The sequence below is a fragment of the Methyloversatilis sp. RAC08 genome (genome assembly GCF_001713355.1).
GTDB lineage: Bacteria > Pseudomonadota > Gammaproteobacteria > Burkholderiales > Rhodocyclaceae > Methyloversatilis.
This window is the reverse complement of record NZ_CP016448.1, coordinates 2,551,562-2,609,232: the sequence shown is the minus strand read 5'-3', so window position 1 is coordinate 2,609,232 and position 57,671 is coordinate 2,551,562. Positions and strand designations below refer to the sequence as shown.

Genomic DNA, 57,671 nt, shown 5'->3' with positions numbered 1-57,671 from the left:
GGCACCGGCACGAGGTGGCTCTTCAGCGTGCCCTTGCCGGCCGCACACTGCACGCAGCACGGCGCACCGTCGGCCGGATCGCACTGATAGGGGCAGCCGACGACCGCGCGCATCTTCGGCAGCAGTGCCGCCAGCGCGCGCACCGCGGTCGACTTGCCGGTACCGCGGTCGCCGAATACCAGCACGCCGCCGATGGACGCATCGACGGTGGCGACCAGGATGGCCAGTTTCATTTCGTCCTGGCCGACAATGGCCGAGAACGGGAAGGGTTGTGACATCGACAAACCTCGGGTCAGGGCCGCGCGCTGCGCGCACCCGGATTGAATGACGCGCCTGCGTCGCGGCGTGTCACTTTAGAGTGACACCTGAGGGCTGTCCAGCGCACTCAGGACACTGCGGAAGGCGAAGCGGGGCCGGATGAGGATCCCGGGGCGGTCCCTTCGGTCGTGTCCGGCAGGGTTCCGGATGTCGCCGTCGTCTCGTCCGGCGCATACAGCCCGACGTCGAGCGTGGCGACTTCGCCGAAGGTCGCACCGCTGCGGATCGACAGCCAGATGATCTGCGACGCGGTCAGCGGCATCGTGATGAAGGGCAGCGGATCGCGCCAGCGCCAGGTCACGTCGCGCGCGCGCAGGAAGCGCGAAAGGTTGCGCCTGAAGTCCGGCCCGAAGGCCTTCGGGCTGAACATCGACTTCTGCACTTCGGTCAGGCAGGGGTAGAACTGCTGCATCAGCAGCTGCCGGCGGAAACGAACCGGCTGCGTCCCTGCCAACACCCCGTCCGGCGCCACCACGGCGCGCGCCAGGTCGTCCGGATCGACGAAATGCAGGCCGCTGGTGGCGCGCGGATTGCACTCGATGCCGTGCGCCTGGCCGTCGGCATCCACCACCAGGTCAAAGGAAATGAAGCCGGTGAAGCCCGCTGCGGCGATGAACCGGCTGACCCAGTCGATGACCGGCCGGTGCTGCGGGTCGGCTTCGGTGACACGCTCGAAACACACGGACACGGTGCCCGACATGACCGCGCCGCGATACACCACGGTCACCAGCGGCTGGCCGGCGGCAGCGATCGAAAAGGTGCTCAGCACATTGCCCTTGACCCAGCGCTGCACGATGGCGGGCTGGCCAGGCGCGACCTCGGGCAGCGCCTCGCCCTGCCGGCGGAACAGCACGCCCCGACCGGAGCAGGAATAGACCGGCTTCACGATGTGGTCGCCCGCCTCGGCCAGGTCGACAGCGCCCGGTGTGCCCAGCGCACAGGTGGCCGGCGCGGCCACACCGTAATCGCGGCAGCGGCCGATGAACTGCAGCTTGTCGTGCAGCGGCATCAGCACCTCGGGCGGCATCGCATACAGCTGCACACCGACCGGCAGCCGACCGGCCAGATGGCTGGCGTGCATGATTTCTTCCGACACCGGCACCACGAGGTCGACGCCTTCCTTCAGCACGATGTCGCGCAACTCGTCCAGATAGCGTTCGCGGCCGAGCGCCGGCGCGCTCACCGTGTAGCGCCGCGCCACCGCATTCGACATCGCGCTCAGATGCCACCTGAAAGGTTCGGCCACGATGACGCGCCAACCGAGCCGGTGAAAGCTGCGCGCCAGATCCAGCCCCTTGGGCAGGCGGCCGAGCGTGATCAGCACGACCGGTTTCATGTGCCGGCCCGCTCGCGCAGACGCACGCGGCACATGATCTGGTGCTTCGGCCGCGTCGTCAGGCGCGCCACCGGTCGCACCGCATCGGCGTCGAGCGCGCTGAAATCGAAACGGCGTACCAGGCGCGCCAGGATCAGCGTCGCTTCGGTGGTCGCGAAGGCGGCGCCGACGCACACGCGCGGTCCGAGCCCGAATGGCAGATAGGCGCCGGGCACCAGTTCGTGCTCGCGTTCGGTGCTGAAACGGTCGGGATCGAAATGGTGGGCGTTGCGCCAGTAATTCTCGTTGCGGTGGATGGTCCACGGCGAAATCATGATCATCGCGCCCCGCTTCACCCGGTATTTGCCGATCTGCGTCGCCTCGGCCGCGACGCGCGGAATGAAAGTGATCGGCGGGTACAGCCGCATGGTTTCGCGGAACACGTTGCGCGTGAAGGTGAGCCGGCGGATGTGCTCGAAGCCGATGTCGCCTTCGCCCACCACGGCATCGACCTCGGCGCGCATGCGCGCCACCGTGTCGTGCTGCGAACTCAGGATGAAGAACACCCAGGTGAGCACGCTGGCCGTCGTTTCGTGGCCGGCGAGGAACATCACGCCCAGCTGGTCGATCAGCTCCTTGCGGTCGAATCGGTAGCCGGTTTCCGGATCTTCGGCATTCACCATTTCGGCGGCGATGTCGTTCCAGCGCGTGATCGGACCGGTCAGATGGGTATCGACCAGCTCGCCCAGCCGCTCGCGGATGATGTGACAGGCCGCTTCGACGTCCGGGCGCTGATCGACGCGCTGCCACGCCGGATCGAAAATGAGCCGCTTCCACTCGACCTGGGCCACGCTGCGCTCGAACAGCGTGAAGGCGTCGAACACCTCGCGCGACGCCCGGGTGTCGAACGAGGTCGAAAACACTGTGCGGCAGATGATGTCGGCCGTCAGGTGACTCATCGCCAGATCGAGCGAAAAGGCTTCGCCGGTCAGCGCATGCTCGCGCAGCTTGTCTTCATACGCATCGACGCCGGCCGCCATCGACGGAAAGGCCTGACCGAGACGCATGTGCGAAAAGGCGGGATCGATCATGCGGCGCTGCTTGCGCCAGGTGTCGCCGGACGACACGAAGATCGAGTTGCCGACCAGCGGTTCCAGCGCGCCCACCATCAGGTCGTTCTTCGGATAGATGTCGGTCGGATCGGTCAGGATGTTGCGGTAGAGCTGCGGATCATTGACGATCAGTATCTGCCGCCGCGAATAGCCCAGGTGGCCGACCGGCACGCGGTAGGCGTCGGCGGGCAGCAGGCTCAGCAGGTCGCCATCGCCCTGCGCGATCAGCCGGAACAGCGAAATGATGGGCGACAGCGCCTGCGGCCGTGGCGGAATGTAGGTCGGGCGGGCATCGATGCCCGCAGGAAAAGCTGTCACTTCGGCCGCTGTCCGTGTGCGTTGGTGTGTACGTTGCTGGGTCTGTCGGTCGGTCCGGCGGTGCAGACGACGCCCGGACGGGCAGCCCGCTCCGCGTTGCGGCCCGAGTATAGGTGCGGGACCCGGATCCGGCTTGCCGCACTGCACGATACCGAATCTGTCCGCCTGAGGTTACAGTGCGAAGTGTCAATGTCTCAAGCACCCGCCTGAGTCGACATGTGGATCCCGCCCCTCACCTTTGGCAAGGCCTGTCGAGCGCGCAACAATGTCCGTGTCCGAGCTGTTCCACCTCTTCGTCGCCAGTCACATCGTGACCGGCGCTACCGGCCTGCTCGCGTTCTGGGTGCCGGTATTCGCGAAGAAGGGCGGCACCGCGCATCGCACTGTCGGCAAGGTGTTCACGGTGACCATGCTGCTGACCGGCACGGCGGCGATCGGCATCAGCCTGTGCACGCTGGCCGACCCGGTGTCGACCCACCCGCACCTGACCGAACACGCCGATTTCCGCGACCCGGCACTGGTGCGGGCGATCTTCGGCTGGATGATGCTGGCACTGGCCACATTGACGCTGAACCTGGCCTGGTACGGCTGGCAGTGCATCCGCAACCGGCGCGACCACACGGCCAACCGGGAATCGGTGAATCTCGGCCTGCAGGCCGCAACCTTCATCACCGCCACGAACTGCGCCGTGCAGGGTCTGCTGATCGGTCAGCCCTTGATGCTCGGCGTGTCACTGATCGGCTGGGCGACGGTCGGCACCAATCTGTGGTTCCTGTACAAGCGCCAGCCGGCGGCCAATGACTGGCTGCGCGAACACATCAAGGCGCTGGTCGGCGCCGGCATTTCGGTCTACACGGCCTTCTTTGCCTTCGGCGCGGTGCGCACCTTCCCGACGCTGGCGCTGCATCCGGTGCTGTGGGCAATTCCGCTGACTGTAGGGCTGGCCATCATCCTGTATCAGTGGCGCAAGCTGGCGCGCCCGCGTGCCGCGCTGCCGGCCGGGCAACGCGCGTGAAGGGCGGGCGTGGCGTCTGAACGGGTGGTGGTCATCGGCGCCGGCATGGGCGGACTGTCGGCCGCGGTCGATCTGGCGCGTCGCGGTATCGACGTGCAGCTGCTCGAACGCGCCCCTGCGCCCGGCGGCAAGATGCGCGAGGTGAAGGTGGGCAGCGCTGCCATCGACGGCGGCCCGACCGTATTCACGATGCGCTGGGCCTTCGAATCCCTGTTCGCCGACGCCGGCGCCTCGCTGACCGACGCACTCACCCTGCACACCACCTCGGTACTTGCGCGCCACGCCTGGCGCGAAGGCGGCCGGCTCGACCTGTTTGCCGACATCGAACGCAGCGTCGAGGCGATCGGCGACTTCGCCGGCGCGCACGACGCCGCCGGCTACCGCGCCTTCTGCGCGCGCAGCCGCGAGATCTACCAGACCCTGCGCGGCCCCTTCATCGATGGTCAGCGGCCGTCGGCGATCGAGCTCACGCAGCGCGTCGGTTTCGCCAACCTCGGCGCGCTGTGGCGCACCCAGCCGCTGAGCACGCTGTGGAGCGCGCTCGGCGAGTACTTCCGCGATCCGCGCCTGCGCCAGCTGTTCGGCCGCTACGCCACCTATGTCGGTTCGTCGCCGCTGCGCGCGCCGGCCACGCTGATGCTGATCGCGCACGTCGAACAGGACGGCGTGTGGATCGTCGAAGGTGGCATGCGCCGCGTCGCCGACGCGCTGCAGGCGCTGGCCGAGCGGCACGGCGCCCGCTTCCGCTTCGACTGCCAGGTGGAGGAGATCGTCGTGCGCGGCGGTCGGGTCGCTGGCGTCCGGCTGGCCGGTGGCGAAGTCATCGACTGCGAACGCGTGGTGTTCAACGGCGACGTGTCGGCGCTGGCCACCGGCCTGCTCGGGCCGTCCGTGCGGCCGGCCGCACCGGTCATCAAACCGGCGGAACGCTCGCTGTCGGCCATCACCTGGTGCGTTCATGGCCGCACGCGAGGCTTTCCGCTGCACCACCACAATGTGTTCTTCGCCGAAAACTACCCGGACGAATTCGCTGCGGTGTTCCAGCGGCGCAGCATCGTCGACGCGCCGACCGTCTATGTGTGCGCGCAGGACCGCGCCGATACCCCCGATGGCGCAGAGACGCCGGCGCTCGACCGCGAACGTCTGCTGGTGCTGATCAATGCACCCGCCGACGGCGATTCGCGGCCCTTCGGCGAGACCGAGGTCGCCCGGCTGGCCGACAACGCCTTCGATCTCATGCGCCGCTGCGGGCTCGACATCGACCGCGCGTCGATGGACGCGGTCGCCACGACACCGCACGGTTTCGACCGGCTGTTCCCGGCCACCGGCGGCGCGCTGTACGGCCGCGCCAACCACGGTTCGATGGGCAGCTTTGCTCGGCCCGGCGCGGCCAGTGCCATCCCGGGCCTGTACCTGGCCGGCGGCTCGGTGCATCCGGGCCCGGGCATTCCGATGGCCCTGCTGTCCGGGCGCCGCGCGGCCGAACGGCTGGTCGCCGACCTCGACCATGCGCGCTGAACGCCGCGTCTGCACGCTTCCGGCCCGCCGGGCGGAGCTTTTGTTGACCTGCACGGTCAATCGCGGACCGACACCATGCAATGATTTCGTCGCCTCAGCCCTGAATCGACTTCGCCCCAGTGACCTTGCCAGACTGACCCGTCCGAATGACCGCCTCCATGACTCCCCCCTCTGACTCCGACCGTCCGCACGCACTCGTCATCGGCGCCGGCTTCGGCGGCCTCGCTGCCGCCGTGCGCCTCGGCGCCCGCGGCTACCGCGTCACCGTGCTCGAAAAACTCGATGCGCCGGGTGGCCGCGCCTATGTATACAGGCAGGACGGCTTCACCTTCGACGGCGGCCCGACCATCATCACCGCGCCCTTCCTGCTCGAAGAGCTGTGGGCTCTGTGCGGCAAGACCTTTTCGGACGACATCGACCTGCAGCCGGTCGCGCCCTTCTACCGCATCCGCTTCGACGACGGCGAGCACCTCGACTATTCCGGCGACCCGGAAACCATGCGGCGCGAGATCGCCCGCTTCGCACCCGAAGACGTCGACGGCTACGAACGCTTCATGAAGCAGGCCGAAGCCATTTTCGATGTGGGCTTCACCCAGCTGGTCGACATTTCATTCGCCGACTGGACGACGATGCTGAAGATCGCGCCCGAACTGGTCCGGCTGAAGAGCTACCGCACGGTGTACGGGATGGTCGCCAGCTACGTGAAGAACGAGCGCATCCGCACGGTGCTGAGCTTTCACCCGCTGCTGATCGGTGGCAACCCGTTCACGACCACCTCGATCCTGTGCCTCATTTCGCATCTGGAGCGGCGCTGGGGCGTTCATTTCGCGATGGGCGGCACCGGCGAAATCGTCAAGGGCCTGGTCAGACTGGTGGAGGGCCAGGGCAACACGGTGCGCATGAATGCGGAAGTCGCATCCATTGATGTGACCGACCGCCGCGCGCGCAGCGTGACGCTGGCATCGGGCGAAGTCATCGCGGCCGATGTGGTGGTGTCGAATGCCGATGCGGCGTGGACCTACCGCAAGCTGGTGGCGCCGGAACACCGCCGGCGCTGGACCAACCGACGCCTCGAGAAGTCGAAGTATTCGATGAGCCTGTTCGTGTGGTACTTCGGCACGCGCCGCCAGTACCCGGACGTGCAGCACCACACCATCCTGCTCGGTCCGCGCTACGAAGGCCTGCTGACCGACATCTTCCGCAACAAGGTGGTGGCCGACGACTTCAGCCTCTATCTGCACCGGCCGACGAAAACCGACACCTCGCTGGCGCCGGAAGGCTGCGACGCCTTCTACGTGCTGTCGCCGGTGCCGCATCTGGGCAGCGGCACCGACTGGCGCGACAAGGCCGAACCCTATCGCAAGGCGATCGAGAAATACCTCAGCGACTCCATCCTGCCCGGGCTGGCGGATGAGATCGTCACGTCGATGATGCTGACACCGCAGGATTTCCAGGACAGGCTGAATTCGGTCAATGGCGCCGCCTTCAGCCTGGAACCCGTGCTGACGCAGAGCGCCTGGTTCCGGCCGCACAACCGGAGCGAAGAGGTCGACAACCTGTATCTGGTCGGCGCCGGCACCCACCCCGGCGCCGGCGTGCCCGGCGTGATCGCATCGGCCAAGGTGCTTGACCGCGTGGTGCCTGATCCGCGCCGCGGTTGAGGCAGGAACGATATATAGGGCGACTGTGGGCAGGGTCCTTGTGGGAGCTGTCCTTGTGGGAGCTGTCCTTGTGGGAGCTGTCCTTGTGGGAGCGGCGGCCTCGCCGCGATACGCACTCTGCAATGAGACCATCGCTGCGCTGATCGCGGCGAGGCCGCCGCTCCCACACCCGACACCGCGCCTACCTCCACACAGGCCGCTGCTCCCACAAAACCGTCGCCACTGGCACGGAGAACCGGGCGAATCGCAGCAGCGCGCTCAGCGCTTCAGGAAGGCGCGCACCGGTTCGAGTGCACGCGCCGGCGCTTCTTCATGCGGCAGGTGGCCGACATCCGGCAAGGTCACCACGGTGGCATCGGCGATGGCCGCCTTGTAATCGGCCGCATTGGCCACCGGAATCATCGCGTCCTGCTCGCCCCACACGAGCAGCGTCGGCGCCGTGATGCGCCTGAGCAACGGTACCGGATCGACCAGCTTCACCTGGGCCAACCGCTGCATCATCGCGTCGCGCGCGCCGGGCGCCAGCAGCAGGTCATGGTAACGATCGGTCATTGCCTCGGTCAGCACGGTCTTGTCGGCATATGCCGGCTCAAGGCTCATCTTCAGCAGGAAACGCGGCAGCGTGTGCCGCATCAGCGACATCATCGCCGGCACCTCCGGCGCCTTGTCGTACTCGAAACCCCGGCTGGCGAATCCGTCGGGCGAAATCAGCACCAGCTTGTCTACGCGCGCCGGCTGCGTCGCGGCAAAGGTCCACGCGATGCGCCCACCCATCGAATTGCCGATCAGCGTCGCGCGCGCCACGCCGAGGCTGTCCATCAGCGCCGCTACGATCTGCATGCTGCGCGCGTCGGTGTAGTCGCCGGTCGCATCCGGCGGACTGAGGCCGCTGCCCGGCAGGTCGAAACGGATCACCCGATAGTCGCCCGCCAGCGACTGAGCCCACGGCTCCCAGGTGTGCAGGCTGGCGCCGAAGCCATGCAGCATGATCAGCGCCGGCGCGTCCTTGGGCCCGCTGTCCCGAACATGCAGACGGGTGCCGGCCACCTCCAGCATGTCGCCGGGTGCCGCGAGATAGCGCGCTTCGAGTTCAGCCAGCCGGCGGTCGGGCGTCCACAACCAGAACACCAGAACAGCCAGCAGCACAAGCGCCGCCCATAGAAATTTCACGTTTGACTCCCGCAGACAAGGCATGACGACCGGGCCGGACTGTAGCGCAGTTCGCGCGGGTAACGCCCTCGATGAGTGGCGGCCCGGGTGAGGGTCAGCCGGTGGCCTCGTCGACGGCCGCGCCGTGAAGTTCGCGCAGCGCCTGCGTCGCGGCCATGTAGCGCGCCTCGACGTCGAGCCGGTCGCCCGCTTCCGGCACGGCCTCGCGCGCCCCTCGGACGATCATGTCTGCGTGGCGGCGCAGGCAGCCTGCATCCCGCGCGCTGCGCACGTGGCCGGCGATCTGGGCGATCGCATCGAGCATGCGGATCGCCACGGCCGGGTTCGACCGCGCGTTCTGCCTGATCTGGTTGAAGGCCGTGTCCGTGACGCCTGCAAAGGTGTACCCGTTGGCCACCAGCCGAAGCTGCCCGAGATCGTCAAACCGGAAGGGCGATGGCATGTCACTCCGGGCCAGCCGGCACAGCGCCGATCCCAGTCTGTCCACACAGGCGATCGCCGTGAACGGGTCGTTGATGCCCGGGGACAGCGCGCGCACGGCGATCTCGACCAGCTGCAGGAAGGAGAACTCGATGTCCGCGGTGGCAGTGCGTTGGTTGCCGAGCACGAAGGCGGCGTTCAGCTGGCCCACCAGTTCCTCGGTCACGCGATCGCCCGGCCAGACCATGACCATCGTCTGTCCGCGAACGAGGTAGTGCCCGGGCCGGCATTCCAGCTGCAGCAGCAGATCCTGCTCGCGGGCCAGTTCCATCAGGGCGTCGGCATCGATCAACTGGAGATAACCGTCTTCGAGCGCCCCCACGGGACGCGCTTCGCGCGCGAACGCGGCCGGCAGTTCCGCTTCATCGGGTGGGTTCGGCGTTTCCGATCGGGACTTTCCGAGGTGTCCGGGAAACATCCTGCCGATCCCGTCGTGCAGCTCGTCGCTGACGCGGGCCACGACTACATCCGCCTGGATCGACACCGATACGTGATGGATGAAGTAGATCAGCACCCCGATGCTGAGCACGGCCAGCAGCACGCCGATGCTGACGGACAGCTGAGGCACGAAGGCGACCTCGTCGGCGCGCCGGATGGTGCGCAGCACGAGCAGGCAGTAGACGAAGGTGGCCACGAAAGTGCCCAGCACCACCTGGTTGGCGGTGTCGCGCATGAAATTGCGCAACAGGCGGGGGCCCAGCTGTGACGATGCCAAAGACATCGCGACCAGCGTCATCGAGAACACCGTTCCTGCGATGGCGATCATCGACCCGGCCACGGTGCTCAGCATCAGGCTGGCGCCCTCTGCACCACCGGAATAGCGCCAGCCCAGGCGCTCCAGCCAGTCATCGGTGACGGCGCGGTCGAGCGCGACGGCGCCGAACGCCAGCGCCACGGCAAAACAGGCCATCGCCGCGGGTACGAACCAGAAACTGGATCGGATGCGTTCCCAGTACTTCAGCAGCAGTGCCTTCAAGATGCGTCACCTCGACTGGCGAGCCGGGATCGAAGCGCCCTCGCCGGAGCCGGATGGACCGGCGTCGGTGTGCGGATTCAACCCGAAGCGCGCTTTTCGTTACCGCACAAGGCCCTGGATCGGCGTTCGAGTATAGCCCGGGCGCGGAGGGCGCCGGTTCCCTCACCCTCTCACCCGGGCGCTGCTGCCCGAAGCGTTCCCCCAGAGCGCGGTACGCGGGGAGAACACAGCGCGAGAAGCGAAACGGGGGCCGCAGCCCCCGTCATATGCACTCGATTCCTGAGCTCAGGCCTCGTGGTGCCTGCGGCGACGAACGCCCGCACCCAGCACGGCAAGGCCGGCCAGCATCAAGGCGTGGCTGCCGGGTTCTGGCACGGGCGCCGCCAGCGCAGTGACCTGGAAACCCTGCAGGCTGAGGTTGTCGGCGACGAAGATTTCCGCGCTGTCCGGGCCATCGGTGTTGAGGGTGAAGGTCAGCAGGCCCTGCCTGCCTTCGAGTCCGGTGATGTCGATGCTGAGCATCTGGATCTCGTCGGTCAGGTAATCGCTGCCATGGAAGGTCATCAGGGATTCACCTTCGAACGCGACATCCAGCGTGGCCTCCGTATTGTTCTTGATGAAGGCGATTGGAACGTCGATGAACGCGGTGTCTGGCAGCGTGACGTCGTAGGCCAGAATGCCCGGCGATGCGGTGTGCACTTTGAAGCCGGTGAAGGTGGCATCGCCGCGGATACCGGGGCCGCCGTTACGGGGTGGTCTGATGTACAGGGTGTTCGTGCTGCGCTCGGCATGCTCGGACTTTTCCTGCACGTACTCGCGAACCGTCTTTACGACGTACTCATACGCATTGAATTCCGACACGTTCTGCAGCCAGCCGAGGGCCGTGTCGAAGAAGGTATCGCTCCGGTAGGCAACGCTGTAGTTCGCCCTCAGCATGACAACACCTCTGGCGTCACCCTTGATAGCCAGCGGATTGGCGACGATGTAGTCGTCGATGCGCGCCCGCGGCGCCTCGGACACCACAATGGTGTTGTACTTCGTCGAATCGGGCTCAATGTTTATCGTGTAGGGCTGTTCAGCCTTGGTCGCGATGTAGAACACACCGGCGGTCAGCTGCTCGGAAAACAGGCTGCCCGCCGAAAACGCCTGGCTGCCATAGCCTGGCGAAACGTTCATCCCGATGATCAGCTCGTGGCGATAGTTCACGTCAAGCAAAGGGGCAACGATGTCGCCAGGTGCCTTCAGGAACGCACCGTCCAGCGTGACGGTAGAGGACAGCAACCGTCCGAAATTGGTGTCCGGCTGCAGAAGTATCGACAGTAACGCCTTGCCGGAATCGAATGTGTAGGGAACCGTCAGGGTGACGGTGTGATTGACCGAAAGATCGACTGCACCGGATGCACCACTGAAGGTCGTCAGGGCACCTGCCAGCGCCAGCGTGGCGCGTAGCTTATTTGTTGTCATTATTTGTCTTGGTAGGGGTTGGATTCCGCACACGTTCAAGGCGATTTCAGGCTGCGCCCTGTTCTGACACGCGGCTGCGTTGCGGCTGCATGATTCGGCGACGCGCCACAGCACCGACCAGCGCCATCCCGCCCATCATCAAGGCCCATGTGCCGGGTTCCGGCACTGCGGTCGCCAGCGCAGTGACCTGGAAACCCCGCAGGCTGAGATTGTCGGCCACGAAGATTTCCGCACTGTCCGGGCCATCGGTGTTGACCGTGAAGGTCAGCAGACCCTGCCTGCCTTCGAGTCCGGTGATGTCGATGCTGAGCATCTGGATCTCGTCCGTCAGGTAATCGCGGCCATAAAAGGTCATCAGGGATTCACCTTCGAACGCGACATCCAGCGTGGCCTCGATATTGTTCTTGATGAAGGCGATCGGAACGTCGAGCGTGGCGGCGTCCGGCAGCGTGACGTTGTAGGCCAGGATGCCCGGCGATGCGGTATGCACCGTGAAACCCGTGAAGGTGCCGTCGTTCCGGATGTTGTCGGGAGTCCGCGGCCCCCTTACGTTGATGTACAGCTTGTTCTCACTCGGTGCGACGTGCAGGGAGTTGCCCTCGACGTATTCGCGAAGGGTTCTCGCGGCGTTCAAGGCAGTGGTGTCCGATACGTTCTGCAGCCAGCCGAGGGACGTGTCGAAGAAGGTATCGACGGCGTACACGACGCTGTAGTTCGTGCGCAGGACCACGGCTCCTTCGACGTCACCGCGGATCGCCAACGGGTCGGCGACGGTAACCGTGTCGATGCGGGCCTGCGGCGCTTCGGTCACCACGATTTCCCCCGGTATCTTCGCGACGGAGCCGAGATAGATCCGGTAAGGCTGCGAGGGGCGCCCATCGTAGTACCTGACAGTGCCGTCGCCTTGCTGCTCGGCGATCAGGTTACCGGCGGAAAACACCTGCGGCTCGCCGTAGATGCCACCGTAGTCGGGCGACACCTTCATGTGCAGGTAAAGGTTGTGCACGTAGTTGACGGTCGGTTCGGGGGCGGCAATTTTGCCGCCGGTCTTACGGAAAACGCCATCAATCATGACGGTCGACTTCAAGAAGCGCCCGAAACTCGTGTCTTCCGTAAGCTGGATGGACATCAACTCCCTGCCCTGACTGAAGGTGTAGGGAACCACCGTGACAGCGGTGAAATTGACCGAAATATCGATCGCACCGGATGCACCACTGAAGGTCGTCAGGGCGCCTGCCAGCGCCAGCGTGGCGCGCACTCTCTTTGTTTTCATTGTCGGCTTCGGTGGGGGTTGGATTCTGCGAAGTCACGCCTGCAGCGGACGATTGAAGCGATCCGGTGCGGCGCCTTTTCCCGTCGCGCGCCTGTGCGCTCCGGTGATCGCGCGAGGGCTTCGCAAGATTCGAGCCATTGGGCGAAGGTCCATTCGAACAACGGGTTGAAAAACCGCTGTGACGCATACTGTCAAATCGATCGACGCTTTTCGAAGCGAACCGGACACGGACGGCTGACCCGCCAACCCTGCCCAAGGCGTCGATCCACCGGGGGGTTCAGATTGAAGCTCGATGATTGAACTACCGCTTGAGCGAATCGGCCTGAGCGTCATGCACACAACCCGGGCCCGCTCCCATGCAGTCCCTTACGTCCTTCGTATCCACCCGGCGCGGCCACGGCTGGCGCAAGCTGCTGGTCCCGGCACTCCTTCTGATCGGCCTTTCCATGCCCCTGCACGCCACGGAGGAACCCGAATACCGGGTGGTCCGCACATTCGCTGACTTCGAGGTGCGGCAATACGCCCCCTACACGGTGGCCGAGGTCGTTGTTCCCGGGCCCGCGGATGAAGCGGGCGGTCAGGCTTTCCCGATACTGGCGGGGTACATCTTCGGCAAGAACAAGGGTGAGAAGAAGTTCGCGATGACGGCGCCGGTTACCCAGGCTTCCGCGCCTGCGAAGCTGCCGATGACCGCTCCGGTCACCCAGACCGCCTCGTCTGCCGGCTTCCTCGTGCAGTTCGTGCTGCCCGGGGGCGTGACAGCGGCCGACGCGCCGGAGCCGCTGGATGCGCGCATCCAGCTCCGCGACGTGGCAGCCTTCGAGGTGGCCGTCATCCGCTACTCTGGTTTCTGGTCGGAATCGAACTACGCCGAGCATCTCGGAAAACTGCAGTCGGCATTGCGCGCCGCCGACATGGCATGGACCGGCGACCCGGTGTTCTCGCGCTACGACGCGCCATTCAAACCCTGGTTCATGCGGCGCAATGAAATCTGGTTGCGCCTGCCGTCGCAGCCGTGAGCTTCAGGTGTCTGTGTTCGAAACGGAGAAGTCCACCCGGCTGCATGTAAGCCACATGCGAACGGGGAACCCGCAAACGAAAACGGCCCCCATCGCTGGGAGCCGCTTGAATGCTGGTGGTGATGGGGGGACTTGAACCCTCGACCTACGGATTATGAATCCGTCGCTCTAACCAGCTGAGCTACATCACCCTTTGAAAGGCCGTGGATTGTCGTGGAGCGACCGGGTCTTGTCAAGAATGGCGGCCCGGCCGGACAATCGCGGGTCTTTCATCCATGCGGTCACTTCAGCGATGCAGCAGGATCTTCAGTTCGATGTGGTCATCGTCGGCGCCGGCCTGCCGGGGCTGGCACTGTGTGCGGCGCTGCGCCGGGCGCAGCTGTCGGTGGCGCTGATCGAGGGACGGATGCCGGAGTGGCCGGTCGGGAGCTGGGACGCGCGCGTGTATGCGGTCAGCCCTTCGAGCGCGGCCTTTCTCGAATCAGTCGGCGCCTGGGCGCACCTCGACCATGCGCGCATGCAGCCGCTCGCGCGCATCGAGGTGTTCGGCGACCGCGGCGCACGGCTCGACTTTTCGGCGTTCGACGTCGGCGTGGGCGAGCTGGCATGGATCACCGAATCCAGCCTGATCGCGCGCGAGCTGTGGGAAGGCGTGAAGCGGCAGGCCAATGCCACCTTGCTGTGTCCGGCGCGGCCGGCGAAGCTGGCACACGAGCGCGGCCGCTCACGGCTGACGCTGGAAGACGGTCGCACACTCGACGCCGCGCTGGTGGTTGGCGCCGATGGCGTCAATTCATGGGTGCGCTCGCAGGTCGGGCTGGACGCGCGCTTCACCGATTACAACGAACTGGGCGTGATCGCCAACTTCCACTGCGAAAAGCCGCATCTGGGCTGCGCCTGGCAATGGTTCCGGCCCGATGGCGTGCTGGCTTTCCTGCCGCTGCCGGACCAGCACATGTCGATGGTGTGGTCGGCGCCGGAAGCCAGGGGTCGCGAACTCCTGCAACATGACGCGGCGACACTGGCGATCGAGGTTGCCGCCGCGGGCGATCACGTGCTCGGCGCACTCGAGCTGGTGACGCCGGCAGCCGGTTTTCCGCTGCGCCTGATGCAGGTACCCAAGGTGATCGCACCGGGCGTGGCGCTGGTCGGCGATGCGGCACATGCCATCCACCCGCTGTCGGGTCACGGCGTGAATCTGGGTTTTGCCGACGTGCGCGTGCTGGCCGGCGTGCTGGCCGACACCGATCGCAGCGTGCTGGGTGACGTGCGCGTGCTGCGCCGCTACGAGCGCAAGCGGGCCGAAGAGGTGCAGGCGCTGCAGCTTACGACGCATGCGCTGCACGAGCTGTTCCGCCCGGCCTGGCCGGCGCTGGCCTGGCTCAGAAATACCGGGCTGAACCTGACACAGGGCCTGCCTGTCCTACGCAATGCGCTGGTACGCTACGCGCTCGGTTAATTGGCGCACGAATCAAAAGGCAGCCCATCAGGGCCGCCGACACAGCGCCCCAACAGGAGTTTTCATGTCCATCAAGCACACCGCCGCACTGATGTGCGCGCTCGCCGCCGCATCGGTTGCCTTCGCGGGTCCGGTTGAAGATTCGATCAAGACCGCCGTCGAAACCTCCATCGGCAACGGTTCCAAGGTCGAAGGCGTCACCAAGACACCCTACCTCGGCCTGTATGAAGTCCGCATCGGCGGAGAGATCCTGTACACCGACGAGAAGGCGAACTACCTCATCCTGGGTGAAATCCTCGATGCGAAGTCGCGCCAGAACATCACGCAGCAGCGGGTGAACCAGCTGTCGGGCATCAACTTCGCCGAACTGCCGCTCGAGCTCGCGATCAAGCAGGTACGCGGCACCGGCAAGCGGGTCATCGCCACCTTCGAAGATCCGAACTGCGGCTACTGCAAGAAGCTGGCGAAGGAACTGCTGACGATGGACAACGTGACGGTCTACACCTTCCTGACACCGGTGCTCGGCCCGGATTCGGTCAAGAAGTCGGAAGCGATCTGGTGTTCGCCGGACCGGCTGAAGGCCTGGAATGACTGGATGACCAGCAATGTTGCACCGGCATCAGCTGCCGCAGCGTGCGACACAGCCGGCTTCCAGAAGGCGGCGGCGCTGGGCGAGAAGTACCGCGTGCGCGGCACGCCGACCATCTTCCTCAGTACCGGCGAGCGCATTCCAGGTTACGTACCGGTCGCACAGCTCGAAAAGCGTCTGGCCGCGATCAAATAAGGCTAGGTCGGGACAGACGCCCGCAGAGGCGCCTGACCCGACTCACACCTTCTCGAAAATTCCGGCGGCGCCCATGCCGGTGCCGATGCACATCGTCACCATGCCGGTGCGTGCTTCGCCGCGCTGCATGGCGGCGATGACGGTGGCGGTGCGGATGGCGCCGGTCGCACCCAACGGGTGACCCAGCGCGATGGCGCCACCGAGCGGATTGACCTTTGCAGGATCCAGGCCGAGCGTGCGCATTACGGCCAGCGCCTGCGCGGCGAACGCTTCGTTCAGCTCTATCCAGTCGATGTCGTCCTGCCGCAGACCGGCCAGTTTCAACGCCTTCGGAATCGCCTCGACCGGGCCGATGCCCATGATTTCCGGCGGCACGCCAGCCACCGCGAAGCTGCGGAAGCGCGCGATCGGCGTCGCCCCGGTGCGCTTCACGGCCGCCTCCGACATCAGCAGCACTGCGGCCGCACCATCCGACATCTGCGAACTGTTGCCCGCGGTGACCGAGCCACGCGCCGAAAAGGCCGGGCGCAGCTTCGCCAGCGCTTGGGCGCTGGAATCGGCGCGCGGACCTTCGTCGGTGTCGAACAGCCGCTCGGTCAGGCGCACCGTGTTGCTCGCCAGATCGGGCAGATGGCTGCGCACGCTGTAGGGCAGCACCTCGTCGCGGAAGCGGCCGGCGGCGATCGCGGCCAGCGCCTTGTGGTGCGACGCCAGCGCGAAGGCGTCCTGATCTTCGCGCGACACGCCATATTGCTGCACGACCTTTTCCGCGGTCAGGCCCATGCCGTAGGCGATGGCGACGTGTTCGTCCGACTCGAAAGCGCGCGGATTGACCGTCACCTTGTTGCCCATCATGGTCGGCATGACGGTCATCGATTCGGTGCCGGCGCCGATGGCGATGTCGCACTGGCCGGTCATGATCTTCATCGCGGCATCGGCCACGGCGTTCAGGCCGCTGGCGCAGAAGCGGTTCACCGTGATGCCAGGCACCGACACCGGGAAGCCGGCCAGCAGCACGCCGATGCGCGCCACATTCATGCCCTGCTCGCCTTCCGGCATCGCGCAGCCGACGACCACGTCGCCGATGTCATTCAGGTCGAAGGCCGGCACGGCGGCCACCGTGCCGCGCAGCACGTGCGCCAGCATGTCGTCCGGCCGTACGTGGCGGAACGCACCGCCCTTGCGCGCGACGGCCGTGCGCTTCGCGGCGACGATGTAGGCGTCCTGGATCTGTCGTGTCATGACTGTCTCCTCAATTCCGCAAGGGTTTGCCGGTGTCCATCATGTGCGCGATGCGCGCCTGCGTTTCCGGCGTCTTCAGCAGATCGATGAACTGCGCGCGTTCGACTTCGAGCAGCCACTGTTCGCTCACCCGCGAGCCGGTTTCGATCTCGCCGCCGCACAGCGCGACGGCTGCCGCGCGCGCGACGCGATAGTCGTGCGCCGAAATCAGGCCCCCCTCGCGCATGTTCACCAGCATCATTTCCAGCGTGGCGATGCCGCTGCGTCCGGCCACCATGATGTTCGACGCCTGCAGCGCCGGCCGCCAGGCGCTGTCGGCCATGGCGATCGCGTTGCGGCGCGCGACGTGCAGCAACTCGTGCGCATGCATCACCACCACGTCATCCGGCTTCAGCAGCCCGAGTTCCTGCGCGTGACGCGCGCTTTTCGACACATTCGCCATGGCGATGGTCTGGAACACCGACTGCAGGAAGTTCATCGGGTCCTTCGTCGCCGACGATTCGGCGGCGCGCGATGCGCGCAGGGCGAACTCCTTGCAGCCACCGCCGGCCGGAATCAGCCCGACGCCGGCTTCGACCAGCCCGATATAGCTTTCCAGCGCCACCACGGCGCGCGGCGAATGCATGACGAATTCGCAGCCGCCGCCCAGCGCCATGTTCTGCACCGCGGCGATGACCGGCACCTGTGCGTGCTTGATCGCCTGCGACGCCTGCTGGAAGTCGTTGATGACGCGGTCCAGCGCCCTGAAATCACCGGATTCGAGCACCGGTCGGATCTGCTTCAGGTTGGCGCCGACCGAAAACGGCCCCTGCGGCTGCCAGATGACCAGCGCGTCGAAGTCGCGCTCGGCACGGGCGATCGCCTCGCGCACGCCTTCGAGCACCTTCGGGCCGATGGCCGACATGCGGCTCTTGAACGACAGCACCGGCGCGCGCGCGCCGTCGGCGTCATCCAGCGTCCACAAACGCACTTCGTCACCTTCCCAGATCGTGTGCGTGGCGCGCGGCGTCTCGCCGAGCACGAGTTCGGGAAACAGCTGGCGCGCGTGCGCCGGCAGTGCCGCGCGCGGCTGCAACGCGGCAGCCGACGCCGACCACGATCCGGCCGCCTCGTGCGCACCGTGCCGCTCGAATACCCAGGCTGGCAGCGGCGCATCACTCATGGTGCGGCCGGCGGCGATGTCCTCGCGCAGCCAGCCGGCAACCTGCTGCCAACCGGCGGCCTGCCAGGTTTCGAACGGCCCGGTCTGCCAGCCGAAGCCCCAGCGCATCGCGAAATCGACGTCGCGCGCGCAGTGGGCGATGTCGCCCAGATGCACGGCAACGTAATGGAATACGTCTCGGAAAAGCGCCCACAGGAACTGCGCCTGCGGATGGACCGACGCACGCAGCGCCGCGAGCTTCATCTGCGGATCGCGCTCGGCAAGGATGGCCTGCACCTCCTCTGCCACGGCGCCGGCCGAATCGCGGTAGTCCTGCGTCGCCAGATCCAGCACCTTGATCTGCCGACCATCCTTGCGATAGACGCCGGCCTTCGTCTTCTGGCCCAGCGCACCCTTGTCGACCAGCGCTGCCAGCCAGACCGGGGCGCGGTAGTAGCGCTGCCACGGGTCGGCCGGCAGCTTGTCGGTCATGGTTTTCACGACGTGCAGCAGCGTATCGAGCCCGACCACGTCGGCGGTGCGGTAGGTGGCCGATTTCGGCCGGCCGATCGCCGGGCCGGTCAGCGCGTCGACCTCGTCGAAGCCCAGGCCGAGGCGTTCGGTGTGGTGCATCGCCGCCAGCATCGAAAACACGCCGACCCGGTTGGCGACGAAGTTGGGCGTATCGAGCGCGCGCACCACGCTCTTGCCCAGCGTCGTCGTCAGGAAGGTTTCCAGTGCATCGAGCAGCGCCGCGTCGGTCGAATGCGACGGGATCAGCTCGACCAGCGACATGTAGCGCGGCGGGTTGAAGAAGTGCACGCCGCAGAAGCGGCTGCGCAGGCTGTCCGGGCAACCGTCGGCCAGCGCGTTGATCGACAGGCCCGACGTGTTGCTGGCGAAGATGGCGTCGGCGCGCAGATGCGGCGCCACTTTCGCGTACAGGCCGTGCTTCCAGTCCATGCGCTCGGCGATGGCTTCGATCACCAGATCGCACTCGCCCAGCCGCGCAAGGTCGCGGTCGTAGTTGGCGACCTCGATCAGCGCCAGCCGGTCGGCGGTGGCCAGCGGCGCCGGTTCGAGCTTTTTCAGGCCGTCGAGCGCGCGCCTGACGATGGCGTCCGGGTCGCCCTCCTTGGCGGCGAGGTCGAACAGCACGACCGATACGTTGGCGTTGGCGCAATGCGCGGCGATCTGCGCTCCCATGACGCCGGCGCCGAGCACGGCCACACGACGGATTCGGAACTGAAGCAGGATGGGACGGGACATGACGGTCTCCCGGAAGCGGCACGCCAGCCGCCGAGTGCGGCCGGGTCACCGAAAAGACAGAAGCAGCACGACGGCCGGCGCCTTGCGAACGCCAGCCGGTGCGACATCAGAAGGTCTGGTTGTACTGCACCGACAGCAGATCGGCGCTGGTGTCGAACTTGCCGCGAATGATCTGGCCGGTCGGCGTGGTGCCGACGATGGTGCGCCGGTCGATGCCTTCGCGGTCGAAGAAGATGTGCGCGTAGCCGACGTCGATCGTCGATTTCGGCGTCAGCGCGTAGCGCGCACCGATCGCCATCCAGTAGCGGTCGCTGTCCGGCAGCGTCAGCGTGCGCGTCGTTTCGTCATGCACCGGCGACTTGTCGAACGCGACGCCGAACCGAAGCTTGAGCGCCTCGGTGTATTTGTAGGCGGCGCCGTAACCGATGCGCCAGCTGTCGCGGAAGTCGTACTCCGGATTGGTCAGGCGGGCACCGGTGTTGTCATTGCGCACGTCGAGCGACTTGAAGGACGACCAGCCGGTCCAGGTGTAGTCACCCATGGCTTCCCAGCGGTCGGTGATCTGATGATGCACGGCAACCGAGAAGGTATCGGGCAATTCGATCCTCGCGAAAGCCGGCGTCACACCGGTCGCCGGACCGGCTTCCGTCGCAGTCGCCTCGCCCTTGAGCCGGAAGTCGATCTTCGAGCGATACGACAGGCCGACGCGCATCGCCGGTGTCACCTGATACATCAGGCCGACGTTGAAACCCATTGCCGTGTCGTCGGCTTCGAGCCGATTGCGCGCATTGGGCAGCAAGGGTGACACCGGCAACTGCTGCTGGATGTCGCCTTCGAGCTTGACGAAGCTGATGCCGGCGCCGATCGACAGCTGGTCATTGACGCGCCAGGCGACCGACGGATTGATGTTCAGCGCCTTCAGGTCGACATAGTTGCCCTGGAAGCGGCCAAGGAAGGTGGTGCTGTAGTCGGTCTTGTTGCCGAAGGTGGCCGACACGCCGACACCGATGCGGAAGCGGTCGTTGATCGCATAGCTGTAGTAACCGGCCGGAATCAGCGACAGGCCACCGCCCTCGCCACCATCATCGCCAAGTGGAAACGGGCCCAGCGCATTCGAGCCGCGGTCGTCGAACTTCAGCGAGCGGTGCAGCAGCGTGCCGGCGACCGAAATGCTGTGGCCCATCGGCAGATAGGTCATGCCGGCCGGATTGAAATAGATCGTGCTGGCGTCGTCCGCGACGGCGGCCGCACCGGCGAAGGCGGTCGCAGTACCGGCGCCATTCTGGTTCTGTACCGCAAAGCCGGCCGCCATGGCCTGGCCGGACACCGCCAACCCGATCAGCACGGCGAGGCGTGCGAAAGGCAGATCGGGACTTGCACATGTGTTGTGTGATGACATTTCAGCTCCTCGCCTGGTTATGCGTTGCACCGCCCCGCTTCACCGCTGAAGTCGGAGCCGGTATGACCGTACAGCGCTGTAACGGTCAATCTTTCGGAATATTCAGCTTCTGCCCCTCTTCGCCCACTGCAACATAGGTCAACGTCGCCTCCGCCACCTTCTTTATCTGTATGTTTTCGTAACCCGTTTCCGCATAGACCGTCACATCGACCGTGATCGAGGTGTTGCCGACCCGCGCCACCGACGCATAGAAGGACACCAGGTACTGGGTCGTGATCGGCTGCAGGAACACGAAGGAATTGACCGCCACCGTGACCACGCGCGAGCGGGTGCGGCGCATCGCCGCGATCGAACCGGCCACATCCACCTGCGACATGACCCAGCCGCCGAATATGTCGCCGGCCGCATTGAGGTCGCGCGGCATCGGCAGCAGGCGCAGCGCAGGTTGGTCGTCGGGCAGGGTCTGTACGGAATCGTTCATGGTTCTGTGCTCGAAAAAGTCAGTGAGAGGTCAGGCTTTCATGGTGCAGCGGGCCGCCGGTCCAGGGCGCGAAGCCGGCGCCGAAGATCAGGCCGGCATCGGCCAGATCGGCATCGGCGACCACCTGCTGCTCGACGCAGCGCCGGGTGACGGCAAGCAGCGGTGCCAGCAGCCGGTCGGTCAATCCGTCGGGCACGGACGATACCGCACCGCGCTGCGGCCTGCCGTCGGTCCACTCGTAAAAGCCGCTGCCGGTTTTGCGCCCGAGCCGGCCCGCATCGACATGGCGCTGCAGGCAGGCCGGCGCCTGCGCGCTGCCGGTCAGCCGCGCACCGGCGGCCAGCGCGATGTCGAGCCCGACGGTATCGATCAGTTCGACCGGCCCCATGGCCATGCCGAAATCCTGCGCGGCGCGGTCCACCACGTCGGGTGCGATGCCTTCGTCGATGCACCTCATCGCTTCCAGCATGTAGGGGCCGAGCACCGCATTGACCAGGAAACCCGGACTGCTGGCCACCGGCAACGGCAATTTGTCGAGCGCGCCGACGAAGGCCGCGGCGCGCTGCACGGCCAGCGGATCGCTGGCCGCCCCGCTCACCACTTCGACCAGCGGCATCTGCGCCACCGGATTGAAGAAATGGATGCCGACCAGGCGCGACGGCGTGCGCAGGCCGGCGGCGATGTCCTCGATGCGCAGGCTGGAGGTGTTGGTGGCGATCAGCGCATCGGGCTTTGCGCGCCGTTCGATGTCACGAAACAGCGCCTGCTTCGCGTCGAGGTCTTCGTAGATGGCTTCGATGATGACGTCGGCCCCCGCGATACCGGCGCCGGTCACGTCCGGCACCAGTCGGTCGAGCGCGCCGCGCAGACCGCGCCGGTCGCGCCGGAACTTGCGGCCCCAGGCCTTCGCGGAGCGCTGCAGCGCCGGGGCGATGCGCTCGGCACTGCTGTCCTGGAGCGTCACCCGAAAGCCGCGCAGCGCACACCAGGCGGCGATGTCGCCGCCCATGACACCGGCGCCGACCACATGCACGTGCCGGACCGCCGGGAGTACGACGCCCTCCGGCTTGCCGAAGCCGCGCAGGCGCTCGCGCAGGTGATAGACGCGCTGCAGGTTGGCAGTGGTCGGTTGGGCGACCAGTGCGCCCATCGAAGACGGATGACCGTCCGGCACGGCCAGCGCATTGCCGCCGAAATCGCGCCACATGTCGATGATGGCGTACGGCGCCGGGTAGTGCCGACGACTGGCGCGCTTCGCCACGCCGGCCAGCGCCTTCTTCGCCACCACACTGCGCAGCGGCCCGGACAGCAGGCGCTGCAGCAGCGGCAGCGGCTTGCGCGGCGCGCCCGACAGCACGGCGGCCGCCGCATGCTCGCGCATCAGCCGCGCCGGGGCGATGTCGTCAACCAGACCGAGCGATCTGGCGCGCCGCACGTCGAGCGCGCGGCCGGTGAGCATCATGTCGAGTGCGGCCGGCGCGCCGACGCGGGCCGGCAGGCGCAGCATGCCACCCCAGCCGGGCACGATGCCCAGCATCACTTCGGGCAGCGAAAAGCGGGTACCGGGCTCGTCCACCGCAACGATGCGGTCGCAGGCCAGCGCCAGTTCGGTGCCGCCGCCGACGCAGAAGCCGCGCACCAGCGCGCACGTCGGATAGGTCACGGCCGCCAGCCGGTTGAACAGGTTCCAGCCGCGTTCGATCAGCGCGCGCGCGCCGGCCAGATCGCTGACCTGTCCGAATTCGGCGATGTCGGCGCCGGCGATGAAGCCGCTTGCCTTGCCGGACAGGATCACCAGCCCACGCGGCGGCGCGGCGTCCAATGTGTCGAGCACACCGGCCAGTTCGCGCATGACTTCGCCGGACAGCGTATTCACGCTATGGCCAGCCCGGTCGAAAGTGAGCCAGGCGATGCCTTCGGCGTCGCGCTCGAGGCGCCAGTGCTCGAGCCCTTGCGTCATTTCGGCGCTCACGTCGTTTCCACCAGCATGGCGCCACCCTGACCGCCGCCGATGCAGATGGCCGCGATGCCGCGACCGCCGCCCTGCCGGCGCAGCACGTGCAGCAGATGCAGCACGATGCGCGCACCGCTGGCGCCGACCGGGTGACCGATCGCGATGGCACCGCCGTCGACATTGAGCCGGCGTTCGTCGAGCGCACCCAGCGCGCCGGGCAGACCCAGTTCGGTGCGGCAGTAGTCGTCGCTTTTCCATGCCTCGATGCAGCCGATGACCTGGGCGGCGAAAGCCTCGTTGATCTCCCAGGCATCGAGATCGTTCAGCCCGAGACCGTGCCGCTGCAGGATGGGTGTGGCGGCATGCACCGGCCCGAGTCCCATCTGTGCCGGGTCCAGTCCGGCCCACTCGGTGTCGACGATGCGGCCGAGCGGCGTCAGTCCGTGTTCCTCCACCGCCCTGCGCGACGCCAGCAGCAACCAGGCCGCACCGTCGGTCACCTGGGAACTGTTGCCGGCCGTGATGTGGCCGTGCGCGCGATCGAATACCGGCCGCAGCCTGGCCAGCCGCGGCACCGACGAATCGCGCCGCATGCCGTCGTCCTCCATATGGATGCGTCCACCGGCGTCGGCGATCGGCACGATTTCATCGAAATGGCCGGCGTCGAGCGCGGCGGCCGTGCGCTGATGCGAGCGCATGGCGTGGAAATCCATCTGCGTGCGGCTGATGCCGAAGCGCGCGGCGAGGTTTTCGGCGGTCTGCCCCATATTGATGCCGATGACCGGATCGGTCAGGCCCTTCAGCAGGCCGATGACCGGCACCAGCATGCCGGGGCGGAGTTTCGTCAGCAGCTGCGCCCGCGCGCCGAAGCTTTTCGCGCCGTACCACTGCGACAGCCAGCGCACCATGGCGTCGGAAAACAGCAGGTGGGCGCGCGACAGCGCATCGACGCCGCCGGCCAGCACCAGATCGGCGCGCCCACGCTGGATGTTGGCGATGCCCGAATCGAGTGCCTGCATGCCGCTGGCGCAGTTGCGCATCACCGTCCAGCCTGGCACGCGATCACCGCAGCCCAGGCGCAGCGCGGCAATGCGTCCGATGTTCGCTTCGTCGGCCGAGGGCGCTGCGCAGCCGAGGATGACTTCGTCGAGCTGATCCGGCCGGAAGCGTTGGCGCGACAGCAGCGCATTGCCGGCAGCCACCGCGAGGTCGGCGGCGGCGAACGGACCGGGCGCGTTGCGCGACTTCAGGAAAGGCGTGCGCGCGCCATCGACCACGAAAACGTCGGGCAGGGTCATCAGGCGGCGATCGCGGTGACGTTGTGCGATTCGGCGGGTTGCGTGCTCACCGCATCGACACCGAAATCCTGCGGGAAGTCATCCACCCGGACGACCCGGTCACGCAAGGTGTCGCGCCGGCGGATCAGCGCGAATTCGGCGTCGTCGATCAGGCCGGCGTCGAACGCCGCCTGCATCAGGCCGGCACCGCGCGCTTTCAGTACGCCCTTCTTCTGCGCCGCACGCACGCGCGCCTCGATGGCTTCGGCGGCAATGGTCGCGTTCAGCGCGTGTTCGATCACGCCGACCGGGTCGTGTTCGTCATCCGGAATGTACATGCCGGCGGTCAGCCGGTCGCGCGTCGCCGACGGTTCGATCAGCAGTTTCGCCACCTCGCCGCCAAGCCGGTCCGACGGCACCACATAAGGCCGGCCGAGCGGAAAGATGAGCCGGCGCAGCAGGATGGCGATGGCGCGATTCGGGAAGTTCGACATCACGCCTTCGAACGCGGTCTGGGCGTGGTACATGGCGTCCCACATGGCCCAGTGCATCAGCGGCGCATCGGCCGCCTGCCGGCCGTCTGCCTCGTAGCGCTTCAATGTGGCCGAACACAGATACATCTGCGAAAGAATGTCGCCCAGTCGCGCCGACAGCTTTTCCTTGCGCTTCAGATCGCCCCCCATGGTGAGCATCGCGGCATCCGAAATGAAGGCGAAGGCAGTCGAAAAGCGCGTGAGCTGCTGGTAGTAGCGGCGCGTTTCCGGCGCCACGCCGCTCGGCACGCCGACCCAGTGCGATCCGGTCAGGCCGGTCACCAGCGCGCGAATCGCGTTGCTGGCGGTGTAGCCGATGTGGGAAAACAGCGCATCGTCGAATTCGGCCAGCGCAGCCGGCGTATCGTCGGCCAGCGCCGCCTTCATTTCGCGCAGCACGTAAGGATGGCAGCGGATGGCGCCCTGGCCGAAGATGATCAGGCTGCGCGTCAGGATGTTCGCGCCTTCGACCGTGATGCCGATCGGAATCTGCTGATAGGCGCGGCCGAGGAAGTTCGACGGGCCCAGACAGATGCCCTTGCCGCCGAGGATGTCCATGCCGTCATTGACGACGACGCGCGCGCGCTCGGTGATGTGGTACTTCACGATGGCCGACACGACCGACGGCTTTTCGCCCAGATCGATCGCGCCGGCGGTCATGCGACGGGCTGCATCCATCATGTACAGGTGGCCGCCGATGCGGGCCAGTGGCTCCTGGATGCCTTCGAAACGGCCGATCGCGGTCTTGAACTGGCTGCGCACGCGCGAGTAGCCGCCAACCGTGCGTGCAGTCAGCTTGGCCATGCCGGTGTTCGACGCCGGCAGCGAAATCGAGCGGCCGGCAGCCAGGCACTCCATCAGCATGCGCCAGCCCTGGCCGGCCATCGCCGGACCGCCGATGATCCAGTCCAGCGGCATGAACACGTCGCGGCCCCAGTTCGGTCCGTTCTGGAACACCGCGTTCAGCGGAAAATGGCGGCGGCCGATCTCGACGCCCGGGTGATCGGTCGGGATCAGCGCGCAGGTGATGCCGAGGTCTTCGGTGTCGCCGAGCAGATGGTCGGGGTCATACAGCCGGAATGCCAGGCCAAGCAGCGTCGCGACCGGGCCCAGCGTGATGTAGCGCTTGTCCCACGTTACGCGCATGCCCAGCACTTCCCGGCCCTGGTACTCGCCCCGGCAGATGATGCCGAAGTCCGGAATCGACGCCGCGTCCGACCCGGCCTGCGGGCTGGTCAGTGCGAAACACGGAATTTCCAGCCCTTTCGCCAGGCGCGGCAGATAGTGGTCCTTCTGCGCGTCGGTGCCGTAATGCAGCAGCAGTTCGGCCGGGCCGAGCGAGTTGGGCACCATCACGGTGACGGCCGAAGCGGAGCAGCGGGTCGACAGCTTGGTCACGATCTGCGAATGCGCCCAGGCCGAAAACTGCTTGCCGCCGTACTGCTTCGGAATGATGAGGCCGAGGAATCCGGCGTCCTTGATGTACTGCCAGGCCTCGGGCGGCAGGTCCTTCAGTTCGTGCGAAATGGTCCAGTCGTCGGACAGGCGGCACAGCTGTTCGACCTCGTTGTCGAGGAAGGCCTGCTCTTCGGCGCTCAGCGTCGGTTCGGGATAGGCATGCAGCACTTTCCAGTCCGGATGACCGCGGAACAGTTCGCCTTCCCACCACACGGTGCCGGCTTCAAGCGCGATGCGTTCGGTGTCGGACATCGGCGGCAGAATGTTTCGATACACGTTCAGCAGCGGTTTCGAAATGACCGCTCGGCGCAGCGCCGGTACGTTCAGCAGCAGCGCCGGCACGCCGGCCAGCAGCGCGATCGCGACATTCACCGCCATCGGCCAGTCGAAATGCAGGCTGGCCGCCACCAGCCACGCGGCAGCCGCCGCGGTACCTGCGAGCAGCGGCGCGCGCAGATAGCCCAGCAGGACGATGCCCAGCGGCACCAGCAGCAACAGTATCCAGGTCATCATGTTCTTCTCCTCCGGTGCTTCGCTTCGGTGCGCAGGTCACAGTCGGACCGCGCCACCCTGTTCCGCTACGTCGTTCCTTCAGAACCGGCGCCCACCGGCAGCGGCGCCCGCAAGCCGCCGAGCAGGAAGCTCATTAGGCGCGGCCGCATGCGCTGCATGGCATCCGGTTCATCGATGCGCACGCCGGTCAGCACCTGCAGCGAATCGATGCCGGACACCGCGTACGACATGGCGCCCAGCATGAAATGCAGGCGCCACAGAATCTCCTCGACCGGCACCGTCGGCAGCGCGCGGCAGAATGCGTCGCGGTAACGGCCGATCACCGGCGCGTATTCCGTGGCGAGATATTCGCGCACCGTCGGTGACGGTTCGGTGAAGGTGCGGCCGAGCAGCTGCATGAATTCGCGCCCGGCAGCACTGCCCGACGCCAGATCGAGCGAACTGCTGAAGAACGCATCGACGATGCGGTGGGGCTTCACCGGCTGCTCGCCGGCTTCGGCCTCGGCCGCATCGAGCGCCTGCATGCGCTGCGCGTTCAGCGGCTGCAGGTGGCGTTTCAGCACCTCGCGCACCAGCACGTCCTTCGAACCGAAGTGGTAATTCACCGCCGCAAGATTGACGCCGGCGTCACCGGTGATCATGCGCATCGATGTCGCCTCGAAACCGTGCGCCACGAACAGGGCCTGCGCCGCATCGAGAATGCGGTTGCGGGTTTCGTGCGCGGTCAGCGAGGTGCGACGGACATCCATGCCTGCACAGCCTTCATTCAAACGTTCGTTTAAATTCTAGCCGGGAAAGCGCCGCTGTCAAGTGTGTCGGCCACCGATGCGCGCCGACGTCAGCCAGCGCGGATCAGCCAGACCGCCCAGGCGGCGCCGACCGACAGCAACACACCCGGTGCGACCTGGCCGGCAAACGCCCGGTCGCCGGCGGTCGCGGCGACAATGATCTTGCTGACCGCGTTGGTGGTGAAAGCGATCAGGATGGGCAGCACCGCGTGCACCGCATCGATCTTGCCCGAGGCATGGAGCGCGGCGACCGCCGCCGCAGACGAATGGGCATCGGCGAAACCGGCCAGCGCCACGGCCGCGTTCAGGCCGGCACTGCCGAAAGCTTCGCGCAGCAGCGACGTCAGCAACAGCATGCCGCCCATCGTGACGGCGAACAGCACGGCCATGCGCGGGTTGAAGGCGCGGCCCGGCGGCACGGACGCGCCCGCCATCGCATGCACGCTGCGCCACGCGACCAGCAGGCCGTATGCCAGCGCCGCGACGCCGGCCGCCAGCAGTGGCAGCGCCATTTCACGCAGCACGGCGATACTTGTCACGGCGAGCAGCAGCGCCAGCTGCAGCACCGTCGCCAGCGACGACAGCACGGCACCGGACACCGCTCCGGCACGCAATGCAGGCGTACGCACGGCCTGCGCGCCCATCGCCGCGATGGTGGCAGTGCTCGACACGAAGCCCGACGCGAAGCCGGCGAACGTCAGGCCGAGCGCCGGTCCGGCGGCGCGCAGCGCGATGTGGCCGCAGGCGTTGATGGCCATCATCAGCACGGCAAGCGTCCACAAGGTGCGCGGATTGATCGCATCGTAAGGATCGACCGTGCGATCAGGCGTCAGTGGCAGGATGACCAGCGCCGCCGCCGCCAGCAGCAGGGCATCGTGCAGTTCCTGCTCCGACATCACGCGCACGACGAAGCGGTGCAGATGGCTGCGTGCGGCCAGCATGATGGCCACCAGCACGCCGATGCCGGTCGCCAATGGTGCATCGACCTGCGCCAGTGCGCCCAGCGTGAACGTGAGCAGCAGCGCGACTTCCGTCGTCAGGCCGGGGTCGGTGACGGATGACTTGCGGTACGAAACCACCGCCAGCAGCCCGACCGCCGCCGCCAGCACCGCCAGCGTCAGGCCACCGCCGAGCAGCATGGCCAGCGCGCCGAGCAACGCCGCCAGCGTGAAGGTGCGAAGACCGGCGGCAGCGCGCGCCGGGCCTTCGCCCTTGCGCCGCTCGCGCTCCATGCCGATCAGCAGGCCGATGCCGAGCGCGGCAGCCAGGCCGATCAATCTGGGATCAACGGATTCGGACATGCCTCAACGATACGCGGGTAGGCGCCACCGACGCTCATCCGGTGCGATCCGGATGAATGATCGGGTGCATTGATTGCATGGCGGATGCTCCATGACGGTGCGTGACGGCACCCCTAAACCACGATCCGGAAAGGACATTTCGGCGACCGTGAAAATCTGTCAACGGCCACGGCGGGCGCGTGTGTTCATTGATTGCATGTTGATCGCAGGCGGTCACGGCGGCATGGCACGCAGCGTGCACAGGACCGGGGGCGCCGTCAGAGCGCGCTGACCCGGTCGATCACCCCACAGGAGAGTTCTCATGCCGAAAGTTACCAAGCCCGCCAATCAGAAAGGTGAATTCCTCGTCGATTACGAAGAGAAGGTGTTCGAGGACGTCAAAGCCGAGCCGGGCGAGAAGGCGCTGGTCACCTTCCACACGGTCGCATTCGAAGGCTCGATCGGCTTCGTCAATCTGCTGCAGGCGACCCGCCTGAAGCGCAAGGGTTTCGACACCTCCATCCTGCTGTACGGCCCGGGCGTCACGCTGGGCGTCAAGCGCGGCTTCCCGACGCTGGGCGACGAAGCCTTCCCCGGCCACCAGAACTTCAACAACCAGATCACCAAGTTCATCGCCGAAGGCGGCAAGGTGTATGCCTGCCGCTTCGCGCTGCAGGCGCTGTACGGCCACGGCGAAGGGTCGCTGATCGAAGGCATCACGCCGATCAACCCGCTCGACGTGCTCGACATCATCCTGCTGCACCGCAAGGACAACGCCTTCATCCTAGACACCTGGACCCTCTGAAAGTGTTGGCCCCCACGCTCACTTCGTTCGCTGCCCCCCGAGGGGGCTGCGCGCGCCCTTGGGGCGGCCCGGCGGACGCGCGGGCGTCCCGGCTGTCTGCATTACGGAGAAGCGCATGAATGCACGAGTAATCCGAGCCGCCGCGATCCAGATCGCGCCCGACCTCGAATCGGCCGACGGCACGCTGGCCCGCGTGCTGGCGGCGATCGACGAGGCGGCGGATCGCGGCGCGCGGATCGCGGTGTTTCCGGAAACCTTCCTGCCCTACTACCCGTACTTTTCCTTCGTGCAGCCGCCGGTGCTGATGGGCGCGGCGCACCTGAAGCTGTACGAACGGGCGGTGGCGGTGCCCGGGCCGGTGACGCAGGTGGTCGCCGAGCGCGCACGCTCACGTAGCGTCGTGGTGGTGCTCGGCGTGAACGAGCGCGACCACGGCAGCCTGTACAACACGCAGTTGGTGTTCGACGCCGACGGCACGCTGGCGCTGAAGCGCCGCAAGATCACGCCGACCTATCACGAGCGCATGGTGTGGGGTCAGGGCGATGCTAGCGGCCTGAAGGTGGTCGATACCGCCGTCGGTCGCGTCGGCGCTCTGGCCTGCTGGGAGCACTACAACCCGCTGGCCCGCTACGCGCTGATGACCCAGCACGAAGAAATCCACTGCGCACAGTTTCCCGGCTCGATGGTCGGCCAGATCTTCGCCGACCAGATGGAAGTGACCATCCGCCATCACGCGCTCGAATCCGGTTGTTTCGTCATCAATTCCACCGGCTGGCTGAGCGACGCCCAGATCCGGTCGATCACGCCCGACGCCGGACTGCAGAAGGCGCTGCGCGGCGGGTGCTGCACCGCCATCGTGTCGCCCGAAGGCGTGCACCTGGCGCCGCCACTGACCGAAGGCGAAGGCATGGTGATCGCCGATCTGGACATGGCGCTGGTCACCAAGCGCAAACGCATGATGGATTCGGTCGGCCACTACGCCCGACCCGAACTGCTCAGCCTCGCCATCAACGACCGCCCGGCCAGTCCGGTCGTGTCGATGGCATCCCCTTCAGAACCTGTCCGGAGCACCATCGATGAGCACCTTACCGATCCTCGAAGAGAACCGCGAATCGAACCACAAATCGACCGACCGTCAGCAGGCGACGGCGCTGATGACGGAACTGCAGTCGTTCGGCTTGCGGCTGGCTGATCCGGGCGCTGGCGCACCGAGCCGGCGCGGCGGTGCCGGGCCGTCCGATCACAAGGCGGTGACGGTGGACGGCACGACCATCATGGTGCCGGTGCATACGGGCTCCGCCTTCAACTCGCCCTTCATCGCCGAGGCGGCGGACGCCGATGGTCGCGTGCAACTGAAGCGCGGCAGCATTCCGATCGCGCAGATCAGCTTTCCGAAACAGCCGCGCTTCTATGCGCTGCAGACACTCGACGGCGTGCCCTACTCGCACATCGCGACGCTGCACGGCGCCGACGTGCTGGCGACCACGGTTTTGCAGACCTGCATCCGGTATGAAAGCCGGCGCAAGGCGTGCAAGTTCTGCTCGATCGGCCAGTCGCTCGCCGCCGGCCGCACCATCGCGCACAAGACGCCGGAACAGCTGGCGGAAGTCGCCCGCGCCGCCGTGCTGCTCGACGGCGTGAAGCACATGGTGATGACCACCGGTACGCCGGCCACGCCGGATCGCGGCGCGCAGGTGCTGTGCGAGTCGGCTTTCGCCGTGCGCGCCGCGGTCGATCTGCCGATCCAGGCGCAGTGCGAGCCGCCGGACGATGACCGCTGGTTCGCGCGCATGAAGGCGGCCGGCATCGACAGCCTGGGCATGCATCTCGAAGTGGTCACGCCGGCGCTGCGCGAGCAGATCATGCCGGGCAAGGCCGCCGTGTCCATGGAGCGCTACATGGAGGCGTTCGAAGCAGCGGTCGCGGTATTCGGGCGCGGCCAGGTGAGCACCTACATCCTGGCCGGCCTGGGCGATACGACGGACACCATCCTCGACATCAGCGCCAAGCTCATCGGACTGGGCGTGTATCCCTTCGTCGTGCCTTTCGTGCCGATCAGCGGCACGCCGCTGGAAGATCATCCGGCACCCAGCCCGGCCTTCATGCGGTCCATCCTCGAACCGCTGGGCGCGATGCTGTCCGACGCCGGCCTGCGCTCGACCGACATCAAGGCCGGCTGCGGCAAATGCGGCGCCTGCTCGTCGCTGTCGTCGTACGAAAAGCCGGAGGCCGCCCATGCGGTGCGCTGACCCGGTGGATTACTGCGAACTGCCGGCGCATTTCGCGCCCTGCGAATTCCGCATCAAATGGGCGGACAGCGCGTGGGAGCGAGATGAAGCCCATCGACTGCGGCGCGCGGTGTTCTGCGAAGAACAGGGCGTGTTCGAGGGCGACGACATCGACGCCATCGACGCACAAGCCCAGCTCATCGTCGCCGTTACCCAGGTCGGCGGCATGCCGGATCAGGTGGTTGGCACGGTGCGCATCCACGAAGACCGGCGTTCAGGCGAACCCGGCCTGTGGTGGGGCTCGCGCCTCGCAGTGGCGCAGTCCTTCCGCAGCCACGGCAAGCTGGGCGCCACGCTGATCCGGCTCGCGGTGACCAGCGCGCATGCGCGCGGCTGCCACACCTTCCTCGCCCACGTGCAGGCGCAGAACCTGCCACTGTTCCGTCGCCTGCACTGGAAGCCGCTGCAGCCGGAAACCCTGCACGGGCGTGCGCACTGGCTGATGCAGGCGGAACTCGATCACTATCCGCCGTGTTTCGATGTGTTCAGCGGCTTCGTCACACGCTCGACGGCTGCGCGCAGCGGAGTCGCCGCGTGAATCTGCACGCCCTCGTCGACGCGCTGCGCGGCAGCCCCGGCTTCGCGCACAAGCGCGACATCGGGCACGTGATGGACGCACTCGGCCGCGCACTGCCCGGCGGCATGAAGGACCTGACGCAGGCCGTGGCCGTCGGCGACGACTGCGCCGCGATCGCCGATCCCTCGGGCGAGGGCTGGCTGCTGTTCGCAATCGAAGGTCTGGTCGAACAGTTCGTCACGCGCATGCCGTGGTTCGCCGGCTACTGCGGCGTCATGGTCAATGTGAGCGACATCTGCGCCATGGGCGGGCGGCCGATCGCCGTGGTCGATGCGCTGTGGAGCGACGGCGCCGACGCCTCGTCGCCGGTGCTCGAGGGCTTGGCCGCCGCGTCGACGCGCTATGGCGTGCCCATCGTCGGCGGCCACAGCAATCACCGCGCGGCGCACGGCCAGCTGGCGGTCGCCATCCTCGGCCGCGCGAAAAAACTCATCACCAGTTTCGATGCGCAGCCGGGCGACGACCTGATCATGGCGGTCGACCTGCGCGGCGCGTACGAAGAACCCTATCCGTACTGGAATGCTTCGACCCGCGCGCCGGCCGAGCGCCTGCGCGGCGACATCGAACTGCTGCCGCAACTGGCCGAAGCCGGCCTGTGCGACGCCGGCAAGGACGTCAGCATGGCCGGCCTGATCGGCACCGCACTGATGCTGCTCGAGTGCTCGAAGGTCGGTGCGGCGATTGATCTTGACGCAGTGCCGCGCCCCGTCGGCGTGCCTCTGCTGCGCTGGCTGCTGTCCTTCCCCAGCTTCGGCTATCTGCTGTCGGTGCGCCCGGCCCATGCCGATCGCGTCATGGCATGCTTCGGCGAACGGGACATCGCCGCGGCGCGCATCGGCCGCGTGACTGAAGCGTCCGAGGTGTGGCTGACGCAGCAGCACGAACGCGCGCTGCTGTGGAATGTCGCCGAACAGCCCTTCATTCTCGCCACGGCAAACGCGCGGGCAGATGCGGAGACTGCGCATGTCTGACGCGCTGCAGGCAGTGCTGAGAATCGGGCTGCTGACCCATTCGGTCAATCCGCGCGGTGGCGTCGTACACACGCTGGAACTGGCGCAGGCGCTGCAGCGCAATGGGCACGATGTGACGATGTTCGCGCCAGCCGCGCCCGGCCAGCGCCTGTTCCGCACGCCAACGTGCCGCTTCGAACCGGTACCGGTGGCGGGCGTCCCGGGCAGCGTGATCGACATGGTCAGCGAACGCATCGGCGCCTATGTCGCTCATCTGGCGCCGCGTCTGGCGACCCGGCCGTTCGACATCCTGCATGCACAGGACAGCATCAGCGCCAATGCGCTCGCCGCGCTTGAGGATCAGGGCCTGATCGACGGCTTCGTACGCACCGTGCATCACCTCGACGAGTTCGACGACAGCCGGCTCGCCGCCTGGCAGGCGCGCGGCGTGCAGTGCGCACGCACCGTGCTGTGCGTCAGCGATCTGTGGCGCGACCGGCTGGCCGACGATTTCGGCATCGACGCGAAGCGCGTGAACAACGGCGTCGACACCGAACGCTACTCGGCACAGCCCGGCAACGGCGACCTCATCCTCGCGCATCGGCTGGGCATCACCGAAGCCGCCGGGCGCGGCCCGGTATGCCTCGCCGTCGGCGGCGTCGAAGAGCGCAAGAACACGCGGCGCGTGCTCGAAGCCTTCGCGCTGCTCAAGGCCGAACTGCCAGGCGCGCAACTGGTGATCGCCGGCGGCGCCAGCCTGCTCGACCACGAAGGCTATGCGCGCGCCTTCCAGGCCGACCTGCGCGACAGCGGCCTGACCGTGGGCTATGCGCGCGACGTGGTCATCGCCGGCACGCTGGCCGATGCCGACATGCCGGCGCTGTTCCGTCTGGCCGACGTGCTCGTCATGGCATCAACCTGCGAAGGCTTCGGCCTGGTGGTGCTCGAAGCGCTGGCCAGCGGCACGCCGGTCGTCGTGTCGTCGATCGCGCCGTTTACGGAATATCTGGGTGACACCGACGTCAGCTGGGCCGACCCGCAGGACGCCCTGTCGATCGCCCGCGCCATGCGCCGCGCCTGCGACCCACGCCGCGCCGACGCGTTGCGCGACGAACTGCCCGAGGTGTGCCGCCGCTTCAGCTGGCCGGCCAGCGCCCGGCGTCACGCCGACCTGTACCGGGCGTCGCGGCTTCTGCCTTTGTCCACATAGAGAGAACTGCGCCATGCCCGCCATGCACTTCCGGGTCCGCTGGCCCGACCAGACTGAAACCCGCTGCTATTCGCCCTCGCTGGTGATCAAGGACTACTTCGCGCCGGGCACCTGCTACCCGCTGGCCGAATTCTTGCCATCGGTGCGCGAAGCGCTGCACATTGCGTCCGAGCGGGTGCGTGCGAAGTACGGATTCGCCTGTTCGGCCGCGATGGACCAGCTGGCCGACATCGAACAGCGCGCTGCGCGCTGGGTCACCCATCCCGATGCGCAGATCGAAGTACTCGCCTTCGACGAGTGAGCCACGGAGTCCCTGCCATGTCCCCATCCCCCTCTTCCCATCTGCCGGTCATCATCGTCGGCGGCGGTCAGGCCGGTCTGTCGATGAGCCACTGCCTGCAGCAGGCCGGCATCGACCATCTGGTGCTGGAAAAGCACAGCGCGATGCATGTCTGGCGCACCCAGCGCTGGGACAACTTCTGCCTCGTCACACCGAACTGGCAGTGCGCATTGCCCGGCCATGTCTATGACGGGCCGGACCCGCACGGTTTCATGAAAAAAGACGAAATCAACGCGTATCTCGCCGCCTTCCGCCGCAAGGTCGCACCTCCGATCCGCGAAGGCGTGGCGGTGCGACGTGTCAGTCCGCGTGTGCAGGGCGGTTTCGACGTGATCACTTCGGACGGCGAATGGACTGCCGACCAGGTCATCGTGGCCAGCGGCGGCTATCACCAGCCCATCGTGCCGCGGCTGGCCGAGCGCCTGCCTGCCGGCATCGTGCAGCTGCATTCCGAGCAGTACCGCAGCGCGGCAGCACTGCCCGAGGGCGAGGTGCTGGTGGTCGGGTCGGGACAGTCGGGCGCACAGATCGCCGAAGACCTGCATCTGGCCGGGCGCAAGGTTCACCTCGCCGTGGGCGATGCGCCGCGCTGCGCGCGCTTCTACCGAGGACGCGACGTGGTCGACTGGCTGGCCGACATGAATTACTACGACATGCCGGTCACCGAGCACCCGTTGCGCGAGGGCGTGCGCGACAACACCAACCACTACGTGACCGGCCGCGACGGCGGGCGCGACATCGACCTGCGCCGCTTCGCGCTCGAAGGCATGGAACTGTACGGGCTGCTGCAGGACCTCGACGGATCGACGCTCACTTTCGAGCCCGGCCTGCGCGCCGCGCTCGATCACGCCGACCGCATCTACAACGGCATCAACGCCGCGATCGACAAGCACATTGCCAGCGCCGGCATCGACGCACCGCCGCCGTCGGTCTATGAACCGGTGTGGACGCCCGCAGCCGAGCGTACGACGCTCGACCTGTCATCGAGCGCCATCACGAGCGTCATCTGGTGCATCGGCTTCAGCCCGGATTTCCGCTGGGTGGACGCGCCGGTATTCAATGGCCGCGGCGACCCGGTGCACACGCGCGGTGTGACGCAGCAACCGGGCCTGTACTTCCTCGGCCTGCCCTGGCTGTACACATGGGGTTCGGGCCGCTTTTCCGGCGTGGCGCGCGACGCCGCCTGGCTGACCGAGAAGGTGACCGCCTTCGCGCCCCGGCATCTTCAACCGGAGGAGGCCGTCACATGCTGATGCAGGACGCGAACCAGTTGCAGCCGCGCGCCACATTGGCGTTGCTGCAGCACTATCAGGCCGGCATGCCGCAACTGGCACTGTACGGCCTGTCGGAAAACTGGCTGCTGAAGGAATGCGCCCACCTGCACTGGATGGCCATCGCACGTGCACAGGGGCAGGACGAACCGGCCTTCGCCGACATCGACGGCTGCCGCAGCTATGCCGCGCTGACCGCGGTGCGGCTGCGCGAGGCGCAACTCGACGCGGTGACCGAGCACGCGCCGTTCGCGCTGCTGGCGCGGCTGGTGCCGCATGGCCGCGCGCAGCATTACAGCGCGCAGACGGTGCGCATGGGCAGCACGCGCGTGGCGCGCCTGGAGCTGCTGTCGGCGCTGGTGCGACGCGCGCCGGGAGGCGGCAACCGCAGCGTGACGAAGGCGCAGATGCTGCCGGACAGCGAAGACCTGATGTCTGGCGACATCATGTTGAGGGCGGCCGCAGCCGAACTGAAATCGCTCGGCCGGACGCACCGCACCGCGGCGCACGACGGTGAAGTGCTTCGCAGCTTCGACTTCACGCCCTGCCCGAACAGCGATTTCAACGGCGCCGGCTTCCTGTACTTCGCCACCTTCCAGGCGCTGGTCGACCGCGCCGAGTTCGCCTGGTACGGCCTGCGCCCGGCGGTCACCGCCGAGCGCACGCTGTACTTCCACGGCAACATCGATCCGGGCGAAGCGGTGCGTGTCGAATTGCTGGCCGCCGGTGCGGAGCCCGACGGCTTCCATCATCGCTGTCGCATCGTGCGCCGGGCCGACGGCCTCCGGATCGCCGATGTCGTCACGCGCAAGCGCTTCACCCGACGAGCCGATTGATGGACAAGACCTCGCAGATCTGGCTCAAGCGCATCCGGTCGAGCAACAAGCCGGCCTACCTGCTGATCGCCGACCTGATCGCCGAGGATGTGCGCAGTGGCCGACTAGCCGCGCGCGACCGTCTGCCCACGCTGCGCGAACTGGCCGACTACCTCGAGCTGAATTACACGACGGTGGCACGCGGCTATGCCGAGGCGCGCAAGCGCGGCCTGATCGATTCACGCGCCGGCATGGGCACCTTCGTGCGCGGGGCCACGCCCGGCCTCGCGCTGCGCGGCGGCAGCGGCGCCGAAATGACGATGAACCTGCCGCCCGAACCGCAGGATCCGGCGCTGATCGCGCGCCTGCGCGACAGTGCCGCGCAGGTGATGGTGCAGTCGGACTGGTACGACCTGCTGCGCTATCAGGATTTCGGCGGCACGCGCGACGACCGCGCAGCCGGCGTCGCGTGGCTGCGCCGCCGGCTGCCGCTGTGCGCGGTCGAACGGGTGCTGGTGTGTCCGGGCATCCACGCCGCGCTGACAGCGCTGGTGTCGCTGCTGGCGCGGCCGGGCGAACTGATCTGCGTCGAGTCGCTGACCTATCCGGGCATCAAGGCTATCGCTGCGCAGCTCGGCGTGCAACTCCACGCGCTGCCGCTGGACGACGACGGCCCCAGCGCCGACGCCTTCGAACACGCGTGCCGGACGCTGAAACCGCGTGCGCTGTACTGCAACCCGACATTACTGAACCCGACCACCGCGACGGTCACGCGCGCACGGCGCGAGGCGCTGGCCGACGTTGCGCTGCGCTACGCCGTTCCCATCATCGAGGACGACGCCTACGCCATGCTGCCGCGCGACACGCCGGCGCCGTTGGCCACGCTGGCGCCGGCACTCACCTATTACATCACCGGCCTGTCGAAATGTTTCGGCGCCGGGCTGCGTTCGGCCTTCGTGCATGCGCCCGGCCCGCGCCAGGCGGAACGACTGGCCGGTGCGCTGCGCGCCACCACGGTCATGTGCTCGCCGGTGACCAATGCGCTGGCCACGCGCTGGATCACCGACGGCACGGCCGACACCATGCTGGACGCCATCCGCAGCGAATCCGTCTTCCGCCAGTCGCTGGCCGCACGCCATCTCGGTCGCCACGCGATGCGGGCACAGGCGGAAAGCTTCCACCTGTGGCTGCCGCTGTCTTCCGACTGGTCGATGGTGGAGTTCGCGTCCTATCTGCGCACGCAGGGCGTCGGTGTGGTCGCCAGTGCCGCCTTCAGCACCGACGGCACGCCGCCAGACGCGGTGCGCGTGTGTCTCGGCGGCCCGATGTCGCGCGACGACTGCGACATCGCGCTGCGCCTGATCGCCGACACGCTGGAACATCCGCTGCAGCCGCATTCGACGGTGATGTAGGGTGGCGGGTCCCGGGCTCGGTGCGTCCAGATCGCGCGGCGGATTTACATCGACCAAGACGGCCTCAGGACCAATTTCATACTACTCCCGTGTCATCATCCGCCCTTCGTCAGTCGGCGAGAACCACCTGGAGGCGCCGTCACGCTGACTTGCGAGCTCGAGGAGTCCGCTACAAGCCTGGCGAAACCACGATTGGCCTGACTCTGAATTGCAGTACCCCGCAGAAGCTCGAAGATGCGATCGTTCTCTTTGTCCATACCGCTTGCGGGATAGAAGTCGTCACAGACTGAAAACAAGGATCTAAACGTCGCTAATGCCCACGAAAAACGCAGAGTTCCGCATTGAGTAGGCGTCGGCGGGTGACAAGGGCGACTTCGCGGACACACAGAAACCGGTTTCGAAGGTGCATGTGCTTTTTGGCGAGATCCGGGCCGAAGAAATACTGATGTGCTGTGAGGCCGATAATCACTCTCGAAACAATCGGTTCGAGCGTACGCACGTCTGTCGGTTCGGATTTCACTCGAATGAAGTACACCGTGCTGTGTAAGACTTATTGACACATTTCGAACGGATGCCTGCCTCTACGCGCGTAATCTTGTTTCGGACAGAGGACTCCGGCGGTAACCGGAACCGCCGCTTGCGGCGCTGCTTCCGGGGCCGACGAAGACTGGATACTGGCTGGAGATTGCACCATGCACACCACCGTCATCATCGAATCAGGCATTGAAGGTCCCGACTGTGCGGCCGACATCGTCAACATCGTCCATGAGCTCCCGGGGATAGACAGCGTCGACGTGTCGCCCGAAACCGGTACGGTGAGCGTTGAGCACAGTCCTCTTGTGTCGGAAGACGACATTTGCCGCGCGCTTGAGGACGGCGGTTTTCCCGTGCAACGCTGAACGGACTGACCGGACCTGCGTCGATCGGCAGACGTGCTGCCGCGCTCCGCCTATATGGAAGCTCGCCAGGGAACATCCGGCCGATGCATCCATCAGAAACGGTCAATCCTCCTAGACGCTCCGGCCTGCTGCATGCGCCAGGCAGCAGACGAGCGCGCTGCCCGCTGCTGCCTGGCCGGACGCCCGGGCGTACATTTTCATAAACAACCGACATCCCCCCGCTTCTCCGGACATGACTTACGAAGGATCAAGCGCAGCAGTCTGCAGCATCGTCGTGATCGAAATGATCGGCTACGCGGACAGACCTGTGGCCGAACAGGCGCAGATGCGATCGCGCTTCAACGAGGTGCTGGGCACGGCGCTGGTCGGCGTGCGTCCGGAAACGCGCATCGTGCTCGATACCGCAGACGGCGCGGCCATCACGTTCATCGAATCTCCGGACGACGGGCTTCGCTTTGCCACCAGGGTGCGCGCCGCGACTGTCGCGGCGCGCAATGACGCGCTGCCTCTGCGCAGCGGTATTCACCACGGGCCGGTCAGACTGATAGGCGAATCGGGGGTACCGCCCAACCTCATCGGTGACGGCCTCGGGGTCGCACAACGCATTGCGGGCTTTGCCGATCCCGGCGGGGTGTTGGCGTCACGCAGCTTCGTCGATGCATTGGCAAGTCTGCACGAGGCGTACGGGCTGCTATTCGAGCCGGCCGGTGTGCGCACCGATGTGCAGTTGCGCGAACACGAGGTTTTCATGCTGTCCGACAGGCCGCTGCCGGACCGCCCTGTCGGGCCACCGAACAGTGGTCCCGAATCGGGCACGCTGCTGAAGTTGCCGCTGGCTGGCGTGCTTGCGCGCCCGCTGACGGCGACGGCGCTGGCCGTCGCCGCCATCCTGCTCGTGGCGCTGGCCATTCGTGCCGCGCTGCCCGGGCAAGACGTCACGGCCACGAACGGCGAGCATGCAGGCGTGGTACAAACGTCGATACCGACACCGCAGCGCATCTCTCGGGATGTCGAAGGCAGCGAGCCGGCAGCTGCTGTGCAGCTCGGCACCCTGCGGGTGAATGTACTGCCCTGGGGCGAGGTCAGCGTGGCCGGCGCCCACCACGGTGCGGCACCGCCGGAGCGCAACCTCATGCTGGCGCCAGGCTTGCATGTACTCGAAATCCGCAATCCGGCGTTTGCGCCGCATACACAGCAGGTCGAAGTCAGAGCCGGCGAGGAAACCAGGATCAGACATGATTTTCGTCAGTAAGCGTGCGCTGCACTGCTGGGCGCTCGTCGCGGTGATTTCGATGCTGTCCGCCTGTGCCACGGTGCAGAAGGGTGTCGACGGCATCGTGTCGGTATTCGATCAGGACGGGGCGAAGCCGGTAGCGAAGTCTGGCCAGCCAGCGCAGCCGAAGGCGCCGTCGGGCGACGCGCCGAAAACATCGCCGAAACCGGCGACCTCCCCGGCCGCCGCTCCGGCGCGCGCAACATCGGCAGATGAACTGCTGGCGGCCGGCGTCAGGCAGTACGAGGATGCGCGCTACCCGGAGGCGGCCGAGCTGCTGAAGTCCAGCCTGGGCGCGGGACTGCGCAACCGCACCAGTCAGGCACGGGCGCACAAGTATCTCGCCTTCATCCATTGCATCAGCGAGCGTGAAGCCGCCTGCCGGCAGTCTTTCGACCGCGCCTTCACCGCCGACCCGGCGTTCGCGCTGACGCCCGCCGAAGCCGGACATCCGAAGTGGGGACCGGTCTATCGCAGCGTCGCCGACGCACGCTGATCCGGCTGCCATGAGTCTTCCCGTGAATATCGGACGCTACGACGTGCTCGCCGAGATCGGGCGTGGCGCGATGGGCGTGGTCTATCGCGCATTCGATCCGCTGCTCGACCGCACGGTGGCGATCAAGACCATCAACATGGCGCACGATCCGGACGACATCGAATTCTACGAGCGGCGCTTCATGATCGAGGCGCGCGCGGCCGGCGGGTTGAATCACCCCAACATCGTCACCATTCATGACATCGGTCGCTGTGGCGAGCTGGCCTTCATGGCCATGGAATACCTCGACGGCCGCGAACTGAAGGACCTGATCAACCGTGGCGAACTGAGCTTCCATCAAGCCCTCGATCTGGCAGCGCGGATTGCCGACGGGTTGGCCTATGCCCATGCGCGCGGCGTCATCCATCGCGATGTGAAGCCGGGCAACATCATGGTGCTGGCCGACGGGCGCGTGAAGATCACCGACTTCGGCATTGCGCGCCTGCATGGTGCCGACGTACGCACCCAGACTGGCCTGCTGCTCGGATCGCCACGCTATCTGTCGCCGGAACAGGTGCTGGGCCGCACACCGGATACGCGGGTCGACCTGTTTTCGCTCGGCGTCATCCTGTACGAGATGATGACCGGCCGGTCACCCTTCGTCGGCAGCGATGTGCAGTCGGTGATGTATCAGGTCATCCACCACATACCGGTGGCGCCGGGCGTGCTGAATCCGGCATTGCCGGCTCTGGTCGATCTCATCGTGGCGAAGGCTCTGGCCAAATCACCGGACGCGCGCTACCAGAACGCTGCCGACATGGCGGACGACCTGCGCGCCTGCCGCCTGAGATGCGCGTCGGACACTGATTTCAGGCTGCCGGCGAAAGTCCGCTCGGCGCCCGGTACGACCGGCGCTGTCACCGAATCATCATCCGCGCCAGGTGCTGCGACCGTTTCACGCGGGCTGGCGCGCGAATTCGACTCCACGGAAGCCACCATCCGGCTCGCTGCACGATCCGCTGCCATCGCTGATCCGGATCGCCTCGCTGCCACCGTCGGTGTGTCGCGCGAGGTGGTCGAGGCCGCATTGAAGGCCGCCTCGTCGCATCCGTCGCCGGAACCGGAGGCCCGGGCAGTCGCACAGTGGTCGGCGGCCGATCGCAAGCGCCTGTGGGGAGCGGTGATGGTCGCACTCGGCATGTCGGCGTTGCTGATATACATATAGGCCATCCGCGCGAAACCGGTACCGACAGCCCGTGTGGCGCCTGCTCCGTACCTTACAATTGCGCGATGAGACACTCCGCTGCTGCACCGCTGCCCGCGCCCGAAGCCCCACCCGGCACCCGCCGCCGGGATCTCGACACCCTCAAAAGCCTTTTCCCTTACCTCTGGGCCTACAAGTGGCGCGTGCTGATCGCGCTCACCTTCCTGATCGGCGCCAAGGGCGCCAACGTGACGGTGCCGCTCATCTTCAAGCAGTTGATCGACGCGCTGACGCCGGCCGCCGCGATGCAGAAGAGTGCGCTCGAAGCGGCGCCGCTGCTGGTGCCGCTCGGCCTGCTTGCGGCCTATGGCGCACTGCGCTTTTCGACCTCGCTGCTGACCGAACTGCGCGAAATCGTGTTTTCGCGCGTGACGCAGCAGGCGGTGCGGCGCATTTCGATGCAGGTGTTCCAGCACCTGCATGCCCTGTCGTTGCGCTTTCACCTGGAACGCCAGACCGGCGGTCTTACGCGCGACATCGAACGCGGCACCCGCGCCATCGGCTCGCTGATCAGCTACACGCTGTATTCCATCCTGCCGACGCTGGTCGAGATGGGCCTCGTGCTGAGCATCCTCGCGGTGAAGTACGAAGCGGCATTCGCGCTGATCACGGCGGTCACGCTGGCGATCTACATCACGTTCACGGTGGTCGTCACCAACTGGCGCACCAAGCTGCGGCGCGAGGTGAATGAGCTGGATTCGGCAGCCAACACGCGCGCCATCGACAGCCTGCTGAACTACGAAACGGTGAAGTACTTCAACAACGAGGGCTTCGAGGCGCGCCGCTACGACGAACAGATGGCACGTTGGCAACGTGCTCAGGAGCGCAGCCAGGTGTCGCTGTCGTATCTGAACATCGGTCAGGCCTTCATCATCGCCATCGGCGTAACGCTGATGATGTGGCGCGCCACCGTCGGCGTGGCCGAAGGCCGCATGACGCTGGGCGACATCGTGCTGGTCAACGCTTTCATGATCCAGCTCTACATTCCGCTGAATTTCCTCGGCGTGCTGTATCGCGAAATCCGCCAGTCGCTGACCGATATCGAACGCATGTTCGGCCTGATGGACACTCATCGTGAAATCGCGGATGACCCGGACGCGAAGGCCTTGCCGCCGGGCCCGTGCGAAGTGCGTTTCCAGCAGGTGAACTTCAGCTACGACCCCGCGCGCCAGATCCTGCACGACGTCGATTTCACGATACCGGCCGGCGGCCGGGTCGCGGTGGTCGGTCAGTCAGGTTCCGGCAAATCGACGCTGGCCCGGCTGCTGTTCCGCTTCTATGACGTGGACAGCGGCGGCGGGCGCATCACGATCAATGGCACCGACATCCGCAAGCTCACGCAGGACAGCCTGCGCACCGCGATCGGCATCGTGCCGCAGGACACCGTGCTGTTCAATGACAGCATCCACTACAACATCCAGTACGGCAGGGTGAGCGCATCGGCGGAAGAGGTCGAAGCGGCGAGCCGCGCCGCGCAGTTGCACGACTTCGTCGTCCGCCTGCCCGACGGCTACGACACCAAGGTCGGCGAACGCGGCCTGAAACTGTCCGGTGGCGAGAAGCAGCGTGTCGCCATCGCGCGCGCGCTGCTGAAGGACCCGCCGGTGCTGATCTTCGACGAGGCCACCTCTGCACTGGACTCGAAGACCGAACAGGCCATCCAGTCACAGCTGGAGCAGGTGGCGCGCGGGCACACCACGCTGATCATCGCGCACCGGCTGTCAACGATCATGGATGCCGACCAGATACTAGTCATGGACGCCGGCCGCATCGTCGAACGCGGCTCGCACGCCGAGTTGCTGGCGCTTGACGGCGCGTATGCGCAGATGTGGGCGTTGCAGGCGCAGGAGGAATACGAGCCCGTTGCGTGAGGGTTTCGCAGGGCTGATGGCAGACGAAAAAAAACCGCGCCGAAGCGCGGTTTTCATCTCGTGCTGCTGATCATGCGGCCTTGCGACGGCGGACTGCAATCATGCCTGCCAGTGCCGTACCGACGAGCGCCAGGGACATCGGCTCGGGCACGGCGGGCGGCGGCGTGGTCGGTTTGTAGGAACCGGTAACGCCGGCCAGCTTGATGTAGTCGAACTTGTCCGAAGCAGGCCCCGGGGTCACGAGCCAATAACGGGAGTACGTGGAATTGGTCGTCAGGCGCGGATCGGTCGGACCGGTGAAATCACCGATCTTGGTCCAGCCGGTCAGCGTCGCGTAGTCCTTGGTCAGGATCGTGCCTGTGGAGAACGCGGCAGCGCTGGTGTAGGCATAGACCTGCACGTCCGAGTCCGTCTGGGTCCATCCGAAGTCAAGCTGTTCCAGCGTAAAATCAGACGAGAAGGAAAAAAGGATGGATTCCGTTGCACCTTGGTTGTCGAACGAGTGCTGCGGCGTACTCAGATAACCGTTATAAACCTCGTCGTTCGTGCTGCTGTCCCGGCTGGTCACGCCCAGACCGCTAGAACCTTGATAGTTCAGGTATGCCGCTTCGATCTTCGCGTTTGATGCGGTGTTCGCGAACGCATTCATCGTGACGGAATTGCCGGCACCGTTGGTGTAGGTCATCGAAGAAAACTCGGCAACCTTCGAAGCAAAACCGCTGGCGGAGACCGACGACGTCGCGTTGGACGTGAATGACCAGCTGGTCGAAGCAGCCGACGCGGCACCGCTCAGGCAGACGAGGAGCGCTGCACTCAGTGTTTTCAGGCTTTTCTTGTTCATCATTAATCCTTGGAAGTCATTGACTAGGCTGACTGTCAGTGTCTTTGTAGCAAAATCAAGGCCAGTTTTAAATACGCAATAAAAACAATGGCTTGATAACTGCAAAAATGTGTGGTGTAAATATATCCGACACCGTTCAGGGGGCGCCCAGTTCAGTCCTGAGCGCTCGCGCGTTTTCGACCTCCGGGAATGAACGGTCGGACTGCAGCGCGGCCTCCAGCTCCTGTCGCGCTTCCGCCTTGCGCCCCGATTTGGCCAGCGCCCAGGCGAGGTGAAAGCGGATTTCCGGATTCGCCGGATCACGCAGGCGCGCTTCGCGCAGATGACGCAAACCGGCATCGATCTGCGCGTTCTGCACCAGAATCCAGCCCAGCGTATCGAGTATCAGGGGATCGCCCGGCGCCAGCTTGAACGCGCGCTCGGCGGTCTGCTGCGCAGCAGGATCCTTGAGCTGCCACTGCAAATTGGCGAGGTTGTTCAGCACCGGTGCCGATTCGCCCGCCTTCAGCACGGTTTCCAGCGTCAGCTTCGCTTCGCGCAACTGGCCCGCGTCAGTCTGCGCCTGTGACAGCAGCAGCTTCATCTCCAGGTCGCGCGGGCGGGCGCGGACCAGCGACTCGACCGACGCCTTCGCTTGCGCTGCGTTCCCCGCCCGCCGGTGCGTCTCGTAAAGACGCCCTGCGACGGCAACGCCCGCGCCACGCGCGAGCGCCGTCCCGTAATGGCCGATCGCTTCCGGCCACTGACGTCGCGCAAACGCCACGTCGCCCGCCAGCTTGTAGGCGTCCGGCGGCGCATTCGCGCCCCGGATCAGCGTCTGCGCGAGCGCATCCGCCTTGTCCAGAGCCCCTTCCCCGAGCAGCAGTTCAGCCTGCATGATCTTCGCCGGCGCGAAATCCGGATCGCCCTGCAGTGCCTTTTCAATGCTGTACGCGGCGCCGGACGGATTGCCCGCGAGCAGTTGCAGGCGCGCGATCCGGTACTGGGCGAGCGCATCGAAATCCGCCACGCGCGTCATCGAAGTCAGGGTTGCGCGGGCGCCGGCCCCGTCGCCACGCGCCAGCTGCACGCGCGCCAGCGCCGCCTGCACGGCGAGATAGCCCGGCTGACTCGGAGTGCTGTCCTTGGCGACCTCGAGCGCCTTGTCCAGCGCACCGGTCTGAACATACATTTCGATCAGCGCGACCTGCCCGTCAACATGCTTTCGGTGCTTGTCGCGCAGCGTTTCCAGGCCGCGTATCGACTCGGCGAAGCGCTTCTCCCGCGCATCGAGCCGCGCCCGTTCGAACAGTGCCGCAGCGTGGTCGGGCTTTTCCTTGAGCAGTGCATCGAGGCGCCGGCGTGCGTCGGCCGGCTTGCTCTCGGCAAGATCGAGCTTCACCAGGTTGAGTTTGACGCTGTCGAAATTCTTGTCCTTGGACAGCGCCATTTCGTAGGCCTTGCGCGCCGCCGCAAAATCGCCGGCTGCGGCGCGTGCGACGCCCAGTACATTGAGGGCGGCCAGATTGTCGGGTTCGCGCTTGACCACCGCCTCCATCAGTTCGGCTGCGCGCTTCGGCTGCTGCTCGCGCAGTGCAGTCAGTGCAAGCGCCATGCTGGCCCGCCCCTGACCCGGATCCTGCTTGAGCGCATCGCGCAGCTGCGCAAGGCCCTGCTTTGTTTGCCTGGACCCGAGCAGACTCAGGCCGAGCGAGGTCTGGACCTCGGACGACTTGCCCAGCTTCGCCGCTTCTTCGAGCAGTTCGGTCGAGCGTTCATGCCGCTTGAGCTTGCCGTAGGCACTGGCCATGAGTACCAACACTTCCGGGTCGCGGGTGCCGCTACGCACCAGCGGTTCGAGCGTCACGATGGCAGACGCCGGATCGCCGCCGGCGATCTGCAACGAGGCAAGCGGCTTGCGTGCAGCAGGCTGCGACGGGAAGAACCGGACATGCAGTTCGAAATATTCCTTCGCCTTGACCGCTCCGCCCAGACTCTGATGTGCGAGACCGGCGATCAGCGCGAGGTGCGAGCGGCTGCTCAAGGCACTACGCGGCAGTGGATCAATCAGGCCCACCACTTCGCCGAGCAGCTTCCTGGCACCCTCGCGATCGCCTTCGAGATCTGCGATCACGGCGCGCAGATAGGCGGAACGCGGCTCCTTCTCGTCCGCCTTTGACAATGCGAGCAGCGAAATCTTGGCTTCCGGCATGCGCCCGAGATCCATCAGCACCGAACTTCGGCCGAGCAGCGCTTCGCGGTTGTCGGGGGCGAGTTTCAATGCTCGGTCGTAGTGCTCAAGCGCCACCTGCAACTGGCTCGTGGCGTAGGCAACAGCGGCACGCGCCGCCCAGGCATCGGTATCGGCGGGCCCGAGATTGGTCGCCTGTTCAGCCAGTGTCGCAGCCTCGTCGGCACGTCCCGCTTCCAGAGCCATGCGCGAATGCAGCGCCGGCGCGGCCGCGGCGTTCGGGTTGAGCGCGCGCGCTTCATTGATGACTGCAATGGCCTGCGCGTACTGGCTCGTTTCCTGATGGGCCCGGGCGCGAAGCAGCAACAGCTCGTACCGGATGCCGGGGGGAAGATCGGCAGGCTGCAGGGTTTCGAGCAGTTCCTTCTGCTGACCGATGGCCAGCAGCACATTGGCCAGCGGAACGACGTATTCGGCGCGCGAAGCGCCCCGGCGTTGCGCCTCGCGCAAGGCGACCTCGGCGGCAGCGAAATCGCCCTTGCGCAGACCGGCCCGTCCCATCAGCAGATGAGCCGCGAGCATGCCGGGATCTGCCTTCAGCGCATTCTTCAGCTGGATGATCGCGCCGGCATCATCCTTGCGGTCGTAGCGCACCAGTGCGTCTTCGTAGTAGCGACTGGCTTCGTCAGCCGCAAAAGTCGTCGAGGACGCCAGCGCACCTGCAAAAAGGATCGATGCAATCAGTGACCAGAGATGACGTTTCATGGAGTACGGAGATGCGGATCGACTCCCGATTATAGAAGTCGTTCGGCTGGCGGCACCGTGACCATGTCACGGCGGCTGCGGGGGAACGGCCGACTGCTGCCGCCTTAACCGCGCAAGCGCGCAGCAGCGCTGCCGATGCGCTGAAGGTGAAGATTTGTAGCGACGCTTTCCGCTGCAGCCGCGCTGTGCCACGCAAAGCTCAGGCTTGCCGCGTCGCCCAGCGCCTCGCGCCAGACCAGTGCCGGTGTCGCGTGATCGCATCGCAGCAAGGCGCCGCCGTCGTTGCGTGCATGAGGTGCAAACAGACCTTCGATGCTCGACGCCCCGGCACGGCAGGCGGCATCCGCCGGGTCGGCCAGGATGGCCTGCAGACTGTCGTATCCGTCGCGCACCGACAGACCATGGCGCGCCAGCACCAGAGGCAGCCACCGGCCGTGCCCTTCGCATTTGCCATCGGCGCCCAGGCTGGCAACGTACAGCGTGCCGTGGGGCAGTGCGCCGCTGCAGGCGGCCGGACCGACGAACTTGAACAGGTGCATCGGCCGGGATGCTTCGGTCAGGTAGAGCACGGTGCGACCGTCCTTGGCCTGTACCGGCTGACTGGCGAGATAACGCACCCCCGCCAGTTCGGCGACGCCCGTATCGGCGTTGAACACCAGCGGATGAAGCGGATCAGCGTGAAGTTCGGTCATGGCGGCAAGCCCGGGAAGGTCATTGCCTGCAATGTCGCCGCCCGAGGTTACCGCCTCGTGAAGGCGCTCAGCCGCGGCCGAGCGCCTGGTCGACCACTTCACGGCTGAGCGCGGACGCAAACTGCTCGATGAAGTCGTAGGTGTAGCCGCGCAGCCAGGCATTGCGGTGCAGGCCGATGCGGGTGGTGCTCGGCTCGAACAGATGGGCACAGTCGAGCGCACGCAAGGTGCGGTCCTGCTCCGGGTCGAACGCCATCTGCGCGACGATGCCGACGCCCAGACCGAGCGATACGTAAGTCTTGATGATGTCCGCGTCGATGGCGCTCAGCATGATGTTGGGCGACAACGACTGCGCGGCGAAGGCGCGATTGACCGTCGAGCCGCCGGTGAAGGCGAAGTCATAAGTGATCAGCGGCCATTCGGCGATGGCCGCCAGCGTCAGCGGCGTCTCATCGAGCAGCGGATGGCCGGGCGGGGTGATCAGGCAGCGGTTCCACTGGTAGCAGGGCAGGCTGACCAGCTGGTCGTATTCGTCGATCGCTTCGGTTGCGATCGCCAGATCGGCCTCGCCGGACAGCACGTATTCGCAGCACTGCGTCGGATTGCCTTGATGCAGCGCGACCTTCACCTCGGGGTGGGCGCGCATGAACTCGGGCAGGATTCGCGGCAGCACGTAGCGCGCCTGTGTGTGCGTCATGGCGATGGTCAGCCGGCCGCGTTCGCCGACCGCGTATTCTTCGCCCACCTGCCTGAGCGCCCCCATGTCGCGCAGCATGCGGCGCGCGATCGCCACCACTTCCTCGCCCGGGCGCGTCATTGCCACCAGCCGTTTACCCTGCCGGATGAACACGTCGACGCCCAACTCCGATTCCAGCAAGCTGATCTGCCGCGACACCCCGGATTGCGAGGTGTGCAACGCGCGCGCCGCTTCCGACACATTCAGGTTGCGCTGGGCGACTTCGGCGACATAACGCAGTTGTTGCAGGTTCATGGGCAGTCTTTAGCACTGGAAGTGATTTGAATCTTACTTCAAAGCATTTCCGATTATCTTGCTGTCCCACTAAGCTGCGCTCTTTCCGCGTGCCTCTGTATACAAACGCCCATGGAGTTCGGCTATTCCATCGCAGGTTTCTTCGTCGGTGCCATCGTCGGCCTGACTGGTGTGGGCGGCGGCTCGCTGATGACGCCGCTGCTTGTGTTGCTGTTCGGCATCCACCCGGCGGTAGCCGTCGGCACCGACCTGCTGTACGCCGCACTGACCAAGGCTGGTGGCGCGCTGGTGCACGGGCGCAACCAGGCCGTGGACTGGCGCATCGTGACCGGACTGGGTTCCGGCAGCGTGCCGGCAGCGGCATTGACACTGTGGTGGTTATCGACGCATTCCAGCTCAGCCTATGGCAGTGCGTCGATCATCAGCGGTACGCTAGGGATTGCGCTCGTGCTGACGGCGTGTGCATTGCTGTTTCGGAAGAAACTGCAGGCGGTGGCCGAAAGGCCGGGCATTCGCGAATGGCGGGAGCGCAATCTGCGCATGCTGACGGTGGGTACGGGTGCCATACTTGGCGTACTGGTCACGATCTCTTCGGTCGGTGCCGGCGCTCTGGGAACGGCGGCGCTGGTATTCCTTTATCCGCGCCTGTCGGCGGTGCGCATCGTCGGCAGCGACATCGCCCACGCCGTACCGCTCACGCTGGTTGCCGGGCTCGGACACTGGTGGCTCGGCAACGTCGACTGGGCGCTGCTTGGCGCACTGCTGATCGGTTCGCTACCCGGCATCGCGATCGGCAGCCAGGTCGCCGCGCGTCTGCCGGAGCGTTTTCTTCGGCCGCTGCTGGCAACCATGCTGTTCGGCATCGGCGGCAAGCTGAGCCTGAATCTTCTAGGCTGACTCATTGACATGGTGTCCCGGCGTGCCGGCGGGCGCCGACGGACGGAAGATCGCATCCATGTATCACTACGACGAATACGACCACACGCTGGTGCTTGAGCGTGTCGCGCAGTACCGGGACCAGTTGCAGCGCAACCTCGCTGGTGAGCTGTCGGACGACGAGTTCAGGCCGCTTCGCTTGCAGAATGGCCTCTACATCCAGCGTCACGCGCCGATGCTGCGCGTCGCCATTCCATACGGCATGCTGTCGAGCACCCAGTTGCGCAAGCTGTCCGACATCGGTCGGCGCTACGACCGCGGCTACGGCCACTTCTCGACCCGGCAGAACATGCAGTTCAACTGGCCGAAGCTGGAAGACACCAGTGACATCCTCGCCGAACTGGCCACGGTGGAAATGCATGCCATCCAGACCTCGGGCAACTGCATCCGCAACATCACGACCGATCCGTTCGCCGGCGTTGCGCCGGATGAAATGGTCGACCCGCGCCCGTACTGCGAAATGCTGCGCCAGTGGTCGACCTTCCATCCGGAATTCGCCTTTCTGCCACGCAAGTTCAAGATTGCCGTCAGCGGTACGCTTGAAGACCGTGCCGTGACCTACGCGCACGATGTCGGCCTGCAGCTTTACCGCGACGTCCAGGGCGAGGTGCTCGCCCGCGTCATCGTCGGCGGCGGCATGGGCCGCACGCCGATACTGGGCAGCGTCATCCATGAAGCCCTGCCCTGGCAGCACCTGCCGACCTATCTCGACGCCGTTCTGCGCGTGTACAACCGCTATGGTCGTCGCGACAACGCCTACAAGGCGCGCATCAAGATTCTGGTGAAGGCCATCGGCGCCGAGGCATTCGCACGCCAGGTGGAAGAAGAATGGCAGCTCGAACGCGATGGCATCGCCACCGTGACACAGGCCGAACTGGATCGGGCGCGCGCCGCATTTACGGATCCGGACGCCCCGGTCCTTCCGGCGACGGACGCAGGCTTCGATGAGAAGCGCGCATCCGACCCCGCTTTCGCCCGCTGGGTGTCGCGCTGCGTGCGCGGCCACAAGCGGCCGGGCTACCGCGCGGTTACGCTGTCGCTGAAGCCGACCGGTGTCGCGCCAGGTGACATCTCCTGTGACCAGATGGACGCGCTGGCCGATCTGGCAGACCGCTACAGCTTCGGCGAACTGCGCGTATCGCACGAACAGAATGTGGTGCTGGCCGACGTTGCACTGGCCGACCTGCACGAACTGTGGCTGGGCGCCCGCGCGCACGGACTGGCGACGCCGAACATCGGGCTGCTGACGGACATCATCTGCTGCCCGGGTGGCGACTTCTGCTCGCTGGCCAATGCGAAGTCGATCCCGATCGCGCAGGCAATCCAGGAAGCGTTCGACAATCTCGACTACCTGTACGACGTCGGCGACCTTGAGCTGAACATTTCCGGCTGCATGAATTCCTGCGGCCATCATCACGTCGGCCACATCGGCATTCTCGGCGTCGACAAGACCGGGTCTGAATGGTATCAGGTGTCGATCGGCGGCTCGCAGGGTAACCAGACATCGATCGGCGACGTCATCGGCCCGTCGTTTGCGGCCGAAGAGGTGCCGGGCGTCATCACGAAGCTGGTCGAAACCTACGTCGAACACCGCACTCCGGAAGAGCGTTTCATCGATACCGTGCGCCGCCTCGGCATGGCGCCGTTCAAGGCACGCGTCTATGGCGCATCCACGAAGAAGGCCGAGGTGACTCATGGCTGAATTGATCCGCGGTACCGAGGTGGTTGCCGACGACTGGACCTGGGTGCGGCTGCCCGAGACGAATGAACCCGTGCGCAAGTCGGCCGGCAAGGTGGTGCTGTTCAAGCTCACCGGCGAAAAGGCGGCGTCGGAAGACGTGATTGCAGCCTGCGATGTTCCGACTGGCAAGGTGCTGCTGCCGCTTTCGGTGTGGCTCCGCCATCGCGATGAACTGGCAGGCCGCGCCGACGATGGCGAGATCGGCGTCTGGCTGGACAGCCATGAAGAGCCTGCCGAGCTGGCAGAAAGCCTGGGCTGGAATTTGAACAGGTTGCCGTTGATCGGCGTTAACTTTCCGAAATTCATCGATGGCCGAGGCTATTCGATCGCCTTCATCCTGCGCACGCGATACGGCTATCGAAACGAGCTGCGGGCGCTTGGCGACGTGCTGCGCGACCAGATGTTTTTCTTCCACCGCTGCGGCTTCGACGCCTATCTGCTGCGTGCCGATCAAAAGGCAGACCGATGCATCGGTGCGCTGAAGGACTTCACGACGCCGTATCAGACTTCGACCGATGGCCAGCCGCCGGTCTTTCGCAGGCGATCCGCTCTGGGTGACCGAACGTGAGCAATCCGATGATCCATCCGAACGTGAGCGACGCACTGCGCGCGAAGGTGGCTGAAAGAACTCTGGCCACGATAGCCCGGCTGCGCCAGGCCGCAGCTGAATTTCAGCCCGTCGGCTTTGCGAGCAGCATGGGCGCAGAGGACATGCTGCTGATCGATATCATCCAGCGGCACGCCATCGACATCGAAATCTTCACGCTCGACACGGGTCGCTTGCCCGCCGAGACCTACGACCTGATGGCGAAGGCCGAGACGCACTACGGGATGCGGCCAGTCACGTGGTTTCCGCGCCATGAAGCGGTCGAGGAATACGTGCGCAAGCACGGCATCAATGCGTTCTACCGCTCGGTCGAGCTGCGCAAGGCTTGCTGCGGCATGCGCAAAGTCGAACCGCTGAAACGCGCCTTGGCCGGCAAGAAGGCCTGGATCACCGGCATGCGTGCTCAACAGTCGACCACGCGAGCGGATCTGCCGCTGCGCGAGTTCGATGAGACACACGGTATCGAGAAATTCAATCCGCTGTCCGACTGGACCGAACGTGAGGTGTGGGTGTACATCCAGACCGAGGGCGTGCCGTACAACGTCCTGCACGAACAGTTCTTTCCGAGTATCGGCTGCCAGCCTTGCACGCGTGCCATCTCGCCCGGAGAAGACATCCGCGCGGGTCGCTGGTGGTGGGAGAACGCGGATAGCAAGGAGTGCGGTCTGCATGTCAAAGACGGCTGACTCGAATCTACCCGGCAAGGTATGGCTGGTCGGCGCCGGCCCGGGTGCGGCCGACCTGCTGACTCTGCGTGCCGCAAAGCTGCTTGCCGAAGCCGATGTGGTTCTTCACGACGCACTGATCCTCGAAGAGGTGCTGGCGCTCGCCAGTCGGGCGAAACGTATCCCGGTTGGCAAACGCTGCGGACGCCATTCGACCGCACAGCGCTTCATCAACCAGCAACTCATTCATGCAGCACGCACGCACGCCGTAGTGGTTCGCCTCAAGGGAGGCGATCCGATGCTGTTCGGCCGCGCGCAGGAAGAAATGGATGCCCTCGCCGACGCAGGCATCGACTACGAAGTGGTGCCCGGCATCACCGCAGCGAGTGCCGCCTGCGCTCAACTGAGGGTTTCGTTGACGCGGCGCGGCCTGTCACGCAGCGTCGCATTGCTTACACCGCGCGCGGGCACAGGCGAAAACCCATCGCAGGCGCTGCGAGCGAATGCCGATGTACCGACATTGGCGCTGTACATGGCGTCGCACGAATCGATGGCCATCGCACATGAACTGCTGACCTGCGGACGCGCCCCCGAAACGCCGGTCGCCATCATCGAGAACGCCAGCCTTCCGTCGTCGCGCGAAAGCTTGACCACTTTGTCCGGCCTCGCTGCACGACCGGTGTCGGAACTGCTCGGTACGGACGGCCCCCCGGAAGGCGCGGTACTGGTCATGCTGGGCGAAGTGTTTCGGGAAGCGCTGGCGCAACGGAATAATCAAATTGCACCGCTGTCAGGGCACGCATCTAACGCAGCCTGATTTCACCTTTCAACTGTTGGCAGCACAAAAAAAAGCCTCGCAGAGCGAGGCTTTTTCGGGGAATGCGCGAATTTACTCGGCGATTTCAACCGCTTCCGCACTTTCGTCCGGACGATCCATAAGTTGCACGAAAGCCATCGGTGCGTTGTCGCCCTGGCGGAAACCCATCTTCAGAATGCTGAGATAGCCACCGTTGCGTGTAGCGTATCGCGGGCCAAGCACATCGAAAATCTTGCACACGACTTCACGATCACGCAGACGCGAGAAAGCGAGGCGGCGATTCGAAAGGTTGGGCGTCTTGCCGAGATTGATCAGCGGCTCGACGACGCGACGCAATTCCTTGGCCTTCGGCACTGTAGTCTTGATCGCTTCGTGACGAAGCAGCGACACCGCCATGTTGCGGAACATCGCTTCACGATGCGAACTGGTGCGATTGAGTTTTCTGAGACCGTTACGATGACGCATGATGACTCCGTAAAATTATGCGGCCACCGCGGGTCAGGCAAGTGGCCGGTTCATATTGTGACCGGGCGAACCCGGCTGGGGGATTAGCCCCGATCGAGGCCAGCCGGCGGCCAGTTCTCGAGCTTCATACCCAGCGTCAAGCCGCGAGAAGCAAGCACTTCCTTGATTTCGTTGAGTGACTTGCGACCCAGATTCGGGGTCTTGAGCAGCTCGTTTTCGGTGCGCTGAATCAGATCGCCGATGTAATAGATGTTCTCGGCCTTCAGACAGTTAGCAGAGCGAACCGTCAATTCGAGATCATCAACCGGGCGCAGCAGGATGGGATCGATCTGCGCCGGACGACGTGCTTCGACAGCTGGCGCCGTACCTTCCAGTTCGGCGAAGATCGACAGCTGATCCACCAGCACTCGTGCCGCGTAGCGAACCGCCTCTTCAGGTTCTACAGCACCGTTCGTTTCGACGTCCATCACCAGACGGTCAAGATCCGTACGCTGTTCGACGCGTGCCGACTCTACCGAGTAGCTGACACGACGAACCGGGCTGAAGCTCGCATCCAGCAAAATGTGGCCGATCGCCTTGCTTTCCGAGGTGTGCTGACGCAGCGTGCCAGGAACATAGCCACGGCCCTGTTCGATCTTGAACTGGAGCTCGAGCTTGCCACCCGGTGCAACGTGGGCGATGACATGTTCCGGATTGACGATCTCGACGTCATGCGTGACTTCGATATCGCCCGCCGTGACTACACCTTCGCCGGTCTTCGACAAGCGGAGATAGGCTTCAGAACGGTTGTGCAGCTTAAGTACGACGCCCTTGAGGTTCAGCAGGATGTCTACCACATCCTCGCGAACCCCATCGAGCGTCGAGTACTCGTGCAGCACACCTTCAATCTGCACCTCAGTCGGCGCGAAGCCGGGCATCGACGACAGGAGAATGCGACGGAGCGCGTTGCCCAGCGTGTGCCCAAATCCGCGCTCGAACGGCTCCATCACAACACGTGCGTGAGCCGGTGAAAGATTTTGTACGTCAATGATGCGCGGTTTCAAGAGAGCATTGCTTTGCATCTGCAGTCCTCAGTGACGTCAGCGAGCTGATCGCACACGCGATCAGCGGGAATACAGTTCGACAACCAAACTTTCGTTGATCGTCGACGGGAGGTCGGTGCGAGCCGGCAGAGCCTTGAACACGCCGCGAGCCGCCTTGGAATCGACATCGATCCAATCCGGGAAGCCACGCGATGCCTGGGCTTCGAGCGCACCCTTCGAACGTAGATGGCCCTTGGCGCGTTCGGTCAGTTCGACCACGTCGCCCGGACGCACTTCGTACGACGGGATATTCACGCGCTTGCCGTTGACCAGAACACCGTTGTGACGCACCACCTGCCGCGATTCGGCGCGCGACGCGCCGAAACCCATGCGATAGGCGACGGTGTCCAGGCGGCTTTCCAGCAGCTGAAGCATGTTTTCGCCGGTCTGACCCTTGCGACGCACGGCTTCTGCATAGACGCGACGGAACTGGCGCTCGAGAACGCCGTAGATGCGGCGAATCTTCTGCTTTTCACGCAACTGCTGGCCGAAACCGGACAGGCGCTGGCCGGATTTCTGCCCGTGCTGCCCGGGCGCATAGGACCGACGTTCGATCGCGCACTTGTCGGTGAAGCACTTTTCGCCCTTCAGGAAGAGCTTTTCGCCTTCACGACGGCACTGACGACATTTCGGGTCGAGATTACGAGCCATTCTCTACTTCCTCTCAGATACGCCGGCGCTTGGGCGGACGGCAGCCGTTGTGCGGGATCGGCGTGATATCGGTGATCGACGAAATCTTGATACCGAGCGCGTTTAGCGCACGCACAGCCGACTCGCGGCCGGGGCCAGGCCCCTTGATGCGCACTTCAAGATTCTTCACACCACACTCGACTGCCACCTTGCCAGCCGCTTCAGCAGCGACCTGCGCGGCGAAAGGCGTGCTTTTGCGCGAGCCCTTGAAGCCCGCTCCGCCGGACGTTGCCCATGACAAGGCATTGCCCTGGCGGTCGGTGATCGTAATGATCGTGTTATTGAAAGAAGCATGAATGTGCGCGATACCTTCCGCGACGTTCTTCTTGACTTTCTTTCTTACTTTTGCAGCACTCTTGACCATGATCGTGTCCTGTTAGCGGGCGCTTACTTCTTGCCGCCGGAGATCGACTTGCGCGGTCCCTTGCGGGTACGTGCATTCGTGCGGGTACGCTGACCACGAAGCGGCAGGCCGCGACGATGACGAACACCGCGGTAGCACCCGAGATCCATCAGGCGCTTGATGTTCATCGTCACTTCGC

51 protein-coding genes and 1 tRNA gene (2 of these 52 running past the window's edge) are annotated in these 57,671 nt (G+C 65.8%); 26 read left to right on the top strand and 26 right to left on the bottom strand.

Features of this window, described 5'->3' with window-relative positions; translation table 11 throughout:
* The 3 genes from bchI to BSY238_RS12065 form a co-directional block, all read right to left on the bottom strand.
* On the bottom strand, positions 1–278 hold the beginning of the coding sequence (gene bchI, locus BSY238_RS12075; RefSeq protein ID WP_069040644.1) for a magnesium chelatase ATPase subunit I. It extends 742 nt beyond the left edge of the window; the window shows 278 of its 1,020 coding nt (coding positions 1–278); the start codon lies at positions 276–278; its stop codon lies off the left edge, out of view.
* A gap of 107 nt (positions 279–385) precedes the next feature.
* Complete coding sequence (locus BSY238_RS12070; protein ID WP_069039358.1) at positions 386–1,654, bottom strand: ATP-grasp domain-containing protein; 1,269 nt, start codon at positions 1,652–1,654, stop codon at positions 386–388.
* A complete protein-coding gene (locus BSY238_RS12065) occupies positions 1,651–3,063 on the bottom strand; it encodes a cytochrome P450 (RefSeq protein ID WP_223300114.1) in 1,413 nt (470 codons plus the stop codon). Before BSY238_RS12065 ends, BSY238_RS12070 begins: the two co-directional genes overlap by 4 nt.
* A 265-nt stretch (positions 3,064–3,328) precedes the next feature.
* On the opposite strand from BSY238_RS12065, the gene BSY238_RS12060 reads away from it, so the two are divergent.
* The 3 genes from BSY238_RS12060 (at position 3,329) to BSY238_RS12050 (ending at position 7,257) form a co-directional block, all read left to right on the top strand.
* The gene (locus BSY238_RS12060; RefSeq protein ID WP_069039357.1) at positions 3,329–4,078 is read left to right on the top strand and encodes a hypothetical protein; all 750 of its coding nucleotides are present in this window, start codon (positions 3,329–3,331) and stop codon (positions 4,076–4,078) included.
* A gap of 9 nt (positions 4,079–4,087) precedes the next feature.
* Positions 4,088–5,596 (top strand): 1-hydroxycarotenoid 3,4-desaturase CrtD, encoded by a 1,509-nt coding sequence (gene crtD / locus BSY238_RS12055; RefSeq protein WP_069039356.1) that lies wholly within the window; start codon positions 4,088–4,090, stop codon positions 5,594–5,596.
* Between the two features lie 158 nt (positions 5,597–5,754).
* Positions 5,755–7,257, top strand: a complete 1,503-nt coding sequence (locus BSY238_RS12050) for a phytoene desaturase (protein WP_223300113.1) — start codon at positions 5,755–5,757, stop codon at positions 7,255–7,257.
* A gap of 258 nt (positions 7,258–7,515) precedes the next feature.
* Here the strand turns inward: BSY238_RS12050 and BSY238_RS12045 are convergent, their stop codons facing one another.
* The 4 genes from BSY238_RS12045 to BSY238_RS18785 form a co-directional block, all read right to left on the bottom strand.
* Positions 7,516–8,427: an alpha/beta fold hydrolase gene (locus BSY238_RS12045; RefSeq protein ID WP_223300112.1), complete on the bottom strand. Its 912-nt coding sequence runs from the start codon at positions 8,425–8,427 to the stop codon at positions 7,516–7,518.
* Between the two features lie 94 nt (positions 8,428–8,521).
* Positions 8,522–9,802 (bottom strand): DUF2254 domain-containing protein, encoded by a 1,281-nt coding sequence (locus BSY238_RS12040; protein ID WP_236952597.1) that lies wholly within the window; start codon positions 9,800–9,802, stop codon positions 8,522–8,524.
* Positions 9,803–10,168: 366 nt separating this feature from the next.
* Positions 10,169–11,461, bottom strand: coding sequence for a PEP-CTERM sorting domain-containing protein (locus BSY238_RS18790; RefSeq protein ID WP_223300111.1), 1,293 nt, complete (start codon positions 11,459–11,461; stop codon positions 10,169–10,171).
* Positions 11,394–12,605 carry a PEP-CTERM sorting domain-containing protein gene (locus BSY238_RS18785; RefSeq protein WP_069039351.1) on the bottom strand — a complete coding sequence of 404 codons (1,212 nt, stop codon included), beginning with the start codon at positions 12,603–12,605 and terminating at the stop codon, positions 11,394–11,396. The genes BSY238_RS18790 and BSY238_RS18785 overlap by 68 nt, the downstream gene beginning before the upstream one ends.
* A 371-nt stretch (positions 12,606–12,976) precedes the next feature.
* On the opposite strand from BSY238_RS18785, the gene BSY238_RS12025 reads away from it, so the two are divergent.
* Positions 12,977–13,639 carry an SOUL family heme-binding protein gene (locus tag BSY238_RS12025; protein ID WP_223300110.1) on the top strand — a complete coding sequence of 221 codons (663 nt, stop codon included), beginning with the start codon at positions 12,977–12,979 and terminating at the stop codon, positions 13,637–13,639.
* Between the two features lie 114 nt (positions 13,640–13,753).
* Here the strand turns inward: BSY238_RS12025 and BSY238_RS12020 are convergent.
* Positions 13,754–13,830 (bottom strand) — tRNA-Met (locus tag BSY238_RS12020).
* Between the two features lie 101 nt (positions 13,831–13,931).
* Here BSY238_RS12020 and BSY238_RS12015 point away from each other — a divergent pair.
* Both BSY238_RS12015 and BSY238_RS12010 read left to right on the top strand, forming a co-directional pair.
* Complete coding sequence (locus BSY238_RS12015) at positions 13,932–15,098, top strand: UbiH/UbiF family hydroxylase (protein WP_069039350.1); 1,167 nt, start codon at positions 13,932–13,934, stop codon at positions 15,096–15,098.
* A gap of 64 nt (positions 15,099–15,162) precedes the next feature.
* Positions 15,163–15,882, top strand: coding sequence for a DsbC family protein (locus BSY238_RS12010; protein WP_069039349.1), 720 nt, complete (start codon positions 15,163–15,165; stop codon positions 15,880–15,882).
* Between the two features lie 42 nt (positions 15,883–15,924).
* Here the strand turns inward: BSY238_RS12010 and BSY238_RS12005 are convergent, their stop codons facing one another.
* The 9 genes from BSY238_RS12005 to BSY238_RS11965 form a co-directional block, all read right to left on the bottom strand.
* Positions 15,925–17,124, bottom strand: a complete 1,200-nt coding sequence (locus BSY238_RS12005; protein ID WP_069039348.1) for an acetyl-CoA C-acyltransferase — start codon at positions 17,122–17,124, stop codon at positions 15,925–15,927.
* A 10-nt stretch (positions 17,125–17,134) separates the two neighbouring features.
* Complete coding sequence (locus tag BSY238_RS12000; RefSeq protein ID WP_069039347.1) at positions 17,135–19,534, bottom strand: 3-hydroxyacyl-CoA dehydrogenase/enoyl-CoA hydratase family protein; 2,400 nt, start codon at positions 19,532–19,534, stop codon at positions 17,135–17,137.
* A 106-nt stretch (positions 19,535–19,640) separates the two neighbouring features.
* The gene (locus tag BSY238_RS11995) at positions 19,641–20,933 is read right to left on the bottom strand and encodes an OmpP1/FadL family transporter (protein WP_069039346.1); all 1,293 of its coding nucleotides are present in this window, start codon (positions 20,931–20,933) and stop codon (positions 19,641–19,643) included.
* 85 nt (positions 20,934–21,018) lie between these two features.
* Positions 21,019–21,414, bottom strand: coding sequence for an acyl-CoA thioesterase (locus BSY238_RS11990; RefSeq protein WP_069039345.1), 396 nt, complete (start codon positions 21,412–21,414; stop codon positions 21,019–21,021).
* Positions 21,415–21,433: 19 nt separating this feature from the next.
* On the bottom strand, positions 21,434–23,386 hold the full coding sequence (locus BSY238_RS11985; protein ID WP_223300109.1) for a 3-hydroxyacyl-CoA dehydrogenase NAD-binding domain-containing protein: 1,953 nt from the start codon (positions 23,384–23,386) through the stop codon (positions 21,434–21,436).
* Positions 23,383–24,666 carry an acetyl-CoA C-acetyltransferase gene (locus BSY238_RS11980; protein ID WP_069039344.1) on the bottom strand — a complete coding sequence of 428 codons (1,284 nt, stop codon included), beginning with the start codon at positions 24,664–24,666 and terminating at the stop codon, positions 23,383–23,385. The genes BSY238_RS11985 and BSY238_RS11980 overlap by 4 nt, the downstream gene beginning before the upstream one ends.
* Positions 24,666–27,146, bottom strand: a complete 2,481-nt coding sequence (locus BSY238_RS11975) for an acyl-CoA dehydrogenase (protein ID WP_069040640.1) — start codon at positions 27,144–27,146, stop codon at positions 24,666–24,668. Before BSY238_RS11975 ends, BSY238_RS11980 begins: the two co-directional genes overlap by 1 nt.
* 68 nt (positions 27,147–27,214) lie before the next feature.
* A complete protein-coding gene (locus tag BSY238_RS11970; protein WP_069039343.1) occupies positions 27,215–27,898 on the bottom strand; it encodes a TetR/AcrR family transcriptional regulator in 684 nt (227 codons plus the stop codon).
* An 89-nt stretch (positions 27,899–27,987) separates the two neighbouring features.
* Complete coding sequence (locus BSY238_RS11965; RefSeq protein ID WP_069039342.1) at positions 27,988–29,238, bottom strand: MgtC/SapB family protein; 1,251 nt, start codon at positions 29,236–29,238, stop codon at positions 27,988–27,990.
* 301 nt (positions 29,239–29,539) lie between these two features.
* Here BSY238_RS11965 and BSY238_RS11960 point away from each other — a divergent pair, with 301 nt between their 5' ends.
* From BSY238_RS11960 to BSY238_RS11890, 15 genes are all read left to right on the top strand, one after another.
* On the top strand, positions 29,540–30,022 hold the full coding sequence (locus BSY238_RS11960) for an MSMEG_0572/Sll0783 family nitrogen starvation response protein (RefSeq protein ID WP_069039341.1): 483 nt from the start codon (positions 29,540–29,542) through the stop codon (positions 30,020–30,022).
* Positions 30,023–30,137: 115 nt separating this feature from the next.
* Positions 30,138–31,214 carry a Nit6803 family nitrilase gene (locus BSY238_RS11955; RefSeq protein WP_069039340.1) on the top strand — a complete coding sequence of 359 codons (1,077 nt, stop codon included), beginning with the start codon at positions 30,138–30,140 and terminating at the stop codon, positions 31,212–31,214.
* Entirely contained in the window at positions 31,099–32,271 is a 1,173-nt protein-coding gene (locus tag BSY238_RS11950) for an MSMEG_0568 family radical SAM protein (protein ID WP_223300108.1), read from the top strand. Before BSY238_RS11955 ends, BSY238_RS11950 begins: the two co-directional genes overlap by 116 nt.
* Positions 32,258–32,848 (top strand): MSMEG_0567/Sll0786 family nitrogen starvation N-acetyltransferase, encoded by a 591-nt coding sequence (locus BSY238_RS11945; protein ID WP_069039338.1) that lies wholly within the window; start codon positions 32,258–32,260, stop codon positions 32,846–32,848. Before BSY238_RS11950 ends, BSY238_RS11945 begins: the two co-directional genes overlap by 14 nt.
* Complete coding sequence (locus tag BSY238_RS11940) at positions 32,845–33,858, top strand: sll0787 family AIR synthase-like protein (protein WP_069039337.1); 1,014 nt, start codon at positions 32,845–32,847, stop codon at positions 33,856–33,858. Before BSY238_RS11945 ends, BSY238_RS11940 begins: the two co-directional genes overlap by 4 nt.
* On the top strand, positions 33,851–35,047 hold the full coding sequence (locus BSY238_RS11935) for an MSMEG_0565 family glycosyltransferase (protein ID WP_069040639.1): 1,197 nt from the start codon (positions 33,851–33,853) through the stop codon (positions 35,045–35,047). The genes BSY238_RS11940 and BSY238_RS11935 overlap by 8 nt, the downstream gene beginning before the upstream one ends.
* Before the next feature lie 13 nt (positions 35,048–35,060).
* Complete coding sequence (locus BSY238_RS11930; RefSeq protein WP_069039336.1) at positions 35,061–35,348, top strand: MSMEG_0570 family nitrogen starvation response protein; 288 nt, start codon at positions 35,061–35,063, stop codon at positions 35,346–35,348.
* Positions 35,349–35,365: 17 nt separating this feature from the next.
* On the top strand, positions 35,366–36,640 hold the full coding sequence (locus BSY238_RS11925) for an MSMEG_0569 family flavin-dependent oxidoreductase (protein ID WP_069039335.1): 1,275 nt from the start codon (positions 35,366–35,368) through the stop codon (positions 36,638–36,640).
* The gene (locus BSY238_RS11920) at positions 36,634–37,494 is read left to right on the top strand and encodes a Pnap_2097 family protein (protein WP_083224035.1); all 861 of its coding nucleotides are present in this window, start codon (positions 36,634–36,636) and stop codon (positions 37,492–37,494) included. The genes BSY238_RS11925 and BSY238_RS11920 overlap by 7 nt, the downstream gene beginning before the upstream one ends.
* Positions 37,494–38,885 carry an aminotransferase-like domain-containing protein gene (locus BSY238_RS11915; RefSeq protein ID WP_069039334.1) on the top strand — a complete coding sequence of 464 codons (1,392 nt, stop codon included), beginning with the start codon at positions 37,494–37,496 and terminating at the stop codon, positions 38,883–38,885. Before BSY238_RS11920 ends, BSY238_RS11915 begins: the two co-directional genes overlap by 1 nt.
* Before the next feature lie 692 nt (positions 38,886–39,577).
* Positions 39,578–39,784, top strand: coding sequence for a heavy-metal-associated domain-containing protein (locus BSY238_RS11910; RefSeq protein WP_069039333.1), 207 nt, complete (start codon positions 39,578–39,580; stop codon positions 39,782–39,784).
* 232 nt (positions 39,785–40,016) lie between these two features.
* Complete coding sequence (locus BSY238_RS11905) at positions 40,017–41,036, top strand: PEGA domain-containing protein (RefSeq protein WP_069039332.1); 1,020 nt, start codon at positions 40,017–40,019, stop codon at positions 41,034–41,036.
* Positions 41,020–41,553 (top strand): TssQ family T6SS-associated lipoprotein, encoded by a 534-nt coding sequence (locus BSY238_RS18160; protein ID WP_083224034.1) that lies wholly within the window; start codon positions 41,020–41,022, stop codon positions 41,551–41,553. Before BSY238_RS11905 ends, BSY238_RS18160 begins: the two co-directional genes overlap by 17 nt.
* 22 nt (positions 41,554–41,575) lie before the next feature.
* Complete coding sequence (locus tag BSY238_RS11895; protein ID WP_223300107.1) at positions 41,576–42,757, top strand: serine/threonine-protein kinase; 1,182 nt, start codon at positions 41,576–41,578, stop codon at positions 42,755–42,757.
* 65 nt (positions 42,758–42,822) lie between these two features.
* On the top strand, positions 42,823–44,667 hold the full coding sequence (locus BSY238_RS11890) for an ABCB family ABC transporter ATP-binding protein/permease (protein WP_069039330.1): 1,845 nt from the start codon (positions 42,823–42,825) through the stop codon (positions 44,665–44,667).
* A gap of 70 nt (positions 44,668–44,737) precedes the next feature.
* Here BSY238_RS11890 and xdp1 read toward each other — a convergent pair whose 3' ends face one another.
* From xdp1 to BSY238_RS11870, 4 genes are all read right to left on the bottom strand, one after another.
* Entirely contained in the window at positions 44,738–45,508 is a 771-nt protein-coding gene (gene xdp1 / locus BSY238_RS11885) for an exosortase-dependent surface protein XDP1 (protein WP_069040636.1), read from the bottom strand.
* 136 nt (positions 45,509–45,644) lie between these two features.
* The gene (gene prsT, locus BSY238_RS11880) at positions 45,645–48,443 is read right to left on the bottom strand and encodes an XrtA/PEP-CTERM system TPR-repeat protein PrsT (RefSeq protein ID WP_069039329.1); all 2,799 of its coding nucleotides are present in this window, start codon (positions 48,441–48,443) and stop codon (positions 45,645–45,647) included.
* Positions 48,444–48,547: 104 nt separating this feature from the next.
* The gene (locus BSY238_RS11875) at positions 48,548–49,135 is read right to left on the bottom strand and encodes an alkaline phosphatase PhoX (RefSeq protein ID WP_069040635.1); all 588 of its coding nucleotides are present in this window, start codon (positions 49,133–49,135) and stop codon (positions 48,548–48,550) included.
* 67 nt (positions 49,136–49,202) lie between these two features.
* Entirely contained in the window at positions 49,203–50,126 is a 924-nt protein-coding gene (locus BSY238_RS11870) for a CysB family HTH-type transcriptional regulator (protein WP_069039328.1), read from the bottom strand.
* A gap of 111 nt (positions 50,127–50,237) precedes the next feature.
* Here BSY238_RS11870 and BSY238_RS11865 point away from each other — a divergent pair, with 111 nt between their 5' ends.
* Genes BSY238_RS11865 through cobA form a run of 5 tightly spaced genes read left to right on the top strand, consistent with a single transcriptional unit; the run spans position 50,238 to position 54,892 of the window.
* Entirely contained in the window at positions 50,238–51,023 is a 786-nt protein-coding gene (locus BSY238_RS11865; RefSeq protein ID WP_069039327.1) for a sulfite exporter TauE/SafE family protein, read from the top strand.
* Positions 51,024–51,081: 58 nt separating this feature from the next.
* A complete protein-coding gene (locus BSY238_RS11860) occupies positions 51,082–52,764 on the top strand; it encodes a nitrite/sulfite reductase (protein ID WP_069040634.1) in 1,683 nt (560 codons plus the stop codon).
* Positions 52,757–53,371 carry a DUF934 domain-containing protein gene (locus tag BSY238_RS11855; protein WP_069039326.1) on the top strand — a complete coding sequence of 205 codons (615 nt, stop codon included), beginning with the start codon at positions 52,757–52,759 and terminating at the stop codon, positions 53,369–53,371. Before BSY238_RS11860 ends, BSY238_RS11855 begins: the two co-directional genes overlap by 8 nt.
* Entirely contained in the window at positions 53,368–54,096 is a 729-nt protein-coding gene (locus BSY238_RS11850) for a phosphoadenylyl-sulfate reductase (protein ID WP_069039325.1), read from the top strand. Before BSY238_RS11855 ends, BSY238_RS11850 begins: the two co-directional genes overlap by 4 nt.
* Positions 54,080–54,892 carry a uroporphyrinogen-III C-methyltransferase gene (gene cobA / locus BSY238_RS11845; protein ID WP_069039324.1) on the top strand — a complete coding sequence of 271 codons (813 nt, stop codon included), beginning with the start codon at positions 54,080–54,082 and terminating at the stop codon, positions 54,890–54,892. Before BSY238_RS11850 ends, cobA begins: the two co-directional genes overlap by 17 nt.
* 72 nt (positions 54,893–54,964) lie before the next feature.
* Here cobA and rplQ read toward each other — a convergent pair whose 3' ends face one another.
* The 5 genes from rplQ to rpsM form a co-directional block, all read right to left on the bottom strand.
* Positions 54,965–55,357 carry a 50S ribosomal protein L17 gene (gene rplQ / locus BSY238_RS11840; protein WP_069039323.1) on the bottom strand — a complete coding sequence of 131 codons (393 nt, stop codon included), beginning with the start codon at positions 55,355–55,357 and terminating at the stop codon, positions 54,965–54,967.
* An 83-nt stretch (positions 55,358–55,440) separates the two neighbouring features.
* Complete coding sequence (locus BSY238_RS11835; protein WP_069039322.1) at positions 55,441–56,418, bottom strand: DNA-directed RNA polymerase subunit alpha; 978 nt, start codon at positions 56,416–56,418, stop codon at positions 55,441–55,443.
* 42 nt (positions 56,419–56,460) lie between these two features.
* Entirely contained in the window at positions 56,461–57,090 is a 630-nt protein-coding gene (gene rpsD / locus BSY238_RS11830) for a 30S ribosomal protein S4 (protein ID WP_069039321.1), read from the bottom strand.
* Positions 57,091–57,103: 13 nt separating this feature from the next.
* Complete coding sequence (gene rpsK, locus BSY238_RS11825; RefSeq protein WP_008061749.1) at positions 57,104–57,493, bottom strand: 30S ribosomal protein S11; 390 nt, start codon at positions 57,491–57,493, stop codon at positions 57,104–57,106.
* Between the two features lie 23 nt (positions 57,494–57,516).
* A protein-coding gene (gene rpsM, locus BSY238_RS11820) for a 30S ribosomal protein S13 (protein WP_069039320.1) crosses the window boundary here: on the bottom strand, positions 57,517–57,671 show its end. It continues 211 nt past the right edge of the window; 155 of the gene's 366 nt are visible here — the last part of the coding sequence; its start codon lies off the right edge, out of view; the stop codon is at positions 57,517–57,519.

Bases quoted from the DNA above. Each gene is read 5' to 3' on its own strand.
- BSY238_RS12070 (WP_069039358.1), bottom strand. From the start codon at position 1,654: ATGAAACCGGTCGTGCTGATCACGCTCGGCCGCCTGCCCAAGGGGCTG.
- BSY238_RS12060 (WP_069039357.1), top strand. From the start codon at position 3,329: ATGTCCGTGTCCGAGCTGTTCCACCTCTTCGTCGCCAGTCACATCGTG.
- BSY238_RS12050 (WP_223300113.1), top strand. From the start codon at position 5,755: ATGACTCCCCCCTCTGACTCCGACCGTCCGCACGCACTCGTCATCGGC.
- BSY238_RS12025 (WP_223300110.1), top strand. From the start codon at position 12,977: ATGCAGTCCCTTACGTCCTTCGTATCCACCCGGCGCGGCCACGGCTGG.
- BSY238_RS12015 (WP_069039350.1), top strand. From the start codon at position 13,932: ATGCAGCAGGATCTTCAGTTCGATGTGGTCATCGTCGGCGCCGGCCTG.
- BSY238_RS12010 (WP_069039349.1), top strand. From the start codon at position 15,163: ATGTCCATCAAGCACACCGCCGCACTGATGTGCGCGCTCGCCGCCGCA.
- BSY238_RS12005 (WP_069039348.1), bottom strand. From the start codon at position 17,124: ATGACACGACAGATCCAGGACGCCTACATCGTCGCCGCGAAGCGCACG.
- BSY238_RS12000 (WP_069039347.1), bottom strand. From the start codon at position 19,534: ATGTCCCGTCCCATCCTGCTTCAGTTCCGAATCCGTCGTGTGGCCGTG.
- BSY238_RS11995 (WP_069039346.1), bottom strand. From the start codon at position 20,933: ATGTCATCACACAACACATGTGCAAGTCCCGATCTGCCTTTCGCACGC.
- BSY238_RS11990 (WP_069039345.1), bottom strand. From the start codon at position 21,414: ATGAACGATTCCGTACAGACCCTGCCCGACGACCAACCTGCGCTGCGC.
- BSY238_RS11980 (WP_069039344.1), bottom strand. From the start codon at position 24,666: ATGACCCTGCCCGACGTTTTCGTGGTCGATGGCGCGCGCACGCCTTTC.
- BSY238_RS11975 (WP_069040640.1), bottom strand. From the start codon at position 27,146: ATGACCTGGATACTGTTGCTGCTGGTGCCGCTGGGCATCGTCCTGCTG.
- BSY238_RS11970 (WP_069039343.1), bottom strand. From the start codon at position 27,898: ATGGATGTCCGTCGCACCTCGCTGACCGCGCACGAAACCCGCAACCGC.
- BSY238_RS11965 (WP_069039342.1), bottom strand. From the start codon at position 29,238: ATGTCCGAATCCGTTGATCCCAGATTGATCGGCCTGGCTGCCGCGCTC.
- BSY238_RS11960 (WP_069039341.1), top strand. From the start codon at position 29,540: ATGCCGAAAGTTACCAAGCCCGCCAATCAGAAAGGTGAATTCCTCGTC.
- BSY238_RS11955 (WP_069039340.1), top strand. From the start codon at position 30,138: ATGAATGCACGAGTAATCCGAGCCGCCGCGATCCAGATCGCGCCCGAC.
- BSY238_RS11950 (WP_223300108.1), top strand. From the start codon at position 31,099: ATGAGCACCTTACCGATCCTCGAAGAGAACCGCGAATCGAACCACAAA.
- BSY238_RS11945 (WP_069039338.1), top strand. From the start codon at position 32,258: ATGCGGTGCGCTGACCCGGTGGATTACTGCGAACTGCCGGCGCATTTC.
- BSY238_RS11935 (WP_069040639.1), top strand. From the start codon at position 33,851: ATGTCTGACGCGCTGCAGGCAGTGCTGAGAATCGGGCTGCTGACCCAT.
- BSY238_RS11930 (WP_069039336.1), top strand. From the start codon at position 35,061: ATGCCCGCCATGCACTTCCGGGTCCGCTGGCCCGACCAGACTGAAACC.
- BSY238_RS11925 (WP_069039335.1), top strand. From the start codon at position 35,366: ATGTCCCCATCCCCCTCTTCCCATCTGCCGGTCATCATCGTCGGCGGC.
- BSY238_RS11920 (WP_083224035.1), top strand. From the start codon at position 36,634: ATGCTGATGCAGGACGCGAACCAGTTGCAGCCGCGCGCCACATTGGCG.
- BSY238_RS11915 (WP_069039334.1), top strand. From the start codon at position 37,494: ATGGACAAGACCTCGCAGATCTGGCTCAAGCGCATCCGGTCGAGCAAC.
- BSY238_RS11910 (WP_069039333.1), top strand. From the start codon at position 39,578: ATGCACACCACCGTCATCATCGAATCAGGCATTGAAGGTCCCGACTGT.
- BSY238_RS11905 (WP_069039332.1), top strand. From the start codon at position 40,017: ATGACTTACGAAGGATCAAGCGCAGCAGTCTGCAGCATCGTCGTGATC.
- BSY238_RS18160 (WP_083224034.1), top strand. From the start codon at position 41,020: ATGATTTTCGTCAGTAAGCGTGCGCTGCACTGCTGGGCGCTCGTCGCG.
- BSY238_RS11890 (WP_069039330.1), top strand. From the start codon at position 42,823: ATGAGACACTCCGCTGCTGCACCGCTGCCCGCGCCCGAAGCCCCACCC.
- xdp1 (WP_069040636.1), bottom strand. From the start codon at position 45,508: ATGAACAAGAAAAGCCTGAAAACACTGAGTGCAGCGCTCCTCGTCTGC.
- prsT (WP_069039329.1), bottom strand. From the start codon at position 48,443: ATGAAACGTCATCTCTGGTCACTGATTGCATCGATCCTTTTTGCAGGT.
- BSY238_RS11875 (WP_069040635.1), bottom strand. From the start codon at position 49,135: ATGACCGAACTTCACGCTGATCCGCTTCATCCGCTGGTGTTCAACGCC.
- BSY238_RS11870 (WP_069039328.1), bottom strand. From the start codon at position 50,126: ATGAACCTGCAACAACTGCGTTATGTCGCCGAAGTCGCCCAGCGCAAC.
- BSY238_RS11865 (WP_069039327.1), top strand. From the start codon at position 50,238: ATGGAGTTCGGCTATTCCATCGCAGGTTTCTTCGTCGGTGCCATCGTC.
- BSY238_RS11860 (WP_069040634.1), top strand. From the start codon at position 51,082: ATGTATCACTACGACGAATACGACCACACGCTGGTGCTTGAGCGTGTC.
- BSY238_RS11855 (WP_069039326.1), top strand. From the start codon at position 52,757: ATGGCTGAATTGATCCGCGGTACCGAGGTGGTTGCCGACGACTGGACC.
- cobA (WP_069039324.1), top strand. From the start codon at position 54,080: ATGTCAAAGACGGCTGACTCGAATCTACCCGGCAAGGTATGGCTGGTC.
- rplQ (WP_069039323.1), bottom strand. From the start codon at position 55,357: ATGCGTCATCGTAACGGTCTCAGAAAACTCAATCGCACCAGTTCGCAT.
- BSY238_RS11835 (WP_069039322.1), bottom strand. From the start codon at position 56,418: ATGCAAAGCAATGCTCTCTTGAAACCGCGCATCATTGACGTACAAAAT.
- rpsD (WP_069039321.1), bottom strand. From the start codon at position 57,090: ATGGCTCGTAATCTCGACCCGAAATGTCGTCAGTGCCGTCGTGAAGGC.
- rpsK (WP_008061749.1), bottom strand. From the start codon at position 57,493: ATGGTCAAGAGTGCTGCAAAAGTAAGAAAGAAAGTCAAGAAGAACGTC.